Raw genomic sequence first — 57,671 nt, 5'->3', positions numbered from 1 at the left:
TCGAAGCTTCCCGTTCAAAAATCGAGCGCGCCACTCCAAGACGTACACCTTCAAGCGCTCTTTCATCCAGGATGGATATCCAATCGATTTTGTTCAAGCGAGATGACTCTTGAGTTACCAGGTCATCAGGATCTGAACCGACCATCAGCCCGAACGTGATTGCTGCATCATGTACAGTCCTTGCCATAGGTCCCGGTGTATCTTGTGTGTATGAAAGCGGTATTACACCTGTACGGCTGATCGCCCCAACAGTCGGCTTAATACCGACAAGCGAGTTTTGGGCCGATGGATTGAGAATTGACCCTGTGGTCTCTGTACCGATTGCTACAGCGGCCATATTCGCTGCGATAGCGGCTCCGGCGCCCGAGCTTGATCCGCCGACATCGAATAAGCCATAGGGATTATTCACTTGCCCCCCGCGCGAACTCCAGCCGTTCGTCATCCGGTCCGACATGAAGTTAGCCCACTCCGTCATATTCGTCTTCCCAAGAATGACCGCACCCGCTGCACGCAATTTCTTGACGAGAAATGCGTCTTCTACTGCATAATAATCCTTTAATGCCAAGGAACCGCAACTCGTATGCATCATATCCTTCGTTCCCATATTGTCTTTCAGTAAAACCGGAATACCGTGAAGAAGTGAACGCGGCCCTTTTTCACACCTTTCCACGTCAAGTGCCCTAGCAATTTGCACAGCTTCCGGATTCAATTCCAACACTGCATTCACATTTTTATTTCTATTTGAAATCGTGTCAATATACATGAACGTAAGTTCTTCGGACGTTAATTCCCCCTTGCTTATTTTCACCTGCATCGCAGATATTGTTGCTTCATCGAGCCAATCACTTTGAAGTTTTTTCAATTTGTTATCTAACATCCCATTACCCCCGTCTACTGTTAGCTTTCATTATAGTAGTTTACCTCAATTGCATAATCATCAATCATACTATATAAAAAATACCGGCTATTGGAGTAATCCAGCCGGAAATCTATTATTCAGTGCGTATTATATATGCTTTCATAAGTGCGTAAAGAGGAAGTTCGTATAATTGTTTTCCATATAATTTGAAAACACCCTCTTTTACAAGTCTCTGGATGATTTCCTCTCTCTTCTGATCCATCTGTGTTTCCTCTATCTTTCTCATGCTGTTAGGTCCTCCTTGATGTTGAATCCACGTTATCTTTACCTCTAAACGCATCATTTCAAACATAGAACCATTAATTTTTCACTTCAGCGGCCACCTATGCGATAATTGGAATAGCAATTGGATGGATTGATTTCCGTTCTATTCATGGAGGGATTTAGGTTGACGATTTTCTTAACAGGTTCTACCGGTTTCCTTGGAGGTAAGTTACTGAATAACCTACTCGAGACAACTGATCATACATTGTTCGTCCTGGTGCGGGATATGGATAAGGCTGAAAAGCTTGTAGCCGGTCTTTCAGGAAACGCCGCCGACAGAATAAAACTTCTGACCGGCGATATTACACAACCGCTCTGCGGGCTTTCTGACGACGCCATTCAAGATTTAAAAGGCAACGTCGACCTTTTTTATCATATTGCGGCTCTTGTGAAATTCGACGAAGAGTTACGTGATGAAATCTTTAAGGTCAATTACGATGGCACGGAAAACGCACTGGAATTGGCGAAAGCATTTGGAGTGGAGCGGTTCTTCTATATTAGTACAGCCTATACGGTAGGGAAACGCACGCATGGCGTTGAGGCGCTCTATCCTATCGATAAGGATGTCCATAATCCCTATGAGGAAAGCAAAGTGAAATCCGAACATCTTGCTCTTTCTTATTCCGAGCACATGGATATATCGATTTTCCGGCCATCGATCATTGTTGGCGATTCGGAAACGGGCGAAGCCGATTCTGAGTTTACTCTCTACGGTTTCATGCGAGCACTTGACGTGTTCAAGCGGCGTATCGCAAGATCTGCGGACACGGCCGATATAGTTTACCATGTGATTGGGAGCAAAGAATCTACATCCAATTTGGTTCCCGTCAATTACGTCGCCGATATTTTAGCACTTGCGGCAAGAAAAGCGGAGGCCGGTAAAATATATAACATTACGAACCCGTCGCCTGCAACAAACTATGCGCTGCTTTCACTTATCAAAAATGCACTTGATTTTAATCAGTTGGAAATCATCGAGAATGCTGAACCAGGCATGCTGACGGCTGACGAAGAAAAGTTGAATGGCATGATCAGCATATTCAATGCTTATTTATGCCGCTCTTTCAATTTTGATGACAGCAATACCCGCAAACTCATTGAAGGAACTGATGTCAATCATTTGGTAATGGATGAACAGACGACACGGTTGATCATTGAAGCTTATTTCGATGTATAAGGTCAAGTTTCAATGAATGATATAAGGGACTACAAGCCTCGCTGGCTGTAGTCCCTTTTCATCGTTAGTCAGTTTCATTAATTGGGTCTATTTGTGCTACCAATAGAATGAAAAAAGTACAAGTAGGAGTTAGGAATCCCTTGATATGTACTACGGCACTTGGAGATGCCTGCGCTAGTTTATCTATTAGATATTGAGATACCGGGAAGATCCACTTTTATTGGATTGGAATATGGAGTGACCTTCTTACACGCATCGGCGCTTGGGGATACCTCCCGCTCAGTTTACACACATATTCAAATGTTCAACATATATAATCATTCCACAATTAACTTTACTAACTGACTCAAATAGGTTCGGAAAATTAGTTGCCATAAACTTTACTAGATTTCTTCTTACTACTAGTACGTAGGTCTATCAAAAAGGTTTCCTTGATTGATTCATCCAGGGAAACCTTTTTCATCCTATCCTCTATTTTCTAAATTACGGGCAGTCGGACTCTTCTCCACTTCCTTATTCTCTTTAAATGTTCCAAGTCTTTTATCAAATGTCGTATGAGTGACGCCGAACCAATAATTCTCGTTTTTAAAGTGATGCAGAAGATGGTGTTTCTTAATATTTTTCCCCATTTGAGTGCGAGGCTGAATAGGCTTATGTGCAATATAGTGTTTCCACTCGTAAAAGAGAAAATAAGCAACCAGACCCGTTGCGAATGCTGTTGTCAATCCGATACTTCCCGTACTCAAATAAACGATTAGTGAATAAATTAGAAATCCCGGAATACTGAACCATAAGGGCAAAAATAATAATTTCAAATCATCCGGATATACATGGTGATCATAATGTAAACGTTTGATCATTTTTAGCAGGAACGGGTTTTTAGGCGTTTTAATGTGAAATAAAAACCGGTGTACAATATATTCACTTGTTGCATATGTCAACATCCCAATGACTAAAGCAATCCATGTCCCGTAAAGTAATGCATAAGGCACAGTAAAGGTAGCACATAGTAAGAAAATGATAAACATGACAGTTATATCAGGAAATGCAGCAAATTCCTTCATATACTTTTTCATTTCAAATTTATCCTCCTTTTACCATTAATTATATAGCGTTAATTCTGACAACTCAATCACAACTGAAAAACTCCCTATACATTTGGTATAGGGAGTTTTCGTCACCACTTACTATTTTTATATTTCCGGTAGTAATTGATCTGTCTTGCAAATAAATAAAGTTTACGCTTGAAATGACGATCCTTTTTATAAAACAATGGATTGCCGTATTTTCCTTTCCGAAGCAACACTTTCACATGTTTAAGCACTTCCGGATTTGAAACAAATTTCTTTAGTACGATTTTTGGGACGACGGTGAACAAGAATTTTTCATTAAGTAACGTCAGCTCTTTCTGTTGACCGTGAATGACATCGTCAACCAGATACTTCGCCATATTATGACCACAAGCAGTGATGTAATAGCTTGAACGTCCTTGTCGTATGTTCACCTCAAACACTTTGAACTTGCCGTCACGTTCGTCATATTTCAAATCGAAGTTCGCATAGCCGACGTAGTTCAGTGCTTCCAGGAAACCTTTCAGCTTCATCATCATCTCTTCATTGTATCGGGTGATGAGCGCTGTATAGTTCCCGATTGCAGTGACTGTATGCTCTTGCAGGACGACTTGCGCGAAAGTGATAAGTTCAGCTTTCCCATGGCTGTTCATGTAGAATACGGAATCCCACATATATGTATCGTCTCCCGGAATATAATCCTGGATAATTAGGTCTTCTTTATAGCCACTTGCTTTAATCGTTTTAATAACGGTGTGGATTTCTTCGTAGGAATTGACTTTGTACACTTTTTCCATGCCCGCAAACGGATTCTTGTAATACTCAACACCGTTGCTTGGCTTGATGATGATCGGGAACATGACTTCTTCCGCAAATGGCTGCTCATCCCGACACGAATAGAAATATGTAGCTGGTGCATCGATGCCGTGTTCGGCACACAACTTATAGAAATTCGATTTAACGAGCACATCGTTCATAAGCGGCTCCGAGATATAGTTGAATACGAAATGACTTTTCAGCTCGTCCGCATTTTCGATGATCATCCGGACGTAAAGATCGTTCGTCCCGACTAGGAGCATCTTTTTCCCTGGCTCTGCGTACTTCGCCGCAACTTCTTTCAGGAAACTGACGAATACTTGTTTTTCAGGCAGCCTCGGGTTGAGTTCTATCGTCTTGGGTATTGAACTTAAACTTGTGAATGATAAAGGCTCTTTGCCCACTAAAATTGGTTTGATGCCATACTCCTCATGGAATGATATCGCCATGTTGTAAGCATTCATGTCTGTTCCGATAATGATTGGTATGAATGTATGATTTGTCATTTTGTCCTCCAACTATCTTTTCTACTCATAAGTGTATGGCTCCCGTTTTTCATTGTCAAGAAAGCCAGCTACTAAAAAATCATTCAAAAAAGCCAGTACTGCCCAAGTATCGGCTGGTACTGGATTTCCCTCTTTTATTTCAGACTAATCTTGCACTAGATGGACGGGCCCCTCGACAGGCCAGATTGAAAAGTCCGTTATGATACCATCAACGTCGTAATGATAGGCTTTGTCCACCCATCTCCGACTTTTCGTAGACCAGACCAATACTTTTCCACCCTCATTATGTATTTGATCAATCACGCGTTGATTGACATACGATACGTTAAAATTGATGTATGTCGCAAAGGATGTCAGGTCCATTATTTTTTGGGTAGACAGATGTTGAATCGATGGTTTCATAAGTATGGCGACTTCCAATTCCGGAAACAGCAGATTCACTTTCCTCATGGATTCCATATCAAAGGATTGAACAATGATACCGCTTACATTTTTTCGTTCCTTTAATAGGGTTACCACTTTCTCCTCAATACCTGGATACATGAACGGTTTTTTTATCTCAATCAATAAACCCGCCTTACCGTAAAATTCTTCGAGGAGTTCATCCAACGTCATGATTTGTTCACCTGCAAAAGAAGTATGGTATTTACTTCCTGCATCCAGTTCCTTCAATTCTTCAAGTGTGAAGTCTTTTACAAAGCCAGTACCGTTTGTCGTCCTGTCCACTTTGTCATCATGCATAATGATCAATTCCCCGTCTTTGGATAGATGGACATCGCACTCTAAAAAGTCAGCACCAAGCTCCAACGCTTTCTGAAAAGCGGAATGTGTGTTTTCCGGCGCGAAATTGGAAGCACCGCGATGTGCTACACTGATCATCCCATTCATTTCGGCAAGATTGAATGGCCTGGCCTCATAACCGACCAAAAGCAACATACATATACTTATAAAGAAGAATAGCAGTTTCTTTTTTTTGAAATTCCTCATAATCATAACCCCATGAAAAAATGACGAATACAGACTATTCAGACCATTTTTCTTTTTATTATAACATATGCGAAAGGTCCCGTAACTGTTATTTTTTCCACTTCATCCAAGTTGACGGAACACACAAAATGAAACAATGTCAATCATCCATATGAAAAATATTTTCATGTTATGACGCCTTCTCTTTAACAATACAATGAATAATATGGACACGTTTTATCCTGAAGGGAGCTACAACAGATGGTCACTAAACCACCTCAATTGCAGACTGGCGATACCGTTGGAATTGTCACGTTGGGTAGTCCTTTGGCAGCAAGTAGAATAAATGAAGGAATTACAACCTTAAGAAATAGGGGATTTAAAGTACTTGTCGGGGAGCACGTCTATTCGTCGAATGGATTCCTTGCTGCAACCCCGCAACAAATGGCATCTGATTTGATGGGAATGTTTATGAATAAGGAAGTGAAGTGGATTTTACCTACAAGGGGCGGCGTCGGTGTAGCGGGTATTCTCCCCTACCTCGACTTTTCAATCATTCGCCAAAACCCGAAGATCGTTTCAGGCTATAGTGACATTACCGTGCTACTGAATGTATTGTATGAATACGCGGATCTTATTACTTTTCAAAGTCTACTTCTCATCGATTTCATCCCGACAACTCCAGCATATAATTTTAACCAATTTTCCTTCGCAACTTCAACAGTAACCGCACCTTGGGAAATAAAAAATCCCCCTGGCATGGACCTTGTCAGCATCGTTAAGGGAAATGTGACCGGTCCCGTTGTCGGGGGGAACTTAACGTCTTTTATAGGTACTTTAGGGACATCTTTTGAAATCAATACGGTTGGTAAAATAATCGTACTCGAAGAAACACATGAGCCGATAAATACTGTTTACAGATATTTGAACCATCTTCTACTAGCCAAGAAGTTTGATGATTGTATCGGGATTATTATGGGAGAATGTACACGTTGTGTGGAGGCGTATGGAAAAACATATGAAGATCTAATAAACGAATTTTTAGCTCCTCTGGGCAAACCCTTAATGTCTAACTTGGCGACTGCACATGGAGTATATAAAGCCACCATACCAATCGGGACAACACTGAATATGAACACAGCTAACCGTACATTGACTGTGATGGAACCAACTGTAAGCCCATAAAGAATCATGCGCTACCACAATCCGAAATTGTAGTAGCGCATGGCGCTTGTTTATAAAATACTAAGTTTTTCATCCTTTATATCACTGATGAACATACAGCCTGGCGCATGCGTAATCATTATCGAAGGTTTACATTGCATAGCGACTGCTTGGGGCGTCACACCGCAGGCCCAGAACACAGGAATTTCACCTTCTTTGATTGTTACCGAATCACCGAAATCAGGCTTTGAAATATCGGCTATGCCAATCTGACTCGGATTCCCGAAATGGATGGGTGATCCGTGTACAGCCGGAAAGCGAGAGGTGATTTGAATCGCCCGAATGGCATCTTCATGCGACATTGGACGCATACTGACAACAGTAGGACCTTCAAATACTCCTGCTTTCTCACATTGAATATTCGTTTTATACATTGGAACATTACATTTTTCCTCGATATGCCGGATTGGAATCCCGCTCTCAAGTAATGGCGTTTCAAAGGTGAAACTGCAACCTAATAGGAAACCAACCATGTCATCTTCCCAATACTCGGTGATATCCATAACTTCCTCCGTATTCATGCCATCTCTGTAAATACGGTATCTTGGAATATCTTTACGAATATCAGCCTCTTTTGCAATTGTTCCGGGTATGAATGAGCCGGGTTCCGTCACGTCCAGTAATGGACAAGACTTCGGATTCCGCTGGCAGAACAGCAAGAAATCAAAGGCATGTTCTTTCTTCAAAATCACCAAATTTGCTTGTGTGAAACCTTTAGACATACCAGCCGTTGGACCTGTTATTACCTGCTTCCGGATGAGGCTCCTTATTTCATTTGAAGCCATCGTTTCATAATTTCCCAACCGTCATCCCTCCTTCAGAAATAAAATCTACTCACTTAAAAAGCAATGGAATTTGTTCGATAAGTGTCACGATTCCTAAAACACCCATGACAATAACGACAAATCCGCCGCCTATCGTCAACCATAGCGGATGTTTATAACTACCGACGATATCTTTCTTATAAGCAGCTATTAACAGCGTTCCTAAAGCAAGTGGCAAAATGAGTGCATTTAGAGCCCCAACAAGTAAGAGGACATTAACAGGACGCCCAATCAATGCAAATGTAATTGTTGATAATAAAATAAATAAGATAATAACCCAATTATGATATTTCTCTATTAACGGATGGAATGATCTAATAAAGGAAACAGACGTATAAGCAGCTCCCACCACGGACGTAATAGCCGCCGCCTACATAATGACACCAAACATTCTATACCCGATATCACCTGCAGCAAGTTGGAATACAGATGCCGGAGGATTTGACGGGTCAATTGCAAGGCCTTTGGAGACGACTCCTAGTACCGCTAAGAATAATGCTACACGCATAACGCCTGTAACCATAATCCCTATTACAGAACTCTTTGTTACTTCAGGTAAAGATTCAATACCTTTGACGCCAGCATCCAACAGTCGATGCCCGCCAGCAAACGTTATGTATCCGCCGACCGTACCGCCGACTAATGTCACTATAGCAAATATACTGATTTGTTCCGGTTTAAACGTGTTCACGATTGCTTCCCCTACTGGCGGAGATGTCGTAAATGCCACATAGAGCATTAGTAGAATCATTACTAAACCTGCTATTTGTGCAACTTTATCCATTGCTTTTCCCGCTTCTTTCACAAGGAAAATGAAAATTGCGAATGTCGCACTTATAATAGCCCCCATTATCGGGTCTAGTCCAAGCATCGCATTCAATCCTAGACCCGCTCCCGCAACGTTTCCGATATTAAATGCAAGACCCCCCATTACAATAAGAATGGCTAAAAACACGCCAAGTCCCGGTACTACTTTGTTCGCGATTTCTTGACCGCGTAACCCCGATACAGCAATGATTCTCCAAATATTCATTTGAGTGAAGACATCCAATATCAATGAAATCAATATGACAAACCCAAAACTTGCCGCCAATTGCTGCGTAAATACGGTTGTTTGCGTTAAAAATCCGGGACCTATCGATGATGTCGCCATTAGGAATGCTGCACCCAATAAAACACTCATAGTAACTTTCTTTTTAGTCTCTGCTGTTCCCGCTATTTTTATATTCTCTGTTTTTTTTCCACTCATTCAAATTACACCCCTTTAGTTACATACTGCTGAAACGATGATGTTGTTTTTCTCCAACGTTTCTTTACTATATTTAGCAAAATCAAGGGCGTGTTCCCCATCTCCATGTATGCAAATCGTATCCGCCTGTAAAGAAATTTCCGTATTTTGCTGGGAAATGACTTTTCCCTCTATTACCATCTTCACCACTTGTGCGACTGCTAGTTCTTGATCTGTGAGTAAAGCGTCGGATTGCGAACGGGAAGTTAACGACCCATCCGATTGATAGGTGCGATCTGCAAACACTTCATGTGCTGTTCGTAAACCGATTTTTTCTCCCGCTTTTGTCAATTCGCTGCCGGCAAGTCCAAATAACACTAACGAAGGTGAAATATCATATACCGCTTGAGCAATCGCTTCCGCGAGCTTCGTGTCTATTGCCGACATATTATACAAAGCGCCATGCGGTTTTACATGTTGCATCGTCTCGTTGAAGGTCGCTAAAAAACCTTGTAAAGCTCCGATTTGATAAACAACCATATCGTATCCCTCTTGTGGAGTGATTGCCATTTCACGACGACCAAACCCATTCAAATCAGGCAAACCGGGATGTGCACCAATTTTCACACCATTTTCTATCGCTAGCTTAACCGTTTCCCTCATCACGCTTGGATCGCCCGCATGAAAACCACACGCGATGTTTGCCGAGGTTACATATTTCAATATTTCTTGCTGTTCACCAAGCTTATATCGGCCAAAGCTTTCCCCTAAATCACAATTCAAATCAACTTTGTACATTCTTTTCCCCTCCGATAGTCATAAAATGATTTATGTCCGTAAGCGCTTTCAATCAAATTTAGTTCCGAATTTTGGAACTCTTGTTTTGAAACGTAAACTAATTCTAGCATAGAATGATTTGTCTGAATAGATGCTATTCAAAACTGTTCTAATAACGGCAAATAGTTTGTTTTTATATTTTTCGGACTTGTTTTTTGTTTCCCGACCACTATAATGATTAATAGAATCCATTTTTTAGAACGTCAGTACCGAAATTCGAAACCTTAGGAGCTGTTGGAATGAGCAATCGTAACATAGTAGCCAGCATGAAGCCTTTAGGAGATTCCGCGATAATTGTCCAACTCGGGGAAGGAATTAGCCCAACAATTCATGAGCTGGTAAGCAATCTATCAACTCTAGTGAATAATCATAAATTTGAAGGGTTTATTGAGTCCGTACCAGCCTACAATAACTTAACAATCTACTACAATCCCGTAGTCGTTCACCATTCACAAAAGAATAAAGTAGCAGGCCATGCCTCGTTAACCTCTTTCCAAAAAGTTAGTGCTTTCATGGAGGTATTGGTTCAACAAATCGGTACTAACCTAGCTCTGGAAAAAAGAGTTGTGACAATACCGGTATTATATGGGGACGAATTCGGTCCCGACTTGGAGTATGTTGCGCAGTACCACGGTCTATCCGCAGAAGAAGTCATACAACTACATTCCGGGGCTGAATATTTAGTCTATATGATTGGCTTTGCTCCAGGATTTCCATTTATGGGAGGACTGAGTGAACAAATCGCAACACCTCGAAAAAAAACACCCTTATTAGCAATTGCTCCTGGATCTGTTGGTATCGCTGGAAAGCAAACAGGCGTTTATCCATTGGAAACGCCGGGTGGATGGCAAATTATTGGCCGTACCCCACTCGATTTGTTTCTTCCCGCTATCTCCCCTCCGACATTATTACAGGCCGGAGATATAATTCGTTTTACACCAATTTCTCCTGAAGAATATTACCACTATAAGGAGATGAAACAATGACCGTTAACGTACTCCAACCAGGTCTTCTAACGACGATTCAAGACTTAGGAAGATACGGCTCTCAAAAATATGGCGTAATTGTCAGCGGTGCGATGGATAGTTATTCGCTAAGAGTAGCTAATTTGCTAGTCGGTAATGCTGAAGGAGAAGGAGCACTTGAGATTACACTATTCGGGACAACTCTTCAATTCGACAAAGATTCATTACTGGCAATCACCGGTGGAGATTTACAAGCTACCATCGATGGCGAAAAAGCTCCTATGTGGCGCCCCATACTCATTCGGAAAGGCTCCATATTACGGTTTAAATCTGCAATAAATGGTTGCAGGGCTTACGTAGCCTTTGCCGGAGGTATAATTGTTCCCCCGATTATGGAAAGTAAAAGTACATATCTACGTGCAGGTATCGGCGGTCTCCAAGGAAGGGCTTTGCGAAAAGGGGATACATTCGAATGCGGGGAAATGAGTGCACTCAACCAATCGTTCGCACAACAAGTAGAAGAAATGACTGAACATGCAACATGGTCTGTCAACTTCAGCGCGCTCATCAATTTACAACAGGTCCAAACGATACGTGTACTAAAAGGTACTGAGTTCACCCGATTCGATCAGGATAGTCAACAAACGCTTTTTAGTGAACCTTATACACTATCAACTCAAGCCGATCGAATGGGCTACCGATTGGAAGGTCCTGCTCTTTCATTAGCCGATACTTTTGAATTGCTGTCGGAAAGTGTGACCTATGGAACAATTCAAATCCCCCCGAATGGACAGCCTATTATTTTAATGGCAGACCGTCAAACAACAGGAGGTTACCCAAAAATCGGCCAAATTATTTCCGCCGATTTATCAAGTTTAGCTCAGCTACAACCAACTTCAACTATTCATTTCAAGGAAGTTTCTCTGGAAGAAGCAGAAAATGAGCTATTAAAAAAAGAACGGTTACTAGATGAACTAAAAATGGGGATTCAACTTAAAAGGCTTCAATAGATAGGTTGAAATAAAGAATTCTCCATAATACACGCTACGGCGCTTTGTGGATGCTTCTCGAGATAAGTGCGACCACTGAATAACTGATGAATTTGATCTCTCTAAGTAAATCCAAATTTAAAAAGGCGATTAGTGGACATGAATATTCGCAGCACCTCAAATATACTGCGAAATACCAGCGAAGGCGCCTCACAGGGGTAGCCGAAGCCATAAGACTGACGACGAAGTTGTCTGGCTTATGGCGGGAGGCATCCCCGAGCGCCGAAGCGTGTATTATCGGGTATCCATATTTATTCTTTAATGATGGACTTTTTCAGTGCCCTCCATAAGCCTAGCCGCAACTAACGGGCGCTTTCAACTTTTCTCATACAAAACATCCTCCATTTATGCCTAAATAACAGGTAAATGGAGGATGCTTTTTCATCTATTCAGATAACCCAAACATTGTGATATTTCTTTAGCAGCTTCAATTGCTTTTGCCGCAAAGGTAGGGATGTTTTCATCTTGATAATTCGCTTCCATCCCTGCAATACTTATTCCAGCAATCACGTCGCCTTTATAATCGAAAATTGGTGCGGCTATGGCGGAGGTATGATTCTCTAATTCAGAATTACTAATTGTATATCCATCCTTTTTAGCCTGTCCAATCGTTTCAATGAGATGGTCCTTATCGGTTATTGTCCCCATCGCAAACGGTTTCAGTTCCACCGATTCCATATATGCATCAATTTCCGTTTCCGGTAAATAAGACAATATAATGCGAGAACACGCCCCGGCGTATAAGGGACTTCTCCTGCCAATTGCAGTATATAGGCGAACTTTTTGGTTTCTGTCGATTTTTTCTATATAAACCGCTTCATCACCTTGCTTAATAATTAAATTGACAGCCTCTTTCACGTCATTATGCAAGTTCTCCATAATTGGGTAAGCGATTTTCCGAATATCAAGTCTTGAAGAAACGAGATGGCCGAATGTTAGAAACAGAAGACCTAACCGATATTTCAAATCAGGCCCCTTCTCGAGAAACCCCATCTCTTCCAATGATAGTAACATTCGATAGACCGACGTCTTCGGAATACCCGAACGATCAATAACTTCTTGGAATGTTAATTCCGTATGGTCTATAAAAAGATTTACTATATCCATCGATCGGACAACTGTTTTATTTTTAATATCCATGTTTTACCCCCCCTTGCGGAACGCCAAATCCTAGCCCATTTTCACTACTCTTCAGGAATAATATACCACCATCCGTTTACTATAGGCTATGAATTATGCAAAACCCTTCGACAACGGCTACTTGTTACCCGCGTGGTGCCCATAACATTACAGACACACCGATTATGCAAATCAAAGCCCCGATCCAATCATATGTATCAGGTAATTTTTTGTCGACACTCCATCCCCATAGAACGGAAAGTACAATGAATACACCCCCATAGGCCGCATAAACCCTACCAAAAGTCGGAAACTGTTGAAAAGTGGCAATCACCCCGTACATAGCTAACACGAAACCACCGATAAGGCCCAGGTAAGCAGATTTCCCTTCCCTTAACCACTGCCATATGAGGTATCCCCCGCCGATTTCTGCTAAACCTGCAAACAAAAATAGCAGAATAACTGTAATCATAATGAATCACCCTTCTGGAAAATAAAAAATGTGCCATGTACCAAAACGTCTAAGGGTACACAGCCCATTCCTCATACTTTAGTAAATCTATCCTCAAGCGCTTGCTGCAAGGAACTGTAAGTGTCGATATGAGAAAAGTGTAATCCCAACTGAACTGCGGTTTGCGCAATTTCTGGGCGGATTCCCGTCAATGTCGAATTTATCCCCAGCAATTTTAACACCTGCATGACCGGATAGATTTGTTGTGCAACCATCGTGTCAATAACAGACACTCCCGATAAATCGATGAACAAGTGCGATACATCCAATTCAACGCATTTTGCGGGAATATACTCCAAAAAACCTTTCCCACGAAATGTGTCAATATTACCGATTAGCGGCAACACACCAATCGCTTTATTAAGCATTATGATCGGAAAACTCAATTCTTCGATTAAGCCTTGCTGCACTGCAAGTTTACTGTTCATAATTTTATAATATATTTTTGAGAAGTGGATAAATAGTTCATCGAATGCCAAATGGATTGAAATTCCCCATCTCAACAAATCATCCTGAGTTACTTCATCCCCCTTGGATTGCACAAAACCCTCTACGAATGACCAGTAAGTTTGCCTAACTTTACTAAGTGCATTCAGGACCTCCGGTATAGACGTATTGCTTTTCACCCTACTTTCAGCCACTTCGTGAGCCCATTTTTCCTTATTCGTTTCGAATATCTCTTTATCACTCAACAGTATGCTTGCGACAGTGAGGTTGGTTAAGCGATTTTGTTCACGGAGTAAAGCTTCTGCGGATTCACCAGCCTCCATGGAATAGATGGATCCTCTTTTTTCCTCACGCAAGGAAAGCCATTTGTCCGATATGGCAGTCATATTGGCTATTAGGTAATCGTAAAGTTGTGTATCCATTGCACTCATTTTTCTCCACCCTTTTATATAAATTACGCTATATTATAAATTTCCGCTTCACATTTACTACTGCTAAATCCTGTTTGTTATAGTTAGTTTAATTATATACCATCGCCAAACAAAAATCTTGAAATGCGTTGAAACTACATCGCGAAAAATCCCTAACTATATCATTGACACTCTGCTGAACGTTAAGTCGGGGAGAAAATGCACCGCTCCTCCTCACAAACCTCTGAAAAAGTTCTTTTTTTATTGTAAGAACTAGTTGATTGTAGTGGAGAGCGGCGACTCCAGCGGGAACAGCGCGAGCTGAAGACCCCGCAGGAAAAGCCGTCACGAAGAACGGCTTTTGCGACCAAAAGCGTTAGCGTTGGGAGCACGAGTGAAGGATGCCTTAATTTCTGTCAAGAACGCAGAAATACGGCAAATCGAACCCTTCGCTGTTCGATTGGCTGAAGCCGTGCCCGCGGAAAGCGTCCGCTCGGAACGGAAATCAACGGGATTGAAGGAAATCGGACTTTTTCATTTGCATAATTAATTTTAAAATCATAGGTAACAGCTTATACAGTAGCTAACACCTTTGAATAATCTATAGTAAGTAGTGGCTTACCATCATAGGGAGGTTTTTGTTTTGCCGCGAAGAGGAAATGGGAGGTTTCGTTTTTGTATTTTACCTGGGTATAACTGGTGCGGACCTGGTTGCAATGGGCCCGGTGATCCTATAAATGATTTAGATGCAGCTTGTAAAGCACATGATGTCTGTTACCGCATGGGCAGAAATGCTTGTGAATGCGATCGGGAATTCCTTCATCGCTTACGTTCCAAAATAGATCCATGCACACAAAAAGGAAGGCACGCCCGTCGGCTCTATAATTATATGAAATTACAAACACTCTTCACGTGTGGACATTATAGAAAATAGGTTGCCCGGAATTCTATGACTTTGTTTCTTGCGTGAACCGATTGACCCGGCGTTAGTCAGTGGGAATTTAAAGAGAATGATATGCCAGTTGAGAATTTCAGTATAAAATTAAACCCTTTCTGTTACCTAAATTATTAAATTTCTTTCCACTAGCCCTATGCTGTTCCAATCTGGCTCATATTCTATCAATAGCAATAAGAAAAGGGGGGGTATCAGATGTCTTCTGAAAAATGCGAGAACGGTGGTAATGTTGGATATGGAGCGGGCTTTGCGTTAATCGTTGTATTATTTATCCTGCTAATCATTGTGGGGGCTGCTTTTGTTGGTAACGACTATAACGAGGGCTACAACGGCTGCTGTTACTAAACTGAAAATGTAGTATAACTAGGAGAATACCTGATGGTCAATAACTATCTTGATTTAGTCGCTCACTTTGGAATTGGCGGTGCACATCCCGGTGGATTTTCTTTAACAAAATCCATATTGGAAGATGAAACCATTCAACCAGTTGAAGCTGTGTTGGATGTCGGTTGCGGAACTGGTCAGACAGCAGCATTCTTAGCTCAAAGATTCGGCTGTCAAGTTACGGCAATAGATAACCACCCAGTAATGGTAATGAAAGCGAAGGAACGCTTCGAAATTAATGGTTCTTCTGTTTTAGTGATTGCAGGAGATGCGCAGAACTTGGATCTATTGGATAATTCCTTTGATTTACTAATAGCCGAGTCTGTCATTGCTTTCACTGACATTTCCAAGACGTTATATGAACTCTCTAGGGTGTTAAAGAGCGGCGGCCGTATGATTATGATAGAAATGGCGGCTGAACAACCCTTACCAGAAGAGTTACGAAAAAAAGCATGCAGCCTGTATGGCATCAAAGAAATTCCAAATGAGGACGAATGGAAATTGAAGATACAGCAAGCTGGATTCACACATATTGAAACAATTGATACTTCTTCTGAATTTATTCACAGTGAAATTACTGACATCAATCCATCGGAAATTGTAAACATGGATTTATATGATTTATGGGATGAACATAACCGCTTCATTACTCAAAATTATGATTTTATCGGCTTTCGTGCGTTTCGATGTCGTTTACCTTAACCTCAAAACAATCTTTTTCCTACTCGATCATTTGGGAAAAAGATTGTTTTTTTTAAAGGGTAAAGTTTTTTCATATTAGAACGACCTGTTAACCGGAAAGTCGGAACCTGCAATTAGTTCATCAGACGTTTTTTGATATAATTCGTATTCATTAAAAGGACCGTGCTTCTTTTGGTAGGAATCAACAATCTGATAACCTATATAATATCCAATCCATTTAGGTAAATGGCCACGGGCTTTGCCGTATAAATAGATTTGATGATTTTCGGACCCTATCAAATTCAATTTGGGAATAAAGTATTTATTCCACACTTTGATTGAATCTTTGAATGAATAAAGATTTGTCCACGGCGCTAGCCACTTTTCACCGTATAATTCTTTGACTGCAAACTCCCCAAAACCTTCAATAATAAGTGAGTCCTTTAAAGATATTTTATAAGTTTCTAACCCTAAGTAGTTTAAACGGCAAATATGGTTGTATTCATGTGCTAATAAGGCCTTTATCTCTCCTACTGGAAGGCCCTCAGACAAAAATATAAACAATCCCACTTTATACGCCACACCGTTTTTAGTAGGTATTTGCTTACTCTTTCCAGGGTTCATTTGAGTAAGCGGAAAAATATAGATTGGTACCTCTGGACCTTGCCATAACTCTTTTAAAAGCTGATATTCCCGCTCAACAATTTGCCAAATGTGTTGTGTTTCCATTGTTTCTACTTGGTTTTCTATATCCGTCCATTCAATAGGATTAAATAATCCATAATTTAGAAGTTCATATTGCAATTCTTCCGGGCTTATTCCAGGAAATAACTTCACTAGTGGTACACATAGTACTTCACATTGAAGAACATAAGGACTTTTACCCGATTGATCTACACACGCGTTAAAAAATTCATGGAGCCATATTTGCGTTTGGACGACTGACGAGTTTCTCATCCTTTTATAATTTATTTTTCCCCGCCGATTCCAATACAGCTTGAGGCCTTAATTACATACAAATATGTATGGGTCTAGACGTTTATCTATTACGGAATAGTATTTGCATCATATGCTACCAGTACATGCTTGTATACATGTGAATAAGTTGTAAAGGAGGATAAAAATGTCTCAATCTGATTTTTATAATCTTTGCTGCAGATATCATGGGAAAAATGTAAGAATTACTTGTCGTGATGGCCGTGTTCATACAGGAGAGATTACTAGAACAAGCAGGAATATGGTATGGATTCGCCCCACTGGAAGTCTTGGCGGATATGGGTATGGATTTGGCGGATATGGTGGATATGGAAGGTTTGGAGTAGGGATTGCACTAGGCGCGATTGCCGGGATAGTACTAGCTTCAGCATTTTTTTGGTAATGAAAAGGTACCTTGTTCTGAAACAATATCGTTTTGTTTCGGGACAAGGTGCCTTTCTACTTGCTTAAATAAAAAAGGATAAACGGCATCGCCACCGCTTTGTGACAGTAAGTCTCAAGAGGACAAGCCCGCTTCTGAACCGTAAACATAAGGTGACAGTCACCTATACAATTATAGACACTACATAATAACAGCACCTGACTGTTCACATTACTGTACCTAATGTATTTTTCGATTCTTTAATGAATGGCAATGGAATAAACATGTTTATAGACTTATTTTTTTACCGAGGAGGATTCACTCATGGCAGACTTCATTTGGCCTGTAATTAATTTAACAGGGATTTCCCCAACATTAAATTCCATGTTTGATCGTTTACAAACCGCTGAAGCGACTCCGCTTTTCAACTATACATCCAACTATGGCATTTCGGCATTAAGAGATGTCATTTCCACCCTAGGCAGCGGAACAGTTACCAATACACAAGGGTTCTATCAATTATCAACGAGCCCTGCTTCAAATGCTTCAGCAATCTTAGATACGGCTGAACGTGGAAAGTTATTTCCAGGAAATTCATTCGAGGCTGGTGTTTCCATCCGTGTTCCCGTGGCCCCGACCGGAACCCAAAAGCCACCTGGGGGTATTTTGATGGAACGAATGGAGCCTACTTTGGTCAAGACTCTACGGGTATTTTTATCGCGGTTCTCAACAGCGGCGTCGAATTATTCAAGATTTATCAGTCTTCATGGAATGAGGATCAACTAAATGGGCCAGGGCCAAGTAAACTTTCACTTGATACAGCAGCAGGGAAAATGTATCAAATACGATTTGGCTATGAGTATGGAATCATTTAGTTCCGTATTGTATTTGTGAACACTTTAAATTTCCAACAAATCGTCGTATGCCACCGTCAAACCCAAGGTACTAACGCAGTTTTACTTTCTGATCCAAACCAGGTAATTCGTGTACGTGTCGAAAACGGAGGATCTGGCGGTTCATTTTCCACAGACGTTCGGGGAAGATTTTATGCTGTTCTCGGTCCAACTGTACCAACGAATAGAATCACCTCAGAAAGCCGTTTAAATATGACAGTAGGAGCCGGTGCCTTTGTTCCAACCATCAGCTTCCGACGAAAAGCCATTTTTCCTGATGGCTCAAATCGAAATAACTCGGTCAATGTACAAATCAGCAGCTTCGATATCCTTGCAAGCACCGACTTAAGATGGCAATTAAGATATGGTTCTACACTTACTGGAGCGTCCTTTGGAAATATTAGCGATACCCCTTCATCAGAAACATGCTGTCAATCGGATGTTTCTGCCACCGCAATTAATTCCTCAACCGGCATGAAACTTATGAGCGGGTTTGTTAAAGGAGGACAACACGCAGCACAGCAAAGTTTTCCGGTCGATACTGTATTGAATGGGACCAATCCAGTTACATTAGCTATTGCGAGCCTTTCAGGAAATGCAACTTGTAATATCATATTTCGAGTCCATGAGGATTGGTGATGGTGGTCTTATTTGCCTAAATCACCCCATCAAAAAGGGAAGAATCAAGTTGAATTCGATTCTTCACCAGCTACTCAATACTTCATTTCAAATCTCCAACCAACCCATACACTTCACATGTGTCGTGAAGATAGTATGAACAAACTTATATTTAAACATCAAACACGTATAACCCCGTCCTAAAATTAGGACAGGGTTATACATAAAGTTACTTCTGTATTATCTGAATAAGATTTCCGCATGGATCGTCGAAGACAGCTATTGTGAATTCGCCCTTTTCTGTCGGCTCTATAGTAAACTTCACGCCGTTTTTCAATAACCTATCATAATTTATCATAATACTTTATTCAGTATTACCAAATCTAGTCTTCAACAAACCAGCCCCGTTAGTTTTAGAATTTCAACAATAATAGCGATAAATCCTTATTGGATAGATGTCCTCGATAATTGCAAATCGTTTCGCGATGTCGGACTACTCTTAACATCTTACATACTTGCGTTTAAAACCAAGCTTTCCTCTATCGACTTCTTTTTGAATACTTTCGTAAGAATTTAAGAGACTGCTTTTTTTCTTGTCCCGTTTGACTTCTACTGTACCTATTGCCTTTGCTGTCTCGACTGCCTTTTCATGGAGCGGCAAATATGAAATCCCCACGGTGTTTATAAAATTATTCATAGCGGATTTCGTTCGTTCTGGCGAATCGTGAATCGTATTTTTCACTACATCAAGCATGCTGGATATCTTGCTTTCTGAAAATTCAACGTCTAGTCGATTCCCCAAAAGCCAACAGTAGCAACTCCAGCCCGCTGACATTCTCAGCTCTTCACCGCTTGCGATCCATTTATCAGCAACTTCTTGTGCAATATCTGACTCTGATAAAGTTACAGCCACTACATAATCGGACAGCATATAAAAATACGCCGCATCCATCCAGCGATCATAATCCGACTCAGTCATGGCTTTTGGGTCTGCAATAATGCCTGCAAAGTACATTGCATCGTAGTTCCCTGTGGCATAAAGCTCTTCAGCTAACCGGTGATTTATTTTTATTTTCCTAGCGATTGGTTTCATAGCGCCTGTAGCTGCGCCAAAAAGCGGCTCATGCGCACCATTTGATATGTACATTTTTTTAGTTCGTTCCTTGCCAAGGGCTTCAAGCTCTAGCATGACCGTTTCCAAATTCATCGTTTAGCACTTCCTTCTTTTTAGAGTTTCGCCATAATATTTTGACCTTCAACTACATTACCATTATCCTATAACAAACTACCATTTGTCAGCATAACTGTCGTCTACGCACATGAGTGTCATGCATGTTATTCACATAATACATGTTGGCACTTGGTTCTTTAACTGGTGGTAAGAAAATACTATTTTACAATGCCTTCTATTACAGTCGCTTACAATGCTTAGAATCATGGTATTACTGTATTAAGTTGCACATATTGTTAGGCACAAATACTCGATTCTTCAACTAACCTGTTTCGTTACTTTAAGAAGAAAAGGCATTACTATTGTTCAATTAAAGCACCCATTAGTTCAATAAAAAAACCTTGCAGCGGTAAAATAAAACACGCTAAGGAAAATCTCCTAAGCGTGTTTTATTTCACTGCCTACTATGACTGATATTGGTTCGAGACGATGAAATCGTCTTCTAGTAGCACATAAGGGTGTGTTTCCATCAAAATCGTTTTGAGGTAGTCTGGCATTTTATTTCCTTCGTACGCACAAATTAGTTGAAATGACAGTTGATTTACAGCTTCGTCTACTATTTTCTCTAAATCTTCTATGAGATGCAGCGGCTCTTTCATAGTGGCCCACTCGACATGTGCCCACGCTCGGAAAGAAATTTTATTTTCCACATAGGGCTGAACTGTTTTACTAAAATACTCAGCGATTGAAGGAGGATGATAACTGCCACTTGACCAATAGAATTCGAGGCTATTTACATAGTGTATGAACTCCATTTGATCTTTCGATAAACGGGTGCTCAGTTCTTTTTGAATAATAGGATATAGACGAGAATTCTCAATGAGAATCACGTAATCTCCCGCTGCAATGCCTTCTTCAATGTAATTCAAAATCTGTATAATGTAATTTTCTATTCCATTATACTTATACAGGACATGAAGGTGATTATTTTTTTGGTCCTCAAACAACTGATTCATTTTACTTTTTATTTCTATTTTTTTAATATCACTTGAAATTTCAACCACATTTATCCCTCCTTTCTTTACATTCAAAATAGACTTCCATAAATTCTTGTGCAACTAACCTGTCCGTTAGTTGAAAGCGACTTTGTTAGTTCTATTTTAACCTAAACCCCACTATTTGCAAGACATTATCTTCACCATTAACTCAATATTCCGTCGATTATTAATAGAAGCATCTAGTGCGATTCTGACGTCTCCAATTAATTAATTTTTTCTATTTCCTCTTTACGCTTTTAATAAGTGTTCTAATCCAACGATTTATGAACGACTAATCTTCACAATGTTTGCTCAGATAAATTGACATTGGCTTTCGGGTAGGCATACAGCTTGTTTCTACAAATTTTAGTTTTGATTTCCCCTTTCCATAATAAAACAATAAAAATAACACGTCTCATTCAATAACTGAATGGAACGTGTTTTGTTGGCAACCAGTACCTCCGACTAAAAATGTTCTATTCAAAACACTAAAAAGGAAAAATCGCAAAAAACTCCGGTATTAATAATAGTTACCAGACAACCTAACCGATATAAACACTTTCACATGTTCCAGCTATTGGTTCATAATAACAATGATTTTTAAATTGACCAGAAAAAGGTTGATCGTACCATGTTGGAGGGCATGGAGCATATGGATTAAAGTACCAAAGAGCATATTTCCCTGGGTGGTCTCTCCAGTAATCCAAAGTTTGTTTTGCTAATCTCTTTTCAACAGGTCTCGCTCTTTCATAAAATAAATTACCTTTTTGAACAGCCTCAAAAGAATAATTTCCACCTTGTACTTGAAAAATGACTTGTTCAATGGATCTTACATCTCTGAAGTCCAAACAATCCGCCACAAGACGGTTTACAATTACATTTCCCACGTATAACATTCCTTGTTTACCTTCACCTTCGGCTTCTGCTCTCATCATCCTTGCCATTAAGTCAACGTCTGAATCTCGGTATTTCACTCTTGGCATTTTTTCACCCCAAAATATAGTATGAATAAAAGCCTAAAATGATGACATTGTTTATACCATTATTCAATTAAACTACCTGTCACTTGAAGAAGAAAAGGGCAGGTTAGATTTAGAAAAGCACCCAAAATCGAAGAGAGTATTAACATTTTAAAGTATTACACCTGAAAAATTCCCTTTTATATTTCTTTTCCAATTGTAACCGCATTTTTAAAGTGACATTAAATGCCCGTTCCTAGCCAAATACTCTTCCTTCTCTTTATAATTCGGCATAATACTTCCAACACGTCTCCAAAATGATCGATCATGATTCATGTGAATTAAATGACATAGTTCATGAATTATCACATAATCGATAACTTCAATTGGTGCCATCGCCAGACGATAATTAAAGGTTAGCTTTTTATCCGAACTACAACTACCCCACTTGGCTTTAGACTCTACTATTTCAATAATCTTGGGCTTCACTTTCAGTTGTTTTTGAAATACTTTTATCCGTTCTCCCACAATTGTCCTACAGCTATTGATATAGAACTTCTTGAGATTTCTTTTAAGTGCCTCTTCATTTAACCCACTACTATCTATTAATTCATGAAGAAAACACTCTTTCCCGAGGTATAAGAACTTCCCTTGGGCGTGATACTCTCTTGCCTTTGGGATTTCTCGAGCTACTTCTATTTCATGTATTTTCTCCAGTATCCTTTTTCCTTTACTCTCCATTACACTGACAATAATTTCTTTACTTGTGTCTTTGGGAGCTTTAACAGTTATGAAACCAAACGAATCTATATGAATGGATAAATTCTTCCTATTTCCATACTGAACATCAAAGTCAATACTTTTATTTCCGATTTCAACTTTCATAACTAGCACCATCTTTATACATTTATTTCTATTCTTTGCAACTCTAAATTTTACAAGGTTATACGGATAGACTGGATAAGTTTATTAATTATTGTCGTTTTTAAAAAAGTCACGATACCTATCTCTCATTTTCACACATTTTCGTTCATGTTTTGACCGCTTTTTTCGATTTATACTAATGATTTTTATTCGAAAAGGAACACGAATCCAGGAATTGATGAGGTAAGAGGGCAAAACGGCATAGGACTTTATTTTACAGTGCAAGAGTTTATTTTGTATCTACAATTAAATCTCCAACCAAGCCACACACTCAACATGACTTGAATGCGGGAACATATCCACCGGCTGCACTTCCTGTGTGCGATAGCCGCCGTCTTCTAGAATCCGCAAGTCCCGCGCAAGCGTACCTGGGTTACACGATACATAGACTACACGTTTAGGTTTGTATTCCAATATTGTTTTCAATAATTCTTCGTCGCAACCTTTGCGGGGCGGATCGACGACTAACACGTCGAATCGCTTGCCGTTTGCATACCATTTCGGGATGATGACTTCAGCAGGACCTGCTTCGAAATAGGCATTGTCGATACCGTTTAATTCTGCATTGCGTTTTGCATCTTCGATAGCTTGCGGGACAATTTCAACGCCATAAACCTCTTTGGCTTTTTGTGCGATGAATAAGGAAATTGTTCCTATTCCGCAATAGGCATCGATGACGGATTCGTCTCCCGTCAGTTGTGCGTAGTCGAGCGCCTGCCCGTAAAGTACTTCCGTTTGTTCCGGATTCACTTGATAGAAGGAACGGGCGGATATTTCAAAATCGATGTCGCCTATTGAATCGACGATGACCGGTTTTCCGTGCAGTAAAATTGTTTCATCACCGAAAATGACGTTCGTTTTCTCAGCGTTCACGTTTTGCATAATGGACGTTACATTTGGCACAATCCGTTTAATAAGTTCTATTACTGCGTCTTTTTGCGTAAATTTCTTTTTACGCGTCACTAAAACGACCATTATTTCGCCTGTCGCACGTCCTTTGCGGACAATTAAGTGCCGCAGCATCCCCAGGTTCGTCTTTTCATCGTAAGTATCCAAGCCTAGTGCGTGCAATTCGTGCTTCAACATAGCCATTAAGTCATCCGCCTCGTCACTTTGGATGATGCAGACGTCTGTGTCGACGATGTGATGTGTACGGGATCTATAAAAGCCGGAAACGACTTTGCCATCCCGCTCACCGAATGGTATTTGTGATTTATTGCGGTAACGCCATGGATTATCCATTCCTTTCACCGGATGTACAGGTACATGCGGCAGCTTTCCAATTCGGTCCAAAACATCACGGACCGTTTTACGTTTTTGTACAAGTTGTCCTTCATATGACAAGTGTTGCATCTGGCATCCGCCACATTCCCAGAATACATGGCATGGCGGGTCAACACGGTCAGGCGAAGCTTTCGTTATATTTAGCAACCGGGCAAAACCATAGTTTTTCAACGTCTTTCCTACTTGTATGTCAACCTCTTCTCCTGGCAGGGCACCTGGAATGAAAAGCGGATAGCCATCCACTTTCGCTACACCCGAGCCATCATGCGTTAAATCTTCTATAAACACATTCATTTTATCATTTCTATTTACACTAAAAGACATTATTTTTTCCTCCAAATTTCTGATGACTATAGTTTACCACGCTATGGGTGAAAAAACAGACGCTGAGATGGGATCTGTTAGTGAATGGGTGTACTTGATGGCGTGAGAGCGAATTTGGTTTGATTGGTTCATTAACTTATATGGTCGGTCTGCACTTGAATATGGTCGCTTCACTAACTTATATGGTCGGTCTATACCGTTATGAATGATCACTACAACAAAAAAAACAGACGCCACAAAGACGTCTGCCCTCCTCTTACTTATCATCTTCAATTTGTTTATTTACTGCCCCGTCCATCGGTGCAATGACAAATGCAGCGACGAGTCCCCCGATAAGGACGATGAAGGGTGCGTAAAACATTAGAAAGTGAGTCATGTAGCGTTCCTCCTTATGCGTGGTAATCGCCTTTTCCGCGGACGTAGTCTTTATCGAACAGGAATAGTCGCATGAGCAAGTACAATGACGGAATCAGAAGCCCAAGTCCCATGATGAACACCACAATGAGCGAGATGGCCATGGCCGGGTTCGTGAAGCTGTCGTAAATCGTCAAGTATGGATACAGCAAATATGGATAATGAGACGCGCCGTAACCGAAGAAGGCAAATGCGAACTGCCCCACCAACAACATGAAAGCGAGCCCGTATTTACTGCGTTTCCACAGCAGCCAAACCGTTCCGACGAACATGATGAATGACAGGAGGAACATCGGCCAGAATGACTGGATATGACTGTAATGTTCCGGATTGTGATTTCTCAGTTCAAAAATGATGCCACCCGCTGTGATGATTGTCGGTAATGCCCAGATGAGCGCATATTTCCGAAGTAGATTCGTCGCGTCTGTATCATGCGCTTTATTTGCATACCAGGTCAGGAATACGGCGGATATATAAAGCGTTGCGGCTATGCTAAGCACGACGATCGCCCACGTCAACGGACTTGTGAACAATCTCCAATAATCGAGCACAGGATTACCGTCCACCATGTCGATGAAGCCGCCTTCCGAAATCGTCAGAACAATGGAAAGCGAAGCTGGAATGAGTATTCCGGCCAGACCATACATGAATGAATAGCCTTTATGTCCGCGCGCTCCATATGTTTCAAATGCATAATAAGAACCACGGATTGCGAGCAGAATAATCCCGATGCTGACAGGGACCAACAGCGTCGTTCCATAATAAAATGCTGTTTTCGGGAAAAATCCAATGATTCCTACAAAGAAGAACACTAGGAAAACGTTTGTCACTTCCCAGACCGGTGATAAATAACGCTGGATGATGTTCGTTAAAATCCGCTGACGGCCAGTGATTAAGCTGTAGGCATTGAAAAAACCTGCCCCGAAGTCAATGGCACCGATTAGAATATAACCGAACAGGAACGTCCATAATACGGATATTCCGAGTATTTCAAGTGTCATAGCAGATCGCCGCCTTTCTCCGAATCCCGATCCTCAATTTCTCGCTCTACCGGATTGTTGCGGAACATTTTCCTGAGTACGACGATACTTCCGATGCCGAGTACAAGATACAGCAGACAGAATAGGATAAGCATCGTGTCCACATGTCCGCTCGTTGTGGCTGCGTCCTGCGTTCGCATAAGACCCCTTAGAATCCACGGCTGTCTTCCGACTTCAGCAAGCCACCAGCCTGCTTCAATCGCTATCATTGATAACGGACCGCCAAGTACGATCAGCCAGCGGAACCATTTTGTAGAAACCATTTTCCAGCTACGCTTCATGCCGATCCAGAACACTGCTGAAAGAAGGATCATCCATACTCCTATCGTTATCATGATATCGAATAGATAATGAATGTATAGGGGTGGGATTTCATCCTCCGGGAATTGATCCAGCCCAATCACTTCCTGCGTAAAACTGCTATGTGCAAGAAATGACAGTGCAAACGGGATCTCGATGGCATACTTCACTTCTCCATCCTTTAGTATTCCGTACATGATAAGTGGTGCATTTTCACTTGTCTCCAGATGCCATTCCGCGGCAGCTAGTTTTTCAGGCTGGTACTCCGCCAAGTATTTCCCTGAGAAATCACCGATGATCGCGGCTGCAATTGCAAAGACAAGACCGACTTTCATCGTAAGATAAAGCGCTTTTTTATGGTATATGTGATTCGATCCTTTCAACAGTCGGAATGCTGCAATCGCTGCAAGCACAAACGCAGCCGTCATATATGCCGTGACGACAACGTGAGCCACTTTCGTCGGCATCGCAGGATTGAACATCGCGAGAAGCGGATTGATGTTAATTAGTTCGCCATTAGCGATATCAAACCCCCGCGGTGCATTCATAAATGCATTGACGATTGTAATGAACACTGCGGAGAAGGATGCTCCGATCGCTACTGGAATGAGTAAAAGGAAATGCTTCTTCTGATTTTCAAATCGGTCCCATGTATATAAGTAAATACCAAGGAATATCGCTTCAAAAAAGAATGCAAAGGTTTCCATGAATAGCGGTAGAGCAATGACATTTCCGGCAAGCTCCATGAAATTCGGCCATAACAGGGAAAGCTGTAAACCGATTGCGGTTCCCGTTACGACACCTACTGCAACTGTAATGATGAAACCGCGTGCCCATCGTCTTGCAAGTAAAATATAGTGTTCATCATTTTTCTTTATACCGACCCATTGTGCAATCATGATCATCAGCGGAACGCCGACGCCGATTGTAGCGTAAATAATGTGAAATGATAAGGTTGTTTCAGTCAAAACCCGTGAGAAAAAGACTGCTTCTTCATTACCCATCCTCGTGCCCTCCTTTAGCTTCCGAAAATTTTGCCAACGATTGATAATAGCATAATTCCTGCAATAATGAATGCAAGCCACATTAGACGTTTTTCATGTATTTTATACAATTGCAGCACGTCCTTTCATAAAACATCATGATTCTATTCTATACCCTCAATACCATCCAATAGTTACGATTCTATACGATTTACATGAACTATTTGTGAATAGTAGTAAAGTAACCACTTGCAAACAATTTGAATTTTATGTATTATTAATAAACTAAACTAAAGTGAGGTGAGCACAATGGAATTGAAAAGAAAGGTATTAGCTTATATTACAAAAGGAGAAGATGCTAAACGTGAAATCCTTGTGTTCGAGCATAAGGACAATCCGGATGCCGGTTTGCAAGTTCCCGGCGGTACAATCGAAGATGACGAGCTACTCATCGATGCCTTATACCGTGAAATTGAAGAAGAAACAGGCATTCGACGTGAAGAACTTGAGTTGAAGGGAAAAGTGAATAAGACAAACTATTTCCCCGCCAATAGGGGGGTCGTGTATGAACGCAATATATTCCATCTCGCATTCATCGGTAGAGAACATGACAGATGGGAACATCACGTGAAAAGCGATGGACAAGACAACGGCATGACGTTCTGCCATCGCTGGATTCCGGTCGATAAACTGCCGGAACTTGCTGCCAACCAAGACCAAGCAATCGAATTCATTTAAAAAATAAGCTGTAAGGATGTCCAGATTCAGCATCCTTACAGCTTATTTTGTCCAATCTGTTAAATACTTAATCCCAACTCGGAATTACCTTTCAGAAGAATCCGTCAAACCTATCCGATCCTCTTTCCGTAATTCATCCACAGGTGCAAACATTTCGATATGCCTGTATAGATTTTCGAACGTTGCCGGCAATACGCCGCCGTATTCACCATCCAGGTTCAGCAGGACCTTTTCAGTTGATGTCACTTTGATCTTTTCCGCTTTGGTGGAAATGACAAGCGGGTCGTCAAGATGCTCACCTCTAAGTGCGAGTGAAACAACCCGGATGAATTCCGCAATATTGCATTTCTTCAGAATGAGCAGCGTGAATTTACCGTCATTGATGCTCGAATCCGGAGCAAGCTTTTCAAAGCCACCGACTGAATTCGTCAACCCTACAAGGAACATCATCGCTTCATCTTCAAACACTTCGCCGTCATATTCTATCTTAAGATGGGTGGAGTGAATGGATGGTAACATTTCAATGCCCTTTAAATAATAAGCGAGTTGCCCAAGTACCGTTTTCAACTTACTCGGTACATCATACGTCAATTCTGTCAGCCTGCCGCCTCCTGCAATATTAATGAAATGGCGGTCGTTCATCAAACCGACATCGACAGGTATCGTTTCTCCGCGGATAATAATATCCACCGCTTCATTAATATCACGAGGAATACGCAGTGCACGTGCAAAGTCATTCGTCGTCCCTGTCGGAATAAGTCCGACTTTAGGGCGTTGCTCGAATAGACTTACGCCCCCGATCACTTCGTTCAGCGTGCCATCTCCGCCAGAAGCGATTATCAGGTCAAAACCGGATTCCACGGCACGTTTAGCCGCTTCTGTCGCATCCCCTTCACGTGTTGTTGCGTGGCAAGATGTTTCATAACCAGCTATTTCAAGTTTCTCAAGAACTTCACCGAGATGTTTACGAAATGCTTCCCGTCCCGACGTCGGATTATATATGATTCTTGCTCGTTTCAACCGAAATTCCCTCTATTCGTACATATGTTTTTGTGTTGAGTTTCAAAATTGTTCCGTTAATTAGACGCAACATCAGCCTGGCTGGTTGCATATACCTCTAGAATCTAAGATGTTTTACGCGCTCATGATTGTTTCTGCAATACCGGAAGGAATGTTTTACGGATGTCATCGTACACCGTTAGCCAAAGTTCCGGCTTAGAAGTATATTCTGCTGTAATCCTTTCAATGAATTCCTTTTGTTTCTCTTTGTATCCCGGTGCATCCGCCGCTGGCAAGTCTTTACGCAGTCCCAGAACGTATTCCTGGATAGAAGCCGCCCGTGGTCCCCATTTTGCTTCGACTTCCCCGTTTTCGTCTAGCAGCAAATAAACGGGAATCGATCTTCCTCCATTTGTGAGATGTTTGTCGATCAAATCTGTATCTGCATCCCGATATGCTGTACGGACGTCAAGATTCGCAGCTTCCGCGATTCTCCGCAGAACTGGATTGTTCATCATTGCGTCTCCGCACCAATCTTCCGTAATGACCAGGATATCCGGCTTCTTTTCCTTCAACAGTTCGATGAATTCATCGTCCGCTGGCACTTCAAATTGTTCATAAATACGGATGCTTTCTTCTTTATTCTTTTCCATCTTGTCCATATATTGTTCGAGTGAAATGGCTTCATCAAAATAGTCTTTTTCCGTTTTCAAAATCATCCACACTCCTTTTCTTTAATTGTACGTCGTCCCTTCTCACGAATCAAATTACGAGATTAGAAAAAGACGCCCTGTCGCGAGACTTGTTATCGTCCTTGACAGAGCGTCTCCTTTTTATCGCTTCGCGATTTCCTCGAGAAGGATTTTATTGACAAGAGGCGGGTTTGCTTGCCCTTTCGTCGCTTTCATAATTTGACCAACGAGGAAGCCAACCGCACGCTCTTTCCCGTTTTTATAGTCCTCGATCGATTGTTCATTTGCATCCAGTGTTTCTGTGACGATTGTACGGAGCGTGCCTTCGTCGGAAATTTGGACAAGTCCTTTTTCTTTGACGATGACAGCTGCGTCTCCACCGTTTTCGATTAATTCCTTGAATACTTTTTTCGCAATCTTGGACGAAATCGTTCCATCTGCTATCAGCTTAATCATGCTTGCAAGCCCTTCAGGCGTTAATGCCGTAGCATCAAGTTCTTTCGACTCTGCATTCAGATAGCCGGAAACCTCACCCATGAGCCAGTTGGAAGCAAGCTTCGCATCCGCTCCGGCCGCAACTGTTGCCTCGAAGAAATCGGACATATCTTTTGTCAATGTTAAAACCATTGCATCGTAAACAGGTAGATCGAGCTCATTTATATAACGTTCTTTACGAGCGTCGGGCAGTTCAGGTATTTCAGCACGGACCCGTTCAATCCATGCTTCATCGATATGAATATCTGTCAGGTCGGGTTCAGGGATAAAGCGATAATCATTCGCCGGACCTTTCACACGCATAAGAAGAGTTTTACCTGTTGCTTCATCGTAACGACGTGTTTCCTGATCAATTTTTCCGCCGGATAACAAAACTTTTTCTTGACGTTCCACTTCATATGCAATTCCTCTGCGAACGAAGTTGAATGAGTTCAAGTTCTTCAATTCGGTTTTCGTGCCGAATTGCTCTTGTCCGAACGGACGGATGGAAATATTAGCATCACAACGGAGGGATCCTTCTTCCATGCGAACGTCGGAAACACCTGTATATTGAATAATTGCTTTCAGCTTTTCAAGGAATGCATAGGCTTCTTCCGGAGACCGGACATCCGCTTCTGTCACAATTTCAATAAGTGGTGTCCCTTGTCTGTTCAAGTCGACAAGTGAATGCCCTTCATCGGTATGTGTCAATTTCCCCGCATCTTCCTCAAGGTGGACGCGTTCAATACGAATTTTTTTCTTCTTGCCTTCAACTTCGATTTCGACCCAGCCGTTTGCACCGATTGGCCGGTCATCTTGGGAAATTTGGTACGCTTTCGGATTATCGGGATAGAAGTAATGCTTGCGGTCGAAATTAGTGACTGGCGCAATTTCACAGTTAAGAGCCATTGCAGCTTTCATACCGAAATCAACCGCGCGTTCGTTCATCACCGGTAACACACCTGGATAAGCCAAGTCGATAACGTGGATGTTCATGTTTGGCTCGGCACCGAAATGGGCATGGGCCGGTGACATGATTTTTGAATCGGTTTTAAGTTCAACGTGGACTTCAAGTCCGACTACTGTTTCGAAGTTCATTATTATTTCCCCTCCCATATGACTGGAGTCTGTGTATGGAAATCAGTCGCTTGTTCATAAGCATGCGCCACTTTATACAGTGTCGCTTCATCGTAATGTTTCCCGATGATTTGAAGTCCTAGAGGAAGCCCGTCCGAAAATCCGCATGGAACTGAAATCGCAGGTATACCTGCAAGGTTAATCGGAACAGTTAATACATCGTTTGCATACAACGCCAACGGATCGTGAATTTTCCCGCCGATTTTATAAGCTGTTGTTGCAGAAGATGGTCCGATGATTACATCGTATTTTTCAAAAAGAGTTGCAAAGTCTTGTGCAATTAGTGTACGTACTTTTTGTGATTTCACATATAAATCTTCGTGATGAGCCGCTCCCAGCGTATACATACCGAACAAAATACGTTTTTTCACTTCATCTCCGAAACCTTCGGACCGGGAACGTGAATATAGCTCTTCTAGATTTTTGACACCTTCAGCACGATAACCGTAGCGAATGCCGTCAAAACGCGCAAGGTTCGATGATGCTTCAGATGAAGATATTGCATAGTACACAGGTGAAGCATACTTCGAGTGCGGAAGTGAAACTTCTTCCCATTCAGCACCGAGTGATTCAAGAACTTTCAATGCTTCCATCACTGCATTTCTCGCTTCCGGAGATATGCCTTCCCCTAAATACTCAGCCGGTACACCGATTTTCAGACCTTTAATGTCGCCCGTGAGCGCGGCTCTGAAATCAGGCACTGCCTGCGGCGATGTGGATGAATCTTTTGGATCTAAGCCTGCAATCGCACTAAGGAGCAAAGCATTGTCTTCAACATTGCGTGTAATCGGACCGATTTGATCCATCGAGGACGCGAATGCAACAAGACCTGAGCGTGATACGCGGCCGTATGTCGGCTTCATGCCGACAACTCCGCAAAACGCTGCAGGCTGGCGGACAGAACCGCCTGTATCTGAACCAAGTGCGAATGCCACTTCTCCAGCTGCCACCGCTGCTGCAGAACCACCTGACGAGCCGCCTGGAACATAGTCGAGATTCCATGGATTATGTGTTGTTTGGAACGCAGACCTCTCTGTCGTCGATCCCATCCCAAATTCGTCCATGTTCAGTTTCCCGATTGTCACCAGTCCAGCTTCGTTGATTTTATCAACAACTGTCGCATCATAGACGGGAACGAAATCTTCGAGCATCTTACTTGCAGCCGTCGTGACGATCCCTTTTGTGACAATGTTATCTTTCAATCCGATCGGTAACCCGAATAGAGGTCCGCGTCCTTCCAATGGCTGCTTGTCCAACTCTTCCGCTTTAGCAAGTGCCTGTTCTCCATTTGTTGAAAGGAAAGCTTGTACTTTTCCATCCATCTTTTCAATGCGGGCTAGTGACTCTTCTGTCAGTTCTTTGACAGATATTTCCCGATTATGTAATAGCGACTGAAGCTCTGTTGCCGTCTTTTCAAATAACGTCATTTTTCTTCCTCCTTAAATCCATTCATCAAATGATAGTCGGCACTTTGATTTGTCCTGCTTCGTGTTCTTTCACGCTCTCCAACATTTCTTCCCTGTCAAGCGCGTCTGTTGGAATATCTTTACGCAATACATTGTATAGCGGCAGTGGGTGTGTCATCGGAGCAATCTGGTCCGTGTCCACTTCTTGGAGTACATTGGCAAACCCGATGATGTCATCAAGTTGACCGGCGAACATTTCGGCCTCAGCGTCCGTCATAGCAAGTCTTGCAAGACCAGCATGACGTTTTACTTCATTTATCGTCAGTTGTGTCATTTTTTCTCCTCCTCATCTTTGAATTGTACGATTAATCATATCATCTTCCTATAATGATGAAAAGTTATGGCGTGTTTAATAGCCATAAATATGAACAAACGGCTCTTCATCCCCGGCTTCTTTCACAATTAGCGCTTCCGGTCCGTTGACGGACGTTATACTCACTTCAGTATGCACATTCGGGAAAAACTTAATGATGAGCCCCGTCATAAACTGTGTAAAACCGATCATTTCACTTGTCCCAAAGAACTGAATCGGCATTTCGATTTCCAGTGATTTTAAATTGCCATCTTTATAAAACCCTGTCCCAATCACGTTCACGAAACTAGGAAAATACGCATCAATATCCTGTTTGAAGTTATCAAATGTCGTATTCATATCCCTATATTCCCCTGTACTTGAAGACGCGGGGAACACCACATACTTTTCAACAACCTCTTTCCATCCTGCCGGTGCCGACTGCCCTTTTCCAGCGACCGCTTTCGCAAAATATGTGCCCGGCACGATGGAGTTGCGGCTTTCTTGTTTAAACAGTCCCACAACAATCGGAATATCCGCAAGCCCTTCCTGCGCGCGTAGTCGCTTCACGATTTCTTCAGCCGCTTTCATACCTTGCTGTTCGATTACATTATCCGGTATTTTGGTCTGTTTTCCACTTCTTGAATAGCTGATGGAATTTAGTGCAAGACCAACTGAAATCCCAGCGAGACGGACCTTGTTTTCATCTGTCATAACAAGATAATTCTGTTCGACAATATGGGCCAAATAATTTGGCGCTTCTTCCGAGGCTTTATCCTCGCTCATGCCTTTCTTGATGGGCGGATTCAAACCGGCTTTATCGGCTGAACTTCTGGATAACCAGGAACGTGCTGTCTCCTTGTCGATATGCTGCCCTTCTTGGAAGAAATGGTTTTCAGGGTCAAAGTGCTGGGTTGAGATGCGTAATAGTCCTTCTTCCGCTTCCTGCATATCGTACTTGGTGTATAGATTGCTGACGATGAGACCGCGGCTTGCACTCTTCTTGAATGGAATAAGTGTCTTGTAAAATTCATCTTTCAATTGTACATCTGGTATTATGACAGTCTCTTCGATGCTTTCTTCATTCTCCTGGATGACTTCCTCTTTCTCTGTTCCGAGTGAGGGAACGCATCCCCCTAGCAGAAGAATAGTTGCGAGTCCGGGTATTACAAATAATCTTTTCATACTAATTACTCCTTTTCGCCGAGCGCTTCAATCAGCTCTGCTTCATTCCACACAGCGATTTCAAGTTCTTCAGCTTTTGCCAATTTCGAGCCGGCATCTTCCCCAGCAATAACGAGATCTGTCTTTTTACTTACGCTGCCGCTCACTTTCCCACCAAGCGCTTCGATTTTCTCTTTCGCTTCGCCTCGGGTTAAAATGGATAATTTCCCCGTCAATACGATCGTCTTTCCCGCGAATAGTCCATCTGTCGGTACGTCTTGCCGTCTGCGTCCTGTAAAGGTTGTATTCACTCCGTAAGATTCCAGCTTCCGTAGTACTTCAAGAACTTCCTCGTTGCTGAAGTAAGTCGTAAGTGAATCGGCCACCTTGTCCCCAATTTCATGGATGGTGATAAGCCGTTCCGCATCCGCTGCCATCAATTCCGACAGTGTACCGAACTCCTCCGCAAGGATTGCCGCCGCCTTTTCACCTACATGACGAATGCCGAGACCAAAGAGCATTTTTTCTAGCGAATTGGATTTGGATGTCTCAATTGCAGCTAAAAGATTTGATACGGATTTTTCACCCATCCGTTCGAGTTCCAGCAACTGCTCTCTCGTCAACGTGTATAGATCCGAAACATCTTGAACTAGATCCGCCCGGTATAATTGATCGACCACCCGTTCACCGATCCCTTCGATATTCATCGCATTACGGGACACGAAGTGGATGATTGCCTCTTTCATTTGTGCGGGACATTGCGGATTAACACAACGAAGTGCCACTTCCCCTTCAATTCGGATGAGTTCAGAATCACATTCAGGACAGTTATTAGGCATGTCGAAAGGTACTTCATCACCTGTACGTTTTTCAAGAATCGGTGCGACTACCTCCGGAATGATATCGCCGGCTTTGCGGATGATGACCGTGTCGCCGATTCGGATATCTTTTTCTTTAATAAGGTCTTCGTTATGCAGAGACGCACGTCCGACTGTTGAGCCGGCAACCCGAACCGGTTCAAGAATCGCTGTTGGAGTGACGACGCCCGTTCTTCCGACACTCAGTTCGATATCGAGCAAAGTAGTTACGACTTCTTCTGCCGGAAACTTGTATGCGGTTGCCCACCTCGGGCTTCTTGCGGTAAAGCCAAGCTGTTCCTGGTCTTCGAAGTTGTCGACTTTCACGACGATCCCATCGATTTCATAATCAAGATCGGAACGGATTTCAACCCATTTTCCAATATAGTCGATCACTTCATCTATCGTGTTACATTGCTGTCTTTCCTTATTCGTTTCAAATCCAAGTACATCCAGATAATCAAGTGAATCCGAATGTGCATCTTGGCCGTACACACTGCCATCTCCGCCGATTCCGTAAACAAAAATCGCCAAATTCCGGCTCGCTGCAATTTTCGGGTCAAGCTGGCGGAGTGAGCCCGCTGCGGCGTTACGCGGGTTTGCGAATGGCTCTTCACCAGCTTCGTCGCGCGCCGCATTCAATTTCACGAACGATTTCTTCGGCATATACGCCTCACCCCGTACCTCAATTGAAACGGGTTCTTTTAATCGAAGTGGGATTGTCCTGATCGTCTTCAAACTTGCCGTGATATCTTCTCCGACTGTACCGTCTCCACGTGTAGATCCTTGTACAAATCTGCCGTCGACATATCTGAGCGAGATGGCAAGCCCGTCGATCTTCAGTTCACAAATATAGGAAACGTCGTGCCCGGCAGCTGCCTTAACACGTCTGTCAAATTCTCTTAACTCCTCATCATTGAACGCATTGGAGAGACTGAGCATCGGAAACTCGTGGACGACTTTTCCGAACCCCTTCAATATTTCCCCGCCTACCCGCTGTGAAGGTGAATCGGGATAGATGAGGTCGGGATTTTCCGCTTCAATCGACAAAAGCTCCTGCATATATTGGTCGTAGACTGCGTCAGTCGTCAACGGTTTATCGAGCACATAATAAGCATGACCATACTCATGAAGCAGGGTATTCAATTCTTCCACCCGTTTTTCAAGTCCGACACGATCCATCTAGTTTTCCTCTCCTTCATATATACAAGTTGACATGATGAATTCCATTGAACCGCTGCGGCTACCCGGTGTCAGAAAACTGATTCTGAAAGGCGCCTTCGCTAAATTTATACAATGGTTTCAATACTTCAACTTATTTATCATGCTTTTTCAATTGGTGCGAATACTGCAAGAAGCCGCTTGATGCCGACCGGTTCCGGAAAGGCAATGTCCAATTCCACTTCCTCGCCTGTCCCTTTCACACTGACGACCATACCGGTTCCCCACTTTTTGTGAACTGCTTTGTCGCCCGGCTTCCATCCCATCTTGTCTCCGCCACTAGTTTTGTATACGGGCTTTTTGACGGCTGACCGAACGGGCGTAGCATTACGTCCAGCAGATCCGCCGCCGATGGAGAATCCGGATTTCTCCGAGAGTGTCTCCGTAATATCTTCAGAAATTTCAGCGATGAACCGCGAAGGGCTGTTATAACTTGCACGGCCATAAAGAGTTCGGTATGACGCGGAGGAAAGGTAGAGTTTTTGCTCTGCTCGTGTGATGCCTACATAGGCAAGACGCCTTTCTTCCTCCATCTCTTCATCGTCGCCCATCGAACGGGAATGAGGGAAGACGTTTTCTTCCATTCCAATGATGAAGACAACGGGGAATTCAAGACCTTTTGCTGCATGCATCGTCATGAGAACGATTTTCTCTGTAGATTTGTTCTCCTCTTTATCAAGCGAATCGATGTCCGCAATGAGTGCAAGATCTGTCAGGAAGGCGACTAATGATTTGTCGCCAGTATCTTCTTCCGCCCTTTTTTCAAAAGCTTCCGTTACGGACAGGAACTCTTCGATATTTTCCAGACGGCTTTCCGATTCAATCGTTTTTTCACGCTTCAACATTTCACGGTAGCCCGATTTATCGAGCACTTGCTCCACAAGTTCGGTTACTGACAGGTATTCCTGCATTCGTGTGAATCCTGTAATGAGGTCGCGGAACTTGGCGACTTCGTTTGCGGCCCTTGCCGTAATTCCCATAAAGTCAACTTCTTGCAAGGCATCGAAAATCGAGCGATCATGATCAATTGCAAAGCGTGCCATTTTATCGAATGAAGTAGCACCGATGCTGCGCTTTGGTTCATTGATGATCCGGGCGAGCGCAAGATCATCATCATTGTTGGAAATGAGTTTCAAATAAGCAAGCAAGTCCTTAATTTCTTTCCGTTCATAGAACTTCGTGCCGCCGACGATTGTGTAATCGAGATTCGATTTCACAAGATATTCCTCAATAACACGTGACTGGGCGTTCGTACGGTATAAAACCGCAAACTGGTCGAGCTTCAATTTCTCCTGCTCTTTCAATTCAACGATTTTACCGACGACGAATTGAGATTCATCTTTTTCGTCGCTCGCCTTGTACACGTAAATCGATTCGCCTTCATCATTATCTGTGCGAAGTTTTTTATCATAGCGGCTTTTGTTATTTGTTATGACGTCATTTGCCGCTTGCAGGATGCGTTTCGTCGAACGATAGTTTTGCTCAAGCATGATCATTTCAGCATTTTTATAGTCTTTTTCAAATGACAGGATATTGCCGATATCTGCGCCGCGCCATCTGTAGATGGACTGATCGGAGTCTCCGACAACACATAAGTTCTTAAACTTTTCCGCCAGCATATTAACAAGTCTGTACTGGGCGTTATTGGTGTCTTGATACTCATCGACATGAATATATTGAAATTTGTTTTGATAAAATTCTAAGACATCCGGTACTCGTTCGAATAGGACGAGCGTCATCATTATCAGATCGTCGAAATCGAGCGATTGGTTTTGGCGCAGCCGTTTTGCATAGCCATCGTAGACGTCCGCAATCGTTTTTTCGTACGGATTGTGGGCGTTGATTTGACTGCGGAATGTTTCAGCATCGATGCATTCGTTTTTTGCCGAGCTGATCGCATTCAGCATTGAGCGCGGTTCATATTGTTTCGCATCGAGGTTCAACGATTTCAACACGCTTTTAATGACCGACAATTGATCGGCCGAATCAAGAATTGAAAATGATGTTGAAATACCGATCCGGTCAATATTGCGTCGCAAAATCCGGACACACATCGAGTGGAAGGTGGAAACCCACATCCGCTCACCTGTGCCGGCACCAAGCAATCCATCGATACGTTCACGCATTTCACGGGCTGCTTTGTTCGTAAAAGTGATCGCCAGAATATTGGAAGGGTAAATGTTTTTCTCAACGACAAGATAGGCAATCCGATGTGTCAGGACTCGTGTTTTTCCGGAGCCGGCACCTGCCATTATAAGAAGCGCACCTTCCGTCTTCTTCACTGCGCGGGCTTGTTCCGGATTCATCCCTGTAAGTAAATCTTCTGCTATTTTATTCATTAACTACCGTCCTTTCGGAACATTTGTTCTTTATTATACACAGATTAGTCTTAGCGGGAAACCGATTTCACCGCATCGACAGTTGCCAGTGCTGCTTTCAAATTTTCATAAATGACGTTACCGACGACGATTGTATCCGCGATTTGCGCCATTTCTTTGGCATCTTCGACTTTTTTGATGCCGCCACCGTAAATAAGGCGTGTGTTTTCAAGTACGCGGGATGCTGCTTTAACAATTTCAGGATTGCCGTACATGCCGCTGTATTCCAAGTAAAAAATCGGTAATTTGAAGAGATGTTCCGCCATGCGGGCATAAGCAATCACATCCTCTTCGTTCGGAACTTCTGCCACGCCGGTCAATTTCGCCGCTTTGCAAGCAGGGTTCATAATACAATAGCCTTCCGTCAGGATTTCATCCCAGTCCATCATATGACCATATTCACGAAGTGCGGAATGGTGAAGCCCATTGATCCACTCGACTTTTGTCGAGTTCAGAACTGTCGGTATGAAATAATAATCGAAGCCGGGTGTCACTGATTCAACCGTCGATATTTCAAGTGCAACCGGAACGGAATACCTTCTGATCCGGACAAGTAAATCGAGTACGTTATCGATCGTAACCCCATCCGTGCCACCGACGATAATCCCATCTGTTCCTGACTCGGCGAGCAGTTCTAATTGTTCATCAGTCACCGTTTTTTCAGGATCTAATTTAAAGGCATGACGCCATGTAGTGAAATCCATTTCATACCACCCAATCTTATAATGTACGTTCCTCTAGTATACCAAAAAAACCGGACAGATTCTTTCTCTGTCCGGTTTTACCTGAAAGCGTCTGACGCCTGGAGTTTTATATATATTGAAATAAAGAATTCTTTCAAATACGCTTCGGCACTACACGATGCCTCCCGCTTTAAGAGGCTCCATTTTCACCGGACTATTTCCGGCCCGCTTTCGGCGAAATAATCACGACACCAAGGAGGAATTGCAGTTCATTCCTCCCTACCGGGGGCAAGTGTGGCTGGAAGTGACTCCGTCACTTCCAGCCACACCCTTTTCAGTAATCCTGTTGTGAATTATTGCCTGTCGCGTTCCTACAATATTCAAGTGAAAAATGCAGTTGCTTTGAAAGAAAAGAATAGATGACTTTCTATAATGAGTGTAAGTGCCCGAAGATGCAATTTCGGGCACTCTGGCACGTTGTACATTGCGTTCTTTGCTTACTTTCAGCAAAAACTTTGTGATGCTTTATAAGAAAGTAACACTTCCTTAAAATAAAAATAGGGATACTATAAAGAAGGCTTGAGCGGTCAAAATTGTATCTTTGACCGCCTCTCTCCAAGTAAGAAGCCAGCTATTCTTTCGTCCCGAAAAGCTTCGGCACTTCTTGTAACAGTATCTCTGGAGAGCGCCGGATGAACAAACACCCTACTTATCAATACATCTCGGTACTTGTATAGAAGTCGTTCAATTCAAAGCGATCCAAAAGCAACAATACACGTTTTGCCCAGTGTGTGATTAAGTTGTTTACCGGTTATTTTTAGTTAATCAATAGGTGTGATAAAAACTTATTTAGTTTCGGCTTCCTCTTCTTTTTCACGGGCCTGCAGACGCCCCAGCACTTTTCCGTATCCGCCTGAACCGTAATCGACACAGCGGCGAATCCTGGAGATTGTCGCTGTACTGGCACCGGTCTCGCTTTGTATCTTATCGTATGTCTTCTTCTTCATAAGCATTTGTGCCACTTCGAGCCGTTGCGCGAGTGACTGCAATTCACTGATCGTACTGATGTCATCAAAAAATTCATAGCATTCATCGAGGTCTTTTAATTCGAGCAGCGCTTTAAATAGCTGATCCGTCTGATGACCACGGATTTTATCGATTTGCATATGTCTCCCTCTCTCTGAATGAATTCCTTAAGGGGTATATGTGGCAGACGTTTCCATTCCTGGTTTAGTTGAAACAACATGGATCCACGTTTTACCCGGGACGAGTTTGGCCGGAACACCGTTTTCCATCGGCGTCAGGATTCCGTCACTATTTTCCCACTCAATTTCTTTGGCAATTCCTGCCTGGAACAGTATCCCATTGCCGCCTGACTCAATGTCCACAGCTTGTCTGCCGACGTTATCGATTGTACGGTGGGCAGCTTCAAATACAAGTATATTGGACAGCTCAACTGGTTTTTCGCCGGATTTATCGACTGTCAATATGCCATTTACCATTCTATTGTATGTCCCTTTTTCACCATCATAGGAATAAGTGCTCGTGAAGTCTGGATCAGTACCATAACGGACGACAAGCATGGATGCAATATCCCCTATTTTAACACTTTCAATGGATTCATGGAAAGAAAATGCTGGAATTACGGACATTTCCATCGGTGAACTTGTTTGCTCCATTGCCGCGAGCACATTATCTTCTGATATATAGGAATTATGCGGTGCTTTCCGTTCCTTGGAACGCTGGAATAATGTTCCGTCATATTGCATGCCGTTCACATTATCAACGAAACGATTTTCTAGTAGTTGTTTGGCGTCAGGGCTATAGCCATGCGCGACATAGAACGCATCAAGCCCTTTTGCAATGTGGATGAAATAATCTCTCGCACTGCGGATGGGACCGATTTCATCAGGCAATTCACTTTGGAATACCGCCAAAAGTCTTGTGATATCGCCTTCCGCCGCAAGTTCGTAGACGATATCTGCGTCACTTATGCCAGATTGCGGCCTTGCAAGCGGATGATTGTTAATCGTAGCAAGTACCGGGCGGCGGGTATTTTCCTCTTCCGACAAAACCCCCGTGAACGGTGACTGATACTGCGTAACAAGCTCTCCTTCAACGGTTGATTGTTCCTCTTTTAGGACGGGTATCGTTTCCTCCGCCTCCTCTTTTTCTGAACACGCTGTCAGCAGCAACATTACGATTGCTATGAACAATAGCAATCCTCTCATCTTCTTCTCCATCTTTTCCCCCTATCTTCCGGTTGCCGGAATGATAACTTCTTTTGCCATGACATCGTACAGCCCCACCTGCGTGATGCGTATGTACGGCAGATGTGTTGATTGTAAAAATAGTAGTGTATAGACCGCATCGCCTTTCGTGAAACCGCGGTCTGCAAGCACTTTTTTCAATTCCAACTCCTGCGCTATCAATTCCTGAACCGGTTCCGTCGACAATCCGCCGCCGATTGCCAGTGGAAGCGTCGCGACGATTCCATCGTCTTCCGCGATTACCATGCCGCCGCCAATCCGTTTCATTTCATTGAATGCATTGAGCATTTCTTTTTTATCTTTGCCAATTAAGATGATATCCCCTGTATTTGAATACGAAGAAGCAAAGCCTTGGATACCTGTTGCGAAGCCTTTAATAAGTGTGTTGACATGCCATTTCCCACTTCTGTCAAGCAGCATAAGGAAGCTTTCATCGTGATCTTTCGCAAGTTTTCCCCCACTTGTATCAATCGTAACATTGTATGGTTGTGTAATGACGTCATTGAGCATTTCGATGCCAATCAAGTTTTCAAATATAAAATCTGTTTCATCAAGATCGAAATCCGGCGCGAAAGCTTCAACTATGGACCAATCAATTGGAGGGAATGGTTCAGCCGATTCGTTTTCACGTTTCAACCATCTTCCTTTGGATAAAACATCTGTGGGCACAGGGTTATACTCATCCTCCAGGAAATTAAGCGTTGCATAACGGCCGGTCGCAATGACGCCATGTAAATCGGACATGTCATAATAGCGCGCTACATTGTACGATGCCATCTGATATGCATCGATTGGCGGGACCCCGGCTTCAAGCGCGGCGCGAATGCATTTATCCATAACACCGTCGATATAAAATGATGGCGTCGAGCCGTCCGTTGTCATCATCAGATGATCGAACACATCAAGTTCTTTGTCTACAATACCTTTTAGTAAATGCGGAAGATCCGGGCGAATGGATGAATGACGAAGGGTCACCCCGTAACCGTGCAACAAACGGGCTTCGACCTCCTCCACCGTCATCGCTTCATGATCTCCATCTGTTCCAAGAAGACGCATCCTTGCAAGCGTCCGCTCAGATGCTCCCGGGAAATGACCTTCAATTTTCTTGCCTCCCGCTTTTGCAGCACTCACGGACGTGAACATATCTGACTCACCTCCCATGAGTCGCGGCCAGCCGGTCAATTCCCCGCCCAGCAATACTTCGGGACGTTCAATCCACTCTTTAATGGACTCCAGATTAAAGAGCTCTGTTTCATTCTGAAGAACCGTCTGCGAGTCAAATCGGGCCCACCAGTAAAATGAAAATGGCAATTTATTCAACTCATCAAGAAGGGCAAATGACGTTTCATTCGCAAGGGACATGAATAAAATAAGGTTGTCCGAGATGAACGTCGTCGTTCCTAAACGTGATGCATAATCTGCGAACGTCCATGGGTTGTACAATTGAAAAGGGTGGACATGCGGCTCAATATAACCGGGGACAATTTTCTTCCCTGAAGCATCTACGATTTCCGCCCCTTCTATCATTGCCGGCATTTCTTTCCCAGCATAGATAATTCGGTCGCCCGCAATCCAGATGTTTCCCTTAATCCACTTTTTATAAATTGAATGCAAATATTCCGCATTGGTAATAATGAGATCCGGTGCTTTCTTGCCGTCGATTATATGTAGTTGGTCCTTTATTTCAGTATGTTCCCACATGACATTCACTCCTTTTAACTGTTGTCTCCCTATTATTTATCGTAGCATAGCAGTAAGGAAATAAATAGGGAGTGCAAAAGTCGCTTTGGATATTTTGGGTAGATTTAGGTTTAAAATTATAATGGGTGTTGGATGTTGTGAACTAAGGCCGATACGTTGTCAACTTCGCTAAAATCATAGTCCACTCGATAAAGGGTTCTCCCACTTTTTGGCGAAAAAGGACAGTAGTACACTACTACAACTGAATGGATTTGATAAGATGACCGACAACATGAAATTTGATAAAGAAATGGCTACTGAATATGATCGGGGGGTACGGCGGACATTGCCTACCTACGATTCGATGTTCAGACTTATACAAGCTTATCTTCGGGCGAATAGTACTCAGCAGGAAAATGTGCTGATTATCGGTGCGGGTGGCGGCAACGAACTTGCTACGTTAGGGCCGGCAAACCCTGGTTGGACATTTACCGCAGTAGATCCTGCACCACCAATGCTTGATTTCGCGCGGATGAAAGCCGCGGAATTGAAAATAGCGGACCGCGTTGAATTCATCGAAGGAACTGTTGATGATGTAGTAGCGGATAGATTGTTCGGAGCAGCGACATGCATGCTCGTCCTTCATTTCATTGCAGATATGGACGAAAAATTAAAGCTGCTGAAAAAAATCCGTCTTCATCTAGCCCCCGGCGCACCATTCGTAATGGCGTCTATGTACGGCAATCCGGACGATCCGGCATTTGATGAATTGTTCACTCTTTGGAAAGCATACTGGCTTGATTCAACAAATATGACTAAAACCGAAGTTGATGAAATGGAGAAAACCGTTCGTAAGCTATCCTTCATTCCTGAAGAGGAAATCGTCCGTTTACTTCAGGAAGCCGGTTTTGGAAAGATCGCCAAGTTCTTTACGACAAACATGTTCGGCGGTTGGATTTGCAAAGCCGAGTAAATGGAAGCGGCGGGACTAGTTAGCATATGAACTTGAAGATTAAAATAGAACCTCTTAGCCTTATTCATCACCTGCAATCCCCAATCCGCTTGGTGCCGATTGGGGGTTTTCTCTGTTAAAATTCAAACTTACCCTGCATATATACTTTCTAAAATAGAATAAGACCATTCTCTCGTCGATGGAGGGAATGGTCTTATTGGTTATTCAAACGTACGCCAGCCGATGTCCTGTCTGTAGAAGAACCCGTTCCATTCTAGTTGGGACAAGCCTTTGTAGACGCTTTTCTGTGCTTCTTCCAATGAATCCGCTTTTGTTGTAATTAAGAGTACCCGTCCGCCATTTCCGACGAATCCTGTGCCATTCGATTTTGTACCGGCATGGAAAACATCCAAGCCTAGTGCTGATAAAATCTTAAGATCAGGCAATGCCGCCCCTTTTACAACTTCTCCCGGATATCTATCCGCCGCAATGACAACGCCTAACATCGCTTTGTCATCCCACTTCAATTCATACGGTTTGCCGGCCATTAATGAAGCCATGAACTCGCCAAAGTCCGATGCCATCCTTGGAAGGACGACTTGCGTTTCAGGATCGCCGAAGCGTGCGTTGAATTCAATCACTTTCGGTCCGTCTTCTGTCAGTATGAGTCCCGCATACAAAATACCTGTAAAAGGGGTTCCTTCCGCAGCCATTGCTTCAACAGTCGGAACGACAACTTTGTCATACGCTTCCTTCACGATTGCGTCCGAAATTTGTGGAACCGGTGAGTATGCGCCCATACCGCCCGTGTTCGGTCCTCTATCGCCGTCATATGCCCGCTTATGATCTTGCGCGACAACCATCGGGTAAATCTGACCGTCATGGACGAACGACATGTAGGAGAACTCTTCGCCGTCCAAAAACTCCTCGATAACGACACGTGAAGACGATTCACCGAACTTCTGGTTGCCGATCATATCGTCCACCGCTCCAAGTGCATCTTCCAGCGTCATCGCGACGATAACACCTTTACCCGCTGCTAGCCCGTCTGCTTTTACGACAATTGGCGCGCCTTTTTCGCGGATAAACGCTTTCGCTTCTTCCGCATCGGTAAATGTGCCGTAATCAGCTGTCGGAATATCGTACTTCGCCATCAGTTCTTTCGCGAACGACTTACTTCCTTCTATCAGCGCCGCCGCTTTAGTTGGACCGAACGCCTTTAATCCGCAATCAGCGAAATAATCGACAATCCCTTCCGCAAGCGGTTGTTCCGGACCGACAAATGTCAGATCCACATTGTTTGCTTTTGCGAATGTCGCAAGTGCTTCAAAATCCATCGCTTCAATCTGGACACATTCGGCATCATCTTTCATGCCATCATTGCCGGGTGCGACAAATACTTTTTTTACTGAAGGGGAGACATTGAACTGTCTGGCAATCGCATGCTCGCGACCGCCGCTCCCGATAACGAGTATATTCAATGCAGTCCACTCCTTAATGTTTGAAATGACGTACGCCCGTGAACACCATTGTGATGCCATAGTCGTTCGCTTTTTTAATCGAATCTTCGTCTTTCACTGAGCCGCCTGGTTGGATAATTGCCGTAATACCCGCCTTCGCTGCAGCTTCGACTGTATCGTCCATCGGGAAGAATGCATCAGATGCAAGTGCTGCACCTTTAGCACGTTCGCCTGCTTGTGTTAGCGCGATATTCGCTGCTCCGACACGGTTCATCTGACCCGCACCAACACCAAGTGTCATATGATCATCCGTTACAACGATTGCATTTGACTTCACATGCTTCACAACAGCCCAGCCAAGTTTCATCGCTTCCCACTCGGCTTCTGTCGGCTCCCGGTCCGTCGCAATACGAATGTCTGCATCCGCAAATCCGTGTGCATCCGGCTCTTGCATAAGCAAACCGCCTTCAACGGACACTGTATTCAACTGGTCTTTTTTATTTTGATCAAACGAAATCGTCAACAGACGAATATTTTTCTTCTTTGTCAAAACTTCAACTGCTTCACTTGTGAAAGATGGTGCAATGATGATTTCAAGGAAGATGCCTGATAGCTTTTCAGCAGTTGCCGCATCCACTTCCCGGTTCAATGCGATTATTCCTCCGAAGATAGACGTCGGATCAGCTTCATATGCTTTATTAAACGCATCGAAAATCGTCTCACCTATTCCAACGCCGCATGGGTTCATATGTTTTACTGCTACTGCAGCTGCTTTATCAAATTCTTTGATGATTTGAATGGCCGCATTCGCATCTTGAATATTGTTATATGAAAGCTCTTTGCCGTGCAATTGTTCCGCGTACGCAATTGAGAAATCCGAACCAAGTGGACGGCTATAGAAAGCTGCCTTTTGGTGTGGATTTTCTCCGTAACGGAGCGGTTGTTTCAGTTCATATGTATATGTAATTTGCTCCGGGAATTCTTCGCCTGTAAGGTCAGTCAAGAAACCGGCAATAAGTGCATCATACGCTGCTGTATGGCGGAATACTTTAGCAGCTAAACGTCTACGCGTTTCAAGTGTCGTTTTGCCGCCCGCTTTGATTTCGGAAAGTACTTGATCGTAATCTGCCGCGTCTACGATAACTGTTACGTATGCATGGTTTTTCGCAGAAGCACGAAGCATTGCCGGTCCACCGATATCGATATTTTCAATTGCATCATCATTGGTTACATCCGGCTTTGAAATCGTTTCTTTAAACGGATACAAGTTCACACAAACGACGTCAATTGGCTGGATGCCGTGCTCTTCCATTTGTGCGATGTGAGAGGGATTGTCTTGTTTTGCAAGAAGTCCTCCATGAATCATCGGGTTAAGCGTCTTCACGCGACCTTCCATGATTTCAGGGAATCCAGTTACTTCATCGACTGCCGTTACTGCGACGCCATTGTCCGCAAGGTGTTTCATCGTACCGCCAGTAGATAACAGTTCATAGCCAAGACTTTCTAATGCTTTCGCAAATTCCAAAATACCGCTTTTGTCCGACACGCTAAGCAATGCACGTTTTTTCACGAATAAAACCCTCCAATTAGTTTGAATATGACCTGTAAAAAGTTACCGGCTAAAAAGTTCGTTTAACGTTTCTTTATATAAATCATGTTCAACAGCGTGAATCGCTTCTGCCGTTTTGTCTGGATTCCCATCGACAACTCGAACAGCATGTTGCGCAAGAATCTGCCCAGTATCCATTCCTTCATCCACAAGATGAACCGTGACACCCGTCACTTTCACGCCATGTGCAACTGCTTTTCCGATTGCATCTTTCCCAGGAAACGAGGGCAGCAAGGAGGGATGGATATTGACGATGCGAGATGGATAAGCCGTCAATAGCACCGGGCCGACAAGACGCATATAGCCTGCAAGGACCAGCCATTCTGCCCCCGCTTCTTGAAGTGCATGTAGGATTGATTCTTCGTACGCGTCTTTCGTTTCGAAATCTTTCGGTCGAAATGTCGCAACTGGAATACTACCTTTTTCAGCACGTTCTACAACAAAGGCATCCGGCTTGTTCGTCACCATAAGGACGATTTCAGCGTTCAACTCACCTGTTCTGCACGCTTCTTCAATCGCTGCAAAATTACTGCCGCTTCCAGATGCGAAAACGGCAATCTTCATTTTTTGATTCATTCGGCAAGACTTCCGTCATGCGTACCTGTAAACGTGACGCCTTCACCTTCAATAACCCGTCCGATAACGAACGCCTCTTCTCCGTGCTCAGCTGCAATTGTAAGGGCAGCAGCCGCCTCAGCTTCAGGAAGCGCTATAACAAAACCGATTCCCATATTGAATACGCTATATAGATCTTTATCCAACAGCTCGCCTTTTTCTTTCAGCATTTTGAATACTGGAAGTACAGGCCATGAACCAAGGTCGATTTCCGCTCCGAATCCGTCTGCCAGCATACGCGGCAAGTTTTCGAAGAAGCCTCCGCCAGTAATGTGGCCCATCGAATGGATATCAAGTTCGTTATGCATTTGAAGAACCGGTTTCGCGTAAATTTTCGTCGGTTCAAGAAGTGCACTACCAACTGTTCCAAGTTCTTCATATCCTGCTATCAAACCATCAATTTCATTGCCTTGATCTTCAAGGACAATTTTACGGACGAGTGAATAACCGTTCGAATGGATACCGCTTGAAGCGATGCCGACAAGAACGTCTCCTGCAACGACTTTTTCGCCTGTAACAATTTTACTCTTTTCACAAGCACCTACTGCAAAACCTGCAAGGTCATACTCGTCAATTTCGTAAAGACCCGGCATTTCCGCCGTTTCTCCGCCGATCAATGCTGCTCCCGACTGAACACAACCATCCGCAATCCCTTTAACAATCGCTTCGACCTTTTCAGGAACCGCTTTTCCGAGCGCGATATAGTCAAGGAAGTAAAGTGGCTCTGCGCCTTGCGCCACAATATCGTTCACACACATAGCCACACAGTCGATACCAATCGTGTCATGCTTATCTGCCATGAACGCCAGTTTCAACTTTGTACCGACACCATCTGTACCGGAAATAAGAACCGGCTCTTTATACTCAAGCGCGGAAAGATCGAACATGCCGCCAAAACCGCCGAACGTTCCTGCAACGCCTTTACGTGCAGTACGCGCAACATGGGATTTCATCCGTTCAACTGACTCGTAGCCGGCCTCGATATTTACACCAGCGTTTTCATATGCTTTCGACATGCAAAATCCTCCTATCACACAATCTCTTTTTTATGTGGCAATACCGTATCCGAATAGATTTCAGTTGGATAATCTCCTGTGAAACAAGCAAGACATTGCCCGCAATTCTTCGTTTTATCCGGCCGGCCGATTGCTTCAAGCATCCCTTCGGCAGATAAGAATGTAAGTGAATCTGCGCCGATCAGTTCCCGAATTTCTTCAACAGACCTGTTGGTTGCAATCAATTCAGAATCTGTGCTAATATCCACGCCATAAAAACATGGACTGACAAGCGGTGGTGACCCAATTACGACGTGAACTTCCGTCGCACCCGCTTCTTTTAACAGATTGACAATCCTTTTCGACGTGGTGCCGCGAACAATTGAATCATCTACCATGACGACTCTTTTACCGTTCACAACTTGGCGCACCGGAGAAAGTTTCATCTTCACGCCTTTTTCACGTAACTCCTGTGACGGTTGGATGAAAGTACGCCCTACGTAACGATTTTTGATAAGCCCAAGTTCGTAGGGGATTCCGCTTTCTTCAGAAAATCCAATAGCCGCCGAAATACTTGAATCCGGTACACCCGTGACGACGTCCGCTTCAATCTGCACTTCACGTGCAAGCTGCTTGCCGCAACGTTTCCGCGCTGAATGGATATTAATCCCGTCAATATCCGAATCGGGACGTGCGAAATAGACGTATTCCATCGAGCACATAGCCGAATCCGCAGCTTGCGCAAATCGGTCCGACTGAAGACCTTTGTCATTAATAATGATGAGTTCTCCCGGCTCTACCGAACGAATCCATTCCGCACCGATAATATCGAACGCACAAGTTTCCGATGCTACAACCCACGCATCCCCCATTTTACCAAGGGATAGTGGACGGAGACCGTTCGGATCCTGCGCGACCATTAATCCATCATCCGTCAATATAACAAACGCAAACGCACCTTTTAACATGGACAATGCTTTTTTCACACGATCCCGCTGCGTTAAAGACCCACTGCTTTTCTTAATTAAATGCGCCAGCACTTCTGTATCAGAATTCGTTTGAAAAATACTACCTTGACGCTCAAGATGTTCACGCAATTCGACCGCATTCACGATATTGCCATTATGAGCGACAGAAAGACTTCCTGTCGTTGAACGGAAAACGAGCGGCTGAACATTTTCGATTCCGCGGCCGTTTTCTGTCGAATAACGCACTTGCCCAATTGCAGCATTTCCCTTTAAATCATTTATCCCGTTGCCGGAAAACACTTCATTGACAAGACCTTCGCCTTTAATCACATGAAACTTTTTGCCTTCCTTCGTAACGATACCGGCTCCTTCTTGACCCCGGTGCTGCAATGCGTGTAGACCATAATAACTGATCTGCGCCGCATCTTCATGCCCCCAAATGCCGAACACACCGCACTCTTCGTTTAGGCCTCTGAGTTCAGCAAGCATTTGATAGCCCCTCTCCAAGCAGAACGGAGTTCATCAACCGTCCCGTCTATTAACAAGCCATTGTCGCCGTTGATAACGATTTGGTTGCTATCCGTAACTACACCGATTTTAGTCGCATCTGCCACAGCCTTTTCAAACGCCGCCGCATGTTCTTCTTTTACAGTTACAAGGAAACGTGATTGTGTTTCACTGAATAAAGCCGTCACTGCTGAACCCGAAATTGTTACGCCCGCTCCAAGACCTTCCGCCCCAAACGCTTTCTCACAAAGCGCAACTGCGAAACCGCCTTCCGATAAATCAGTTGCAGATTGAACAAGTCCAGATTGGATTGCCGTAAGTAGTTCTCTCTGGCGCGCTGCTTCAACCTCAAGGTCAATTGAAGGAGCTTGGCCGAATATTTTCCCTTGCGTCATTTGTTGCAGTTCACTGCCGCCGAAATCGACTGATGCTTCACCGATAACATAGATGACATCGCCTGCATTCTTGAACTCGGTAGTCGTTGTTTGAGATAAATCATGGACCAGGCCAACCATCCCGATTGTTGGTGTCGGATAAATCGGAACACCATTTACTTCATTAGATAAGGAAACGTTCCCGCTGATGACAGGTGCATTCAACTTGCGGCATGCTTCAGAAATTCCTTCGGCAGATTTCTCAAACTGCCAAAATACTTCCGGCTTGTCCGCGCTACCGAAGTTCAAGCAATCGGTAATTGCAATCGGCTCCGCTCCTGAACAAATGAGATTACGCGCTGCTTCGGCAACTGCAATTTTCCCGCCTGTTTCCGGATCGAGGTACACAAAACGCGAGTTACAGTCGGATGTCATTGCAAGTCCTTTATTCGTACCGCTGACACGAATGACACCTGCAGATGAGCCTGGTGCAACGACCGTATTTGACCTTGCTTGTGTATCGAACTGGTTATAGACCCATTCTTTCGAAGCAATTGTTGGACGTTGCAGCAAGTCCTTCAATGTTGCATGCAGATCATCCACAACAGGCTCTGACATTTCCATCGCCTGGAATTCTTTGAAGTATGCAGGTTCCTCGGCCTTTTTATGATAAACCGGTGCGTCTTCGGCAAGTGCATCGGCTGATACTTCCGCTACAACTTCACCTTTATGAAGAAGGCGCAGCATTTTATCATCAGTTACTTTACCGATCACAACCGCTTCAATATTATACTTTGCAAATAAATCCGTAACTTCCTGTTCACGGCCTTTTTTCACGACGATCAGCATACGTTCTTGTGATTCAGACAACATCATTTCATAAGCTGTCATTCCTTCTTCACGCTGTGGTACCAGATCAAGATTCAACTCGACACCATACCCTGCTTTCGACGCCATTTCAGCTGCTGAAGAAGTAAGTCCTGCCGCACCCATATCTTGGATCCCGATCAACGCATCTGATTTTACAAGCTCAAGGCATGCTTCCATCACAAGCTTTTCTAGGAACGGGTCACCAGCTTGCATAACCGGAAGTTCTCCTTCTTTATCAACCGATACTTCGGAAGAAGACATTGTCGCACCGTGAATTCCATCACGGCCTGTTGTAGCACCAGCATACATGACGATATTGCCAACACCTGAGGCAATCCCTTTTTGAATATCTTCATGATTTAACAAACCAACAGCCATCGCATTAACAAGTGGACGTTTAGAGTAACAATTATCGAACTGGACTTCACCCGCAATTGTCGGAATACCAATCGCATTTCCATAACTCGCAATCCCTGCAACTGCTTCTTCGAATAAATACCGGTCACGTGCTTCCGTTAAATCCCCGAAACGAAGGGAATTGACGAGCGCTACAGGGCGGGCACCCATTGAAAACACATCACGCAGAACCCCACCAGCGCCTGTTGCTGCGCCGATGAATGGCTCAATCGCGGATGGTGAGTTATGCGATTCCATCTTGAAAACAGCAGCCTGGTTATCGCCGATATCAACGATTCCTGCTCCTTCACCCGGTCCCTGAAGTACACGCGCACCTTCAGTCGGGAATTTGCGGAGTACGGGTTTTGAACTTTTATATGAACAATGCTCGGACCACAAAGCAGAGAAAAGACCTGTTTCCGTATAGTTTGGAAGGCGTCCTAACATGCCCACTGCACGTTCGAATTCTTCGTCCGTCATCCCCATTTGGCGGTATAACTGTTCATCTTTAATTTGTTGTGCGTTCGGTTCATGCATGGCTGACATTGTTTTCACTCCACCTTTTTAAGATTGAATTGAATAAAGGCAATCCATCAGTTCCTCCGATGATTTCCTCGACTGCACGTTCAGGTAGCGGCATCATACCTAGTACGTTACCTTGTTCATTCAACACGCCGGCAATATCCGCTGTACTGCCATCTGTATTACCATCCGCATATGTAAAGACGATACGGTTATTATTCTTCAGTTCCGTTACTGTTTCTTCGTCAACAAAGTAGTTTCCGTATTCGTGAGCGAACGGGATTGTAATTACCTGCCCGTTTTCATAATCGGACGTGAATTTCGAGTCAGTATTCAAGACAGTCAATTTCGCATTGCCTGATCTGAATTTCAGTCCTTTGTTGCGTAGGAAAGCGCCTGGCAGTAAGCCGGCTTCAGCAAGGATTTGGAAACCATTACCGACGCCTAGAACAGGTTTCCCTGAGGCCGCAAATGCTTTCAAGCTCTCGATGGCCGGTGAACTCTGAGCCAACGCTCCTGGACGGAGATAATCGCCATACGACGCTCCGCTGGGAATCAGTACTGCATCAAAACCCTCAAGATTCGCTTCTGTATGCCAGATGTATTCTGCTTCATTGCCCAGAACGCTTTTTACTGCATGATGCATGTCGATGTCGCAACCCGATCCTGGGAAAACAAGTATAGCGAACTTCATTTGCCCGCGACCTCCCCGATTTCGTATCGGTAGTCTTCGATAACTTTATTGACCAAAAGCTTTTCGCACATTTCCTTGACACGAGCATCGATTTCCGGAGCCGTTCCATCCAATTCAAGCTCAATCAGTTTACCGATGCGTACGTTTTCGACTTCTTTGTAACCCATCGTCTGTAGCGCTTCTTTCGCTGCAATTCCTTGTGGATCAACAACACTTTCACGGAGTGTTACGTATACGTTTACTTTTGTCATGTCTTTTTCCTCCCAAATGGAATTAGATTAGGTTATTTGTTCAACTATTGAAAATGTGTAGTCATTTATTTTTACCGAATTAAGACCAGATGCTTGTTGCCTCAATTTCTTCCAATGTTTCTTCAATGTTATCGGTCATGATTGTTATATGCCCCATTTTCCGCTTCTCTTTCGCTTCCGCCTTGCCATATAGATGGATTGACCAATCTGGATGATCCTTCACAGCTTTCGAAAGTGGCGTAATATGTTCGCCAAGCACATTCACCATAATTGACGGTGCCCATAGCTTCGGTTTGCGTAGCGGCCAACCGCAAACCGCACGAATGTGTTGATGGAACTGTGAAATAGAACATGCCTCGATGGAATAATGTCCAGAGTTATGCGGACGCGGTGCCAATTCATTAATAATAATTTCATCATTTTCCAAGACGAACATTTCAACTGCCAAGGTCCCGATTAGGTTAAGATGATCCGCGATTTTCATCGCTGCTTCTTCGGCTCGTGCCAATACATTCTCATGAACTCTTGCCGGGACGATCGATTCATGAAGGATATGATGTTTATGAATATTTTCAGCAATCGGAAGGCAATAAGACTGTCCTTCAGCATTGCGTTGAATGATGACAGATATTTCTTTCGTGAACGGAACGAATGCTTCCGCTATACATGCTGAATGAGTAAAAAGTGATTCTGCTTCGTGCAGATCCTTTTCAGAATCAATTTTCACTTGCCCTTTACCGTCATAACCGCCGAATGCAGTCTTGACGATACAAGGGAAACCGACTTCTGCAATTTGCGATGCAAGTTCTTCAAATGTCTGTGCCGCTACATAATTTGCAACAGGCGCACCCGATGCAGTAATCTCCGCTTTTTCATTGATACGGTTCTGTGTGATTCGAACAAGTTCAGCTCCCTGCGGTACATGTGCGATTTGAGTCAGACGTTTCAGTCCTTCATAATCAATGTTTTCGAATTCATATGTGATAACATCGCTAACCTCACCAAGTTCTTCAAGTGCAGCTTCGTCGTTGTATGGTGCAACAATACGGATATCAGCAATTTGACCACAGGGTGAATCCATGACAGGATCCAGCACCGCAATTCTGAATCCTGCTTCTTTCGCAGCAAGCCCCATCATACGGCCAAGCTGTCCTCCGCCAATGATTCCTATCGTTTGCCCTGGTAAAATTGTTTTCATAGTAGCTCACCACTGCTTTCCAGTGCCGCATCACGCATATTGTTACGGCGCTCTTCAATTCGTTTCATTAATGCTTTGTCATGAACTCCTAACATCTGTGCCGCAAGCAAACCTGCATTCACAGCGCCAGCTTTCCCAATCGCCATTGTCGCAACCGGGACACCGCCTGGCATTTGGACAATCGACAATAATGAATCCATCCCGTTCAACGCTTTCGACTGAACAGGTATACCGATAACTGGAAGCAATGTTTTTGCCGCAACCATACCTGGAAGGTGGGCCGCTCCCCCCGCACCTGCAATAATAACTTCTAATCCTTTATCTTGCGCCTGTTCTGCATATTCAAACATGAAATCAGGTGTGCGATGAGCTGAAACGACCTTTTTCTCATAAGAGACTGCAAGCTCGTCCAAAATGTCACATGTATGCTTCATCGTTTCCCAATCACTTTTACTACCCATAATAACGCCGATTTTCGGTTCCAAATTTAATCCGCTCCTTTAGAAAACTAAAAATCCTCGAATAAACCACTTTTCAAATGCATGAAAAGCAGATCATTCGAGGACACTGAATTATGCGTTAAGATGATTGCACCCATTGGTACCCACACACCTTTCGCTACCATTCCTGAAAGTCGCTTTCCCGCATAGTCCGGACATTACGGTGTCCTGGTAGAAACACTGTGGCCAATTCCACAGCATATATGGGGATTTCTATTTACTCTCTATATTTTATCAACTCCAAGGGCATTCGTCAATAGAAAAGACGAACGATGTTTTACTTCTAATTTACATCGTTCGTCTTTTTAGCTATTTATTCCCCCGTAAGTACACCTTTGAATTTAATAAGCTGCCGAACCGGTATATATTCTCCATTCACCTCTGAAAAAACCGGCTCTTCCTTTCGCCCTGCAACTGTATATCCTTCCGCAACTATTCTCTCTAGACATTGTTCAATGGTCTCTTCTGTACCAACTTCGAACCATACCGTTTTTTTCTTGCTCATTTGAACAACTTCCCTTTCCTAATACTCTTCACCCAGAAACCGCCATGTATCGTTTTCGCTTCATATGCAATAATAAATGCTTTTGGATCTATTTCTTTGATTGTAACGTATAGTTTCAATTCATACTTACGCGGTGTAAGAATTTGCATGGCAGACCGATCACCATCAAGTCCATTAGCTGACCAATCTGTGACCCCATATCCTTTTTCCCGTAAAATACTCGGTAATTTCAAGTTCTTTTCTGCCGTAATTACATTTACAGTAATATAGCCAAGCGCCATTTTCTCCTCAATCTTCGATCCAATAATCACACCACAACCATAACCGATTGCATAAGCTATCAAGTTTTGTATTTCATTCAAGTTGTCTAGTACTAGACCGAGACCAATAACATAGATGACAATCTCCACTACACTAAGAGCGGCGGCGATATACCTATACCCCTTTAATGTCATAATCATGCGCACTGTAAAGAAAGTGACATACACGATATTGATTGCGAATATAATGAGCACCATTTGCAAAATAACCATTCCCTTCTATTGCATATCCTCATCGTATCGCTGAATGGAGATGATTTCAAGCTATTAAGAATAGATGGATAAGTTGTGGATTCGAGGCAGAACTGAGGGGGTCTAAACACAACTTCCAGATTCTAATACCAACCTCCAAATTGTAATACCAACTTCGTGATTCTAATGGTAACTCTATCAATTAAATATTTATTCAATCAACACTAGTTGAAAAATAAACACAGGCGACCGTATTCGTATGCAAATCAATCATATCAACTGCAAGACCGACCATAACCGCTTGTAAACCAATCATATCAACTGCAAGACCGACCATAACCGCTTGTAAACCGATCATATCAACTGCACGACCGACTATAACCGCTTGCAAACAAATCATATTTGCTGCACGACTGACCATTAATATTTAACTCACTTCCATATACGAAAGATTAAAAACAGAATTTCCTAAATATATAAGTGAAAGAAAAGAAATCCTCTAAATCCACTTCTGCGCTTGGGGGTGCCTTTAGCCATAAGTAATTCTAAATTTATAAAGGCGACATTCAGTTCTCAACTGAATGTCGCCTTTTCTGTGTATTATATTTCTCCGATTCCCATTGGAAGAGTCCCGAATCAATTGAGCTTGACGAAAAATAAAGTTATCGCACCTTGTTAAAGTCCGCCTGTTATCTGCAAACCTTGTATCGGTGAATTGCCGTCATCAATGAACAAAGGAAAAACCAGTGCAGGCACCTTTTATGTGGATGCCTGCCGCGATGAGCCCGACCGTCAGGCTATCAATCTTATGACGTCGCTACCTCTTAGAAGGCCCCTTCGCTTAAATTATATAGATATTCAAAACTTCAACTTGTATAGTTAAAAATCATTGAAAAAAATACAAAAAAAGCCATTACCTATTGGCAATGACCTTGCGCCCGGCGACGTCCTACTCTCACAGGGGGGAACCCCCAACTACCATCGGCGCTGAAGAGCTTAACTTCCGTGTTCGGTATGGGAACGGGTGTGACCTCTT

General features: G+C 43.2%; 56 protein-coding genes, 1 rRNA gene, 3 pseudogenes and 1 riboswitch (1 of these 61 running past the window's edge). Of the genes and pseudogenes, 13 read left to right on the top strand and 47 right to left on the bottom strand.

What is annotated here, in order from left to right:
• Positions 1–877 carry the 5' portion of an amidase family protein gene (locus tag HDC33_RS15375; protein ID WP_179393452.1) on the bottom strand. The gene continues 575 nt to the left of window position 1, outside the view, so the window shows 877 of its 1,452 coding nt (coding positions 1–877); the start codon lies at positions 875–877; its stop codon lies off the left edge, out of view.
• A 115-nt stretch (positions 878–992) separates the two neighbouring features.
• Entirely contained in the window at positions 993–1,145 is a 153-nt protein-coding gene (gene fbpA, locus HDC33_RS15370; protein WP_179393451.1) for a Fur-regulated basic protein FbpA, read from the bottom strand.
• A 162-nt stretch (positions 1,146–1,307) separates the two neighbouring features.
• Between fbpA and HDC33_RS15365 the strand changes: the two genes are divergently transcribed.
• Positions 1,308–2,360: an SDR family oxidoreductase gene (locus HDC33_RS15365; protein ID WP_179393450.1), complete on the top strand. Its 1,053-nt coding sequence runs from the start codon at positions 1,308–1,310 to the stop codon at positions 2,358–2,360.
• Positions 2,361–2,824: 464 nt separating this feature from the next.
• On the opposite strand, the gene HDC33_RS15360 is transcribed toward HDC33_RS15365, so the two are convergent.
• The 3 genes from HDC33_RS15360 to HDC33_RS15350 form a co-directional block, all read right to left on the bottom strand.
• Positions 2,825–3,436 carry a sterol desaturase family protein gene (locus HDC33_RS15360; RefSeq protein WP_179393449.1) on the bottom strand — a complete coding sequence of 204 codons (612 nt, stop codon included), beginning with the start codon at positions 3,434–3,436 and terminating at the stop codon, positions 2,825–2,827.
• Between the two features lie 101 nt (positions 3,437–3,537).
• Positions 3,538–4,752: a carboxylate--amine ligase gene (locus tag HDC33_RS15355; RefSeq protein WP_179393448.1), complete on the bottom strand. Its 1,215-nt coding sequence runs from the start codon at positions 4,750–4,752 to the stop codon at positions 3,538–3,540.
• Positions 4,753–4,896: 144 nt separating this feature from the next.
• Positions 4,897–5,739 (bottom strand): glycerophosphodiester phosphodiesterase, encoded by an 843-nt coding sequence (locus HDC33_RS15350; protein ID WP_179393447.1) that lies wholly within the window; start codon positions 5,737–5,739, stop codon positions 4,897–4,899.
• A gap of 240 nt (positions 5,740–5,979) precedes the next feature.
• Here HDC33_RS15350 and HDC33_RS15345 point away from each other — a divergent pair, with 240 nt between their 5' ends.
• Positions 5,980–6,903, top strand: coding sequence for a S66 peptidase family protein (locus HDC33_RS15345; RefSeq protein WP_179393446.1), 924 nt, complete (start codon positions 5,980–5,982; stop codon positions 6,901–6,903).
• Positions 6,904–6,953: 50 nt separating this feature from the next.
• Here HDC33_RS15345 and HDC33_RS15340 read toward each other — a convergent pair whose 3' ends face one another.
• From HDC33_RS15340 to HDC33_RS15330, 3 genes and pseudogenes are all read right to left on the bottom strand, one after another.
• Positions 6,954–7,727: a putative hydro-lyase gene (locus tag HDC33_RS15340; protein ID WP_179393492.1), complete on the bottom strand. Its 774-nt coding sequence runs from the start codon at positions 7,725–7,727 to the stop codon at positions 6,954–6,956.
• A 49-nt stretch (positions 7,728–7,776) separates the two neighbouring features.
• A pseudogene (locus HDC33_RS15335) lies at positions 7,777–8,949 on the bottom strand (NRAMP family divalent metal transporter).
• Between the two features lie 81 nt (positions 8,950–9,030).
• Positions 9,031–9,792 (bottom strand): LamB/YcsF family protein, encoded by a 762-nt coding sequence (locus HDC33_RS15330; RefSeq protein WP_179393445.1) that lies wholly within the window; start codon positions 9,790–9,792, stop codon positions 9,031–9,033.
• Between the two features lie 278 nt (positions 9,793–10,070).
• On the opposite strand from HDC33_RS15330, the gene pxpB reads away from it, so the two are divergent.
• Both pxpB and HDC33_RS15320 read left to right on the top strand, forming a co-directional pair.
• Positions 10,071–10,817, top strand: coding sequence for a 5-oxoprolinase subunit PxpB (gene pxpB / locus HDC33_RS15325; protein ID WP_179393444.1), 747 nt, complete (start codon positions 10,071–10,073; stop codon positions 10,815–10,817).
• Complete coding sequence (locus HDC33_RS15320) at positions 10,814–11,806, top strand: 5-oxoprolinase subunit C family protein (RefSeq protein ID WP_179393443.1); 993 nt, start codon at positions 10,814–10,816, stop codon at positions 11,804–11,806. The genes pxpB and HDC33_RS15320 overlap by 4 nt, the downstream gene beginning before the upstream one ends.
• A gap of 420 nt (positions 11,807–12,226) precedes the next feature.
• Here the strand turns inward: HDC33_RS15320 and HDC33_RS15315 are convergent, their stop codons facing one another.
• The 3 genes from HDC33_RS15315 to HDC33_RS15305 form a co-directional block, all read right to left on the bottom strand.
• The gene (locus HDC33_RS15315) at positions 12,227–12,985 is read right to left on the bottom strand and encodes an IclR family transcriptional regulator (protein WP_179393442.1); all 759 of its coding nucleotides are present in this window, start codon (positions 12,983–12,985) and stop codon (positions 12,227–12,229) included.
• A 124-nt stretch (positions 12,986–13,109) separates the two neighbouring features.
• The gene (locus HDC33_RS15310) at positions 13,110–13,436 is read right to left on the bottom strand and encodes a YnfA family protein (RefSeq protein WP_179393441.1); all 327 of its coding nucleotides are present in this window, start codon (positions 13,434–13,436) and stop codon (positions 13,110–13,112) included.
• Between the two features lie 71 nt (positions 13,437–13,507).
• Complete coding sequence (locus tag HDC33_RS15305; protein WP_179393440.1) at positions 13,508–14,353, bottom strand: STAS domain-containing protein; 846 nt, start codon at positions 14,351–14,353, stop codon at positions 13,508–13,510.
• Positions 14,354–14,693: 340 nt separating this feature from the next.
• On the opposite strand from HDC33_RS15305, the gene HDC33_RS15300 reads away from it, so the two are divergent.
• From HDC33_RS15300 to HDC33_RS15290, 4 genes and pseudogenes are all read left to right on the top strand, one after another.
• Positions 14,694–14,882 (top strand): hypothetical protein, encoded by a 189-nt coding sequence (locus tag HDC33_RS15300; protein ID WP_179393439.1) that lies wholly within the window; start codon positions 14,694–14,696, stop codon positions 14,880–14,882.
• Positions 14,883–14,945: 63 nt separating this feature from the next.
• On the top strand, positions 14,946–15,266 hold the full coding sequence (locus HDC33_RS16690) for a phospholipase (protein WP_370457491.1): 321 nt from the start codon (positions 14,946–14,948) through the stop codon (positions 15,264–15,266).
• A 216-nt stretch (positions 15,267–15,482) separates the two neighbouring features.
• Positions 15,483–15,590 (top strand): annotated as a pseudogene (locus HDC33_RS15295) (YjcZ family sporulation protein); the annotation flags it as partial.
• Between the two features lie 75 nt (positions 15,591–15,665).
• On the top strand, positions 15,666–16,373 hold the full coding sequence (locus HDC33_RS15290) for a class I SAM-dependent methyltransferase (RefSeq protein ID WP_179393437.1): 708 nt from the start codon (positions 15,666–15,668) through the stop codon (positions 16,371–16,373).
• A gap of 75 nt (positions 16,374–16,448) precedes the next feature.
• On the opposite strand, the gene HDC33_RS15285 is transcribed toward HDC33_RS15290, so the two are convergent.
• A complete protein-coding gene (locus HDC33_RS15285; RefSeq protein WP_370457490.1) occupies positions 16,449–17,189 on the bottom strand; it encodes a DUF2268 domain-containing putative Zn-dependent protease in 741 nt (246 codons plus the stop codon).
• A 286-nt stretch (positions 17,190–17,475) separates the two neighbouring features.
• Between HDC33_RS15285 and HDC33_RS15280 the strand changes: the two genes are divergently transcribed.
• From HDC33_RS15280 to HDC33_RS16680, 3 genes are all read left to right on the top strand, one after another.
• A complete protein-coding gene (locus HDC33_RS15280; RefSeq protein ID WP_179393435.1) occupies positions 17,476–17,730 on the top strand; it encodes a hypothetical protein in 255 nt (84 codons plus the stop codon).
• Between the two features lie 303 nt (positions 17,731–18,033).
• On the top strand, positions 18,034–18,495 hold the full coding sequence (locus HDC33_RS16685) for a hypothetical protein (RefSeq protein ID WP_255457461.1): 462 nt from the start codon (positions 18,034–18,036) through the stop codon (positions 18,493–18,495).
• Between the two features lie 320 nt (positions 18,496–18,815).
• Positions 18,816–19,241, top strand: a complete 426-nt coding sequence (locus HDC33_RS16680) for a hypothetical protein (RefSeq protein WP_255457460.1) — start codon at positions 18,816–18,818, stop codon at positions 19,239–19,241.
• Between the two features lie 208 nt (positions 19,242–19,449).
• Here HDC33_RS16680 and HDC33_RS15270 read toward each other — a convergent pair.
• The 9 genes and pseudogenes from HDC33_RS15270 to HDC33_RS15235 all read right to left on the bottom strand — a co-directional run.
• Positions 19,450–19,569, bottom strand: a pseudogene (locus tag HDC33_RS15270) (VOC family protein); the annotation flags it as partial.
• Positions 19,570–19,719: 150 nt separating this feature from the next.
• Complete coding sequence (locus HDC33_RS15265; RefSeq protein WP_179393434.1) at positions 19,720–20,427, bottom strand: DNA alkylation repair protein; 708 nt, start codon at positions 20,425–20,427, stop codon at positions 19,720–19,722.
• A gap of 428 nt (positions 20,428–20,855) precedes the next feature.
• A complete protein-coding gene (locus tag HDC33_RS15260) occupies positions 20,856–21,455 on the bottom strand; it encodes an MEDS domain-containing protein (RefSeq protein WP_370457489.1) in 600 nt (199 codons plus the stop codon).
• Between the two features lie 515 nt (positions 21,456–21,970).
• Positions 21,971–22,411 carry a cell wall hydrolase gene (locus HDC33_RS15255; RefSeq protein ID WP_179393433.1) on the bottom strand — a complete coding sequence of 147 codons (441 nt, stop codon included), beginning with the start codon at positions 22,409–22,411 and terminating at the stop codon, positions 21,971–21,973.
• Positions 22,412–22,618: 207 nt separating this feature from the next.
• Complete coding sequence (locus HDC33_RS15250; protein ID WP_179393432.1) at positions 22,619–23,272, bottom strand: M48 family metallopeptidase; 654 nt, start codon at positions 23,270–23,272, stop codon at positions 22,619–22,621.
• 285 nt (positions 23,273–23,557) lie between these two features.
• Complete coding sequence (rlmD, locus tag HDC33_RS15245; protein WP_179393431.1) at positions 23,558–24,919, bottom strand: 23S rRNA (uracil(1939)-C(5))-methyltransferase RlmD; 1,362 nt, start codon at positions 24,917–24,919, stop codon at positions 23,558–23,560.
• A gap of 256 nt (positions 24,920–25,175) precedes the next feature.
• Positions 25,176–25,295 carry a cytochrome bd oxidase small subunit CydS family protein gene (gene cydS, locus HDC33_RS16900; RefSeq protein ID WP_483315873.1) on the bottom strand — a complete coding sequence of 40 codons (120 nt, stop codon included), beginning with the start codon at positions 25,293–25,295 and terminating at the stop codon, positions 25,176–25,178.
• 13 nt (positions 25,296–25,308) lie between these two features.
• Positions 25,309–26,334 (bottom strand): cytochrome d ubiquinol oxidase subunit II, encoded by a 1,026-nt coding sequence (locus tag HDC33_RS15240; protein ID WP_179393430.1) that lies wholly within the window; start codon positions 26,332–26,334, stop codon positions 25,309–25,311.
• Complete coding sequence (locus HDC33_RS15235; RefSeq protein WP_179393429.1) at positions 26,331–27,677, bottom strand: cytochrome ubiquinol oxidase subunit I; 1,347 nt, start codon at positions 27,675–27,677, stop codon at positions 26,331–26,333. Before HDC33_RS15235 ends, HDC33_RS15240 begins: the two co-directional genes overlap by 4 nt.
• A 288-nt stretch (positions 27,678–27,965) precedes the next feature.
• Here HDC33_RS15235 and HDC33_RS15230 point away from each other — a divergent pair, with 288 nt between their 5' ends.
• Entirely contained in the window at positions 27,966–28,394 is a 429-nt protein-coding gene (locus tag HDC33_RS15230) for an NUDIX hydrolase (RefSeq protein ID WP_179393428.1), read from the top strand.
• A gap of 84 nt (positions 28,395–28,478) precedes the next feature.
• On the opposite strand, the gene HDC33_RS15225 is transcribed toward HDC33_RS15230, so the two are convergent.
• From HDC33_RS15225 to HDC33_RS15170, 12 genes are all read right to left on the bottom strand, one after another.
• The gene (locus HDC33_RS15225) at positions 28,479–29,414 is read right to left on the bottom strand and encodes a diacylglycerol kinase (RefSeq protein WP_179393427.1); all 936 of its coding nucleotides are present in this window, start codon (positions 29,412–29,414) and stop codon (positions 28,479–28,481) included.
• A gap of 122 nt (positions 29,415–29,536) precedes the next feature.
• Positions 29,537–30,106, bottom strand: a complete 570-nt coding sequence (locus HDC33_RS15220) for a thioredoxin family protein (RefSeq protein WP_179393426.1) — start codon at positions 30,104–30,106, stop codon at positions 29,537–29,539.
• A 120-nt stretch (positions 30,107–30,226) separates the two neighbouring features.
• A complete protein-coding gene (gene gatB / locus HDC33_RS15215; protein ID WP_179393425.1) occupies positions 30,227–31,657 on the bottom strand; it encodes an Asp-tRNA(Asn)/Glu-tRNA(Gln) amidotransferase subunit GatB in 1,431 nt (476 codons plus the stop codon).
• A gap of 2 nt (positions 31,658–31,659) precedes the next feature.
• Entirely contained in the window at positions 31,660–33,123 is a 1,464-nt protein-coding gene (gene gatA / locus HDC33_RS15210) for an Asp-tRNA(Asn)/Glu-tRNA(Gln) amidotransferase subunit GatA (RefSeq protein WP_179393424.1), read from the bottom strand.
• 25 nt (positions 33,124–33,148) lie between these two features.
• Entirely contained in the window at positions 33,149–33,436 is a 288-nt protein-coding gene (gene gatC / locus HDC33_RS15205) for an Asp-tRNA(Asn)/Glu-tRNA(Gln) amidotransferase subunit GatC (protein WP_179393423.1), read from the bottom strand.
• 75 nt (positions 33,437–33,511) lie between these two features.
• Positions 33,512–34,639 carry a CamS family sex pheromone protein gene (locus HDC33_RS15200; protein ID WP_179393422.1) on the bottom strand — a complete coding sequence of 376 codons (1,128 nt, stop codon included), beginning with the start codon at positions 34,637–34,639 and terminating at the stop codon, positions 33,512–33,514.
• A gap of 5 nt (positions 34,640–34,644) precedes the next feature.
• Positions 34,645–36,657, bottom strand: a complete 2,013-nt coding sequence (gene ligA, locus HDC33_RS15195; protein WP_179393421.1) for an NAD-dependent DNA ligase LigA — start codon at positions 36,655–36,657, stop codon at positions 34,645–34,647.
• 140 nt (positions 36,658–36,797) lie between these two features.
• Entirely contained in the window at positions 36,798–39,035 is a 2,238-nt protein-coding gene (pcrA, locus tag HDC33_RS15190; protein ID WP_179393420.1) for a DNA helicase PcrA, read from the bottom strand.
• Positions 39,036–39,085: 50 nt separating this feature from the next.
• Positions 39,086–39,778 carry a heptaprenylglyceryl phosphate synthase gene (gene pcrB / locus HDC33_RS15185; RefSeq protein WP_179393419.1) on the bottom strand — a complete coding sequence of 231 codons (693 nt, stop codon included), beginning with the start codon at positions 39,776–39,778 and terminating at the stop codon, positions 39,086–39,088.
• Between the two features lie 824 nt (positions 39,779–40,602).
• Entirely contained in the window at positions 40,603–40,923 is a 321-nt protein-coding gene (locus HDC33_RS15180; RefSeq protein ID WP_179393418.1) for a YerC/YecD family TrpR-related protein, read from the bottom strand.
• A gap of 27 nt (positions 40,924–40,950) precedes the next feature.
• On the bottom strand, positions 40,951–42,000 hold the full coding sequence (locus HDC33_RS15175; RefSeq protein ID WP_179393417.1) for a DUF3048 domain-containing protein: 1,050 nt from the start codon (positions 41,998–42,000) through the stop codon (positions 40,951–40,953).
• A gap of 9 nt (positions 42,001–42,009) precedes the next feature.
• Entirely contained in the window at positions 42,010–43,728 is a 1,719-nt protein-coding gene (locus HDC33_RS15170) for an adenine deaminase C-terminal domain-containing protein (protein ID WP_179393416.1), read from the bottom strand.
• Between the two features lie 271 nt (positions 43,729–43,999).
• Here HDC33_RS15170 and HDC33_RS15165 point away from each other — a divergent pair, with 271 nt between their 5' ends.
• Positions 44,000–44,680: a class I SAM-dependent methyltransferase gene (locus tag HDC33_RS15165; RefSeq protein WP_255457456.1), complete on the top strand. Its 681-nt coding sequence runs from the start codon at positions 44,000–44,002 to the stop codon at positions 44,678–44,680.
• A 200-nt stretch (positions 44,681–44,880) separates the two neighbouring features.
• On the opposite strand, the gene purD is transcribed toward HDC33_RS15165, so the two are convergent.
• From purD to rrf, 14 genes are all read right to left on the bottom strand, one after another.
• Positions 44,881–46,140, bottom strand: a complete 1,260-nt coding sequence (gene purD / locus HDC33_RS15160; RefSeq protein WP_179393415.1) for a phosphoribosylamine--glycine ligase — start codon at positions 46,138–46,140, stop codon at positions 44,881–44,883.
• A 13-nt stretch (positions 46,141–46,153) separates the two neighbouring features.
• Entirely contained in the window at positions 46,154–47,689 is a 1,536-nt protein-coding gene (purH, locus tag HDC33_RS15155; protein ID WP_179393414.1) for a bifunctional phosphoribosylaminoimidazolecarboxamide formyltransferase/IMP cyclohydrolase, read from the bottom strand.
• A 42-nt stretch (positions 47,690–47,731) separates the two neighbouring features.
• Complete coding sequence (gene purN, locus HDC33_RS15150) at positions 47,732–48,304, bottom strand: phosphoribosylglycinamide formyltransferase (protein WP_179393413.1); 573 nt, start codon at positions 48,302–48,304, stop codon at positions 47,732–47,734.
• A complete protein-coding gene (gene purM / locus HDC33_RS15145; protein WP_179393412.1) occupies positions 48,301–49,359 on the bottom strand; it encodes a phosphoribosylformylglycinamidine cyclo-ligase in 1,059 nt (352 codons plus the stop codon). Before purM ends, purN begins: the two co-directional genes overlap by 4 nt.
• Before the next feature lie 14 nt (positions 49,360–49,373).
• A complete protein-coding gene (purF, locus tag HDC33_RS15140) occupies positions 49,374–50,795 on the bottom strand; it encodes an amidophosphoribosyltransferase (RefSeq protein WP_179393411.1) in 1,422 nt (473 codons plus the stop codon).
• Positions 50,771–52,999: a phosphoribosylformylglycinamidine synthase subunit PurL gene (purL, locus tag HDC33_RS15135; protein WP_179393410.1), complete on the bottom strand. Its 2,229-nt coding sequence runs from the start codon at positions 52,997–52,999 to the stop codon at positions 50,771–50,773. The genes purF and purL overlap by 25 nt, the downstream gene beginning before the upstream one ends.
• On the bottom strand, positions 52,983–53,669 hold the full coding sequence (gene purQ, locus HDC33_RS15130) for a phosphoribosylformylglycinamidine synthase subunit PurQ (protein WP_179393409.1): 687 nt from the start codon (positions 53,667–53,669) through the stop codon (positions 52,983–52,985). Before purQ ends, purL begins: the two co-directional genes overlap by 17 nt.
• Positions 53,666–53,920 (bottom strand): phosphoribosylformylglycinamidine synthase subunit PurS, encoded by a 255-nt coding sequence (gene purS, locus HDC33_RS15125; protein WP_179393408.1) that lies wholly within the window; start codon positions 53,918–53,920, stop codon positions 53,666–53,668. The genes purQ and purS overlap by 4 nt, the downstream gene beginning before the upstream one ends.
• A 79-nt stretch (positions 53,921–53,999) precedes the next feature.
• Entirely contained in the window at positions 54,000–55,118 is a 1,119-nt protein-coding gene (purK, locus tag HDC33_RS15120) for a 5-(carboxyamino)imidazole ribonucleotide synthase (protein WP_179393407.1), read from the bottom strand.
• Positions 55,115–55,603, bottom strand: a complete 489-nt coding sequence (purE, locus tag HDC33_RS15115; RefSeq protein WP_179393406.1) for a 5-(carboxyamino)imidazole ribonucleotide mutase — start codon at positions 55,601–55,603, stop codon at positions 55,115–55,117. Before purE ends, purK begins: the two co-directional genes overlap by 4 nt.
• Before the next feature lie 142 nt (positions 55,604–55,745).
• Positions 55,746–55,845, bottom strand: a riboswitch (purine riboswitch).
• A gap of 86 nt (positions 55,846–55,931) precedes the next feature.
• Entirely contained in the window at positions 55,932–56,123 is a 192-nt protein-coding gene (locus tag HDC33_RS15110; RefSeq protein WP_179393405.1) for an NETI motif-containing protein, read from the bottom strand.
• The gene (locus HDC33_RS15105; protein WP_179393404.1) at positions 56,120–56,656 is read right to left on the bottom strand and encodes a DUF2179 domain-containing protein; all 537 of its coding nucleotides are present in this window, start codon (positions 56,654–56,656) and stop codon (positions 56,120–56,122) included. Before HDC33_RS15105 ends, HDC33_RS15110 begins: the two co-directional genes overlap by 4 nt.
• Before the next feature lie 193 nt (positions 56,657–56,849).
• The gene (locus tag HDC33_RS15100; protein ID WP_179393403.1) at positions 56,850–57,056 is read right to left on the bottom strand and encodes a hypothetical protein; all 207 of its coding nucleotides are present in this window, start codon (positions 57,054–57,056) and stop codon (positions 56,850–56,852) included.
• A 515-nt stretch (positions 57,057–57,571) separates the two neighbouring features.
• Positions 57,572–57,671 (bottom strand): 5S ribosomal RNA (gene rrf, locus HDC33_RS15095); the annotation flags it as partial.

Origin of the sequence: Sporosarcina sp. JAI121 (assembly GCF_013408665.1) — a bacterium.
GTDB lineage: Bacteria > Bacillota > Bacilli > Bacillales_A > Planococcaceae > Sporosarcina.
The sequence above is the reverse complement of the archived record's forward strand: the minus strand, read 5'-3'. Positions and strand labels throughout refer to the sequence as shown.

What these genes read in the sequence shown, in the direction of transcription:
- fbpA (WP_179393451.1), bottom strand. Translation starts at nt 1,145, where the DNA reads ATGAGAAAGATAGAGGAAACACAGATGGATCAGAAGAGAGAGGAAATC.
- HDC33_RS15360 (WP_179393449.1), bottom strand. Translation starts at nt 3,436, where the DNA reads ATGAAAAAGTATATGAAGGAATTTGCTGCATTTCCTGATATAACTGTC.
- HDC33_RS15355 (WP_179393448.1), bottom strand. Translation starts at nt 4,752, where the DNA reads ATGACAAATCATACATTCATACCAATCATTATCGGAACAGACATGAAT.
- HDC33_RS15350 (WP_179393447.1), bottom strand. Translation starts at nt 5,739, where the DNA reads ATGAGGAATTTCAAAAAAAAGAAACTGCTATTCTTCTTTATAAGTATA.
- HDC33_RS15345 (WP_179393446.1), top strand. Translation starts at nt 5,980, where the DNA reads ATGGTCACTAAACCACCTCAATTGCAGACTGGCGATACCGTTGGAATT.
- HDC33_RS15340 (WP_179393492.1), bottom strand. Translation starts at nt 7,727, where the DNA reads ATGGCTTCAAATGAAATAAGGAGCCTCATCCGGAAGCAGGTAATAACA.
- HDC33_RS15330 (WP_179393445.1), bottom strand. Translation starts at nt 9,792, where the DNA reads ATGTACAAAGTTGATTTGAATTGTGATTTAGGGGAAAGCTTTGGCCGA.
- pxpB (WP_179393444.1), top strand. Translation starts at nt 10,071, where the DNA reads ATGAGCAATCGTAACATAGTAGCCAGCATGAAGCCTTTAGGAGATTCC.
- HDC33_RS15320 (WP_179393443.1), top strand. Translation starts at nt 10,814, where the DNA reads ATGACCGTTAACGTACTCCAACCAGGTCTTCTAACGACGATTCAAGAC.
- HDC33_RS15315 (WP_179393442.1), bottom strand. Translation starts at nt 12,985, where the DNA reads ATGGATATTAAAAATAAAACAGTTGTCCGATCGATGGATATAGTAAAT.
- HDC33_RS15310 (WP_179393441.1), bottom strand. Translation starts at nt 13,436, where the DNA reads ATGATTACAGTTATTCTGCTATTTTTGTTTGCAGGTTTAGCAGAAATC.
- HDC33_RS15305 (WP_179393440.1), bottom strand. Translation starts at nt 14,353, where the DNA reads ATGAGTGCAATGGATACACAACTTTACGATTACCTAATAGCCAATATG.
- HDC33_RS15290 (WP_179393437.1), top strand. Translation starts at nt 15,666, where the DNA reads ATGGTCAATAACTATCTTGATTTAGTCGCTCACTTTGGAATTGGCGGT.
- HDC33_RS15280 (WP_179393435.1), top strand. Translation starts at nt 17,476, where the DNA reads ATGTCTCAATCTGATTTTTATAATCTTTGCTGCAGATATCATGGGAAA.
- HDC33_RS16685 (WP_255457461.1), top strand. Translation starts at nt 18,034, where the DNA reads ATGGCAGACTTCATTTGGCCTGTAATTAATTTAACAGGGATTTCCCCA.
- HDC33_RS16680 (WP_255457460.1), top strand. Translation starts at nt 18,816, where the DNA reads ATGACAGTAGGAGCCGGTGCCTTTGTTCCAACCATCAGCTTCCGACGA.
- HDC33_RS15265 (WP_179393434.1), bottom strand. Translation starts at nt 20,427, where the DNA reads ATGAATTTGGAAACGGTCATGCTAGAGCTTGAAGCCCTTGGCAAGGAA.
- HDC33_RS15255 (WP_179393433.1), bottom strand. Translation starts at nt 22,411, where the DNA reads ATGCCAAGAGTGAAATACCGAGATTCAGACGTTGACTTAATGGCAAGG.
- HDC33_RS15250 (WP_179393432.1), bottom strand. Translation starts at nt 23,272, where the DNA reads ATGAAAGTTGAAATCGGAAATAAAAGTATTGACTTTGATGTTCAGTAT.
- rlmD (WP_179393431.1), bottom strand. Translation starts at nt 24,919, where the DNA reads ATGTCTTTTAGTGTAAATAGAAATGATAAAATGAATGTGTTTATAGAA.
- cydS (WP_483315873.1), bottom strand. Translation starts at nt 25,295, where the DNA reads ATGACTCACTTTCTAATGTTTTACGCACCCTTCATCGTCCTTATCGGG.
- HDC33_RS15240 (WP_179393430.1), bottom strand. Translation starts at nt 26,334, where the DNA reads ATGACACTTGAAATACTCGGAATATCCGTATTATGGACGTTCCTGTTC.
- HDC33_RS15235 (WP_179393429.1), bottom strand. Translation starts at nt 27,677, where the DNA reads ATGGGTAATGAAGAAGCAGTCTTTTTCTCACGGGTTTTGACTGAAACA.
- HDC33_RS15230 (WP_179393428.1), top strand. Translation starts at nt 27,966, where the DNA reads ATGGAATTGAAAAGAAAGGTATTAGCTTATATTACAAAAGGAGAAGAT.
- gatB (WP_179393425.1), bottom strand. Translation starts at nt 31,657, where the DNA reads ATGAACTTCGAAACAGTAGTCGGACTTGAAGTCCACGTTGAACTTAAA.
- gatA (WP_179393424.1), bottom strand. Translation starts at nt 33,123, where the DNA reads ATGACGTTATTTGAAAAGACGGCAACAGAGCTTCAGTCGCTATTACAT.
- gatC (WP_179393423.1), bottom strand. Translation starts at nt 33,436, where the DNA reads ATGACACAACTGACGATAAATGAAGTAAAACGTCATGCTGGTCTTGCA.
- HDC33_RS15200 (WP_179393422.1), bottom strand. Translation starts at nt 34,639, where the DNA reads ATGAAAAGATTATTTGTAATACCCGGACTCGCAACTATTCTTCTGCTA.
- ligA (WP_179393421.1), bottom strand. Translation starts at nt 36,657, where the DNA reads ATGGATCGTGTCGGACTTGAAAAACGGGTGGAAGAATTGAATACCCTG.
- pcrA (WP_179393420.1), bottom strand. Translation starts at nt 39,035, where the DNA reads ATGAATAAAATAGCAGAAGATTTACTTACAGGGATGAATCCGGAACAA.
- pcrB (WP_179393419.1), bottom strand. Translation starts at nt 39,778, where the DNA reads ATGGATTTCACTACATGGCGTCATGCCTTTAAATTAGATCCTGAAAAA.
- HDC33_RS15180 (WP_179393418.1), bottom strand. Translation starts at nt 40,923, where the DNA reads ATGCAAATCGATAAAATCCGTGGTCATCAGACGGATCAGCTATTTAAA.
- HDC33_RS15175 (WP_179393417.1), bottom strand. Translation starts at nt 42,000, where the DNA reads ATGGAGAAGAAGATGAGAGGATTGCTATTGTTCATAGCAATCGTAATG.
- HDC33_RS15170 (WP_179393416.1), bottom strand. Translation starts at nt 43,728, where the DNA reads ATGTGGGAACATACTGAAATAAAGGACCAACTACATATAATCGACGGC.
- HDC33_RS15165 (WP_255457456.1), top strand. Translation starts at nt 44,000, where the DNA reads ATGAAATTTGATAAAGAAATGGCTACTGAATATGATCGGGGGGTACGG.
- purN (WP_179393413.1), bottom strand. Translation starts at nt 48,304, where the DNA reads ATGAATCAAAAAATGAAGATTGCCGTTTTCGCATCTGGAAGCGGCAGT.
- purM (WP_179393412.1), bottom strand. Translation starts at nt 49,359, where the DNA reads ATGTCGAAAGCATATGAAAACGCTGGTGTAAATATCGAGGCCGGCTAC.
- purF (WP_179393411.1), bottom strand. Translation starts at nt 50,795, where the DNA reads ATGCTTGCTGAACTCAGAGGCCTAAACGAAGAGTGCGGTGTGTTCGGC.
- purL (WP_179393410.1), bottom strand. Translation starts at nt 52,999, where the DNA reads ATGTCAGCCATGCATGAACCGAACGCACAACAAATTAAAGATGAACAG.
- purQ (WP_179393409.1), bottom strand. Translation starts at nt 53,669, where the DNA reads ATGAAGTTCGCTATACTTGTTTTCCCAGGATCGGGTTGCGACATCGAC.
- purS (WP_179393408.1), bottom strand. Translation starts at nt 53,920, where the DNA reads ATGACAAAAGTAAACGTATACGTAACACTCCGTGAAAGTGTTGTTGAT.
- purK (WP_179393407.1), bottom strand. Translation starts at nt 55,118, where the DNA reads ATGAAAACAATTTTACCAGGGCAAACGATAGGAATCATTGGCGGAGGA.
- HDC33_RS15110 (WP_179393405.1), bottom strand. Translation starts at nt 56,123, where the DNA reads ATGAGCAAGAAAAAAACGGTATGGTTCGAAGTTGGTACAGAAGAGACC.
- HDC33_RS15105 (WP_179393404.1), bottom strand. Translation starts at nt 56,656, where the DNA reads ATGGTTATTTTGCAAATGGTGCTCATTATATTCGCAATCAATATCGTG.
- HDC33_RS15100 (WP_179393403.1), bottom strand. Translation starts at nt 57,056, where the DNA reads ATGGTCAGTCGTGCAGCAAATATGATTTGTTTGCAAGCGGTTATAGTC.